At 67.7% G+C, this 56279-nt stretch carries 52 protein-coding genes and 2 pseudogenes (2 of these 54 only partly in view); 29 read left to right on the forward strand and 25 right to left on the reverse strand.

Going from position 1 to position 56279, the window contains the following annotated elements:
• The 4 genes from betT to AC5P98_RS11190 form a co-directional block, all read right to left on the reverse strand.
• A protein-coding gene (gene betT, locus AC5P98_RS11175) for a choline BCCT transporter BetT (protein WP_049407437.1) crosses the window boundary here: on the reverse strand, positions 1-1320 show its 5' portion. 660 nt of this gene lie to the left of the window's left edge; only the first 1320 of its 1980 coding nucleotides appear in the window; it begins with the start codon at positions 1318-1320; its stop codon lies beyond the left edge, outside the window.
• A 183-nt stretch (positions 1321-1503) separates the two neighbouring features.
• Positions 1504-1884: a VOC family protein gene (locus tag AC5P98_RS11180; RefSeq protein ID WP_049407434.1), complete on the reverse strand. Its 381-nt coding sequence runs from the start codon at positions 1882-1884 to the stop codon at positions 1504-1506.
• Between the two features lie 97 nt (positions 1885-1981).
• The gene (locus AC5P98_RS11185) at positions 1982-2305 is read right to left on the reverse strand and encodes a DMT family transporter (RefSeq protein WP_014647443.1); all 324 of its coding nucleotides are present in this window, start codon (positions 2303-2305) and stop codon (positions 1982-1984) included.
• Positions 2305-2658: an SMR family transporter gene (locus AC5P98_RS11190; RefSeq protein ID WP_010485170.1), complete on the reverse strand. Its 354-nt coding sequence runs from the start codon at positions 2656-2658 to the stop codon at positions 2305-2307. The genes AC5P98_RS11185 and AC5P98_RS11190 overlap by 1 nt, the downstream gene beginning before the upstream one ends.
• Before the next feature lie 162 nt (positions 2659-2820).
• Between AC5P98_RS11190 and AC5P98_RS11195 the strand changes: the two genes are divergently transcribed.
• Positions 2821-3672: a LysR family transcriptional regulator gene (locus tag AC5P98_RS11195; protein ID WP_049407431.1), complete on the forward strand. Its 852-nt coding sequence runs from the start codon at positions 2821-2823 to the stop codon at positions 3670-3672.
• An 87-nt stretch (positions 3673-3759) separates the two neighbouring features.
• On the opposite strand, the gene AC5P98_RS11200 is transcribed toward AC5P98_RS11195, so the two are convergent.
• Complete coding sequence (locus AC5P98_RS11200; protein ID WP_049407430.1) at positions 3760-4680, reverse strand: M14 family metallopeptidase; 921 nt, start codon at positions 4678-4680, stop codon at positions 3760-3762.
• Between the two features lie 131 nt (positions 4681-4811).
• Between AC5P98_RS11200 and AC5P98_RS11205 the strand changes: the two are divergent.
• From AC5P98_RS11205 to AC5P98_RS11215, 3 genes and pseudogenes are all read left to right on the forward strand, one after another.
• A pseudogene (locus AC5P98_RS11205) lies at positions 4812-6170 on the forward strand (TonB-dependent receptor family protein); the annotation flags it as partial.
• 1 nt (position 6171) lies between these two features.
• Positions 6172-6582 (forward strand): annotated as a pseudogene (locus tag AC5P98_RS11210) (sensor histidine kinase); the annotation flags it as partial.
• On the forward strand, positions 6575-7228 hold the full coding sequence (locus AC5P98_RS11215; RefSeq protein WP_014647476.1) for a response regulator: 654 nt from the start codon (positions 6575-6577) through the stop codon (positions 7226-7228). The pseudogene AC5P98_RS11210 and the gene AC5P98_RS11215, both read left to right, overlap by 8 nt.
• A 425-nt stretch (positions 7229-7653) precedes the next feature.
• Here AC5P98_RS11215 and AC5P98_RS11220 read toward each other — a convergent pair whose 3' ends face one another.
• On the reverse strand, positions 7654-8844 hold the full coding sequence (locus tag AC5P98_RS11220) for an MFS transporter (protein ID WP_014647477.1): 1191 nt from the start codon (positions 8842-8844) through the stop codon (positions 7654-7656).
• Positions 8845-8937: 93 nt separating this feature from the next.
• Between AC5P98_RS11220 and AC5P98_RS11225 the strand changes: the two genes are divergently transcribed.
• The gene (locus AC5P98_RS11225; protein ID WP_049407569.1) at positions 8938-9867 is read left to right on the forward strand and encodes a LysR family transcriptional regulator; all 930 of its coding nucleotides are present in this window, start codon (positions 8938-8940) and stop codon (positions 9865-9867) included.
• Positions 9868-9934: 67 nt separating this feature from the next.
• On the opposite strand, the gene AC5P98_RS11230 is transcribed toward AC5P98_RS11225, so the two are convergent.
• Both AC5P98_RS11230 and AC5P98_RS11235 read right to left on the reverse strand, forming a co-directional pair.
• Positions 9935-11392 carry an amidohydrolase family protein gene (locus AC5P98_RS11230; RefSeq protein ID WP_049407572.1) on the reverse strand — a complete coding sequence of 486 codons (1458 nt, stop codon included), beginning with the start codon at positions 11390-11392 and terminating at the stop codon, positions 9935-9937.
• Positions 11393-11443: 51 nt separating this feature from the next.
• Positions 11444-12145 carry an ankyrin repeat domain-containing protein gene (locus tag AC5P98_RS11235; RefSeq protein ID WP_099476071.1) on the reverse strand — a complete coding sequence of 234 codons (702 nt, stop codon included), beginning with the start codon at positions 12143-12145 and terminating at the stop codon, positions 11444-11446.
• 122 nt (positions 12146-12267) lie between these two features.
• On the opposite strand from AC5P98_RS11235, the gene AC5P98_RS11240 reads away from it, so the two are divergent.
• Both AC5P98_RS11240 and AC5P98_RS11245 read left to right on the forward strand, forming a co-directional pair.
• Positions 12268-13149 carry a LysR substrate-binding domain-containing protein gene (locus tag AC5P98_RS11240; RefSeq protein WP_049407566.1) on the forward strand — a complete coding sequence of 294 codons (882 nt, stop codon included), beginning with the start codon at positions 12268-12270 and terminating at the stop codon, positions 13147-13149.
• A gap of 208 nt (positions 13150-13357) precedes the next feature.
• On the forward strand, positions 13358-13795 hold the full coding sequence (locus AC5P98_RS11245; RefSeq protein ID WP_049407564.1) for a DUF3806 domain-containing protein: 438 nt from the start codon (positions 13358-13360) through the stop codon (positions 13793-13795).
• A 77-nt stretch (positions 13796-13872) separates the two neighbouring features.
• Here the strand turns inward: AC5P98_RS11245 and AC5P98_RS11250 are convergent, their stop codons facing one another.
• Complete coding sequence (locus AC5P98_RS11250) at positions 13873-15033, reverse strand: amidohydrolase family protein (RefSeq protein ID WP_049407561.1); 1161 nt, start codon at positions 15031-15033, stop codon at positions 13873-13875.
• A 184-nt stretch (positions 15034-15217) separates the two neighbouring features.
• On the opposite strand from AC5P98_RS11250, the gene AC5P98_RS11255 reads away from it, so the two are divergent.
• Positions 15218-15859, forward strand: coding sequence for a hypothetical protein (locus AC5P98_RS11255; RefSeq protein ID WP_049440926.1), 642 nt, complete (start codon positions 15218-15220; stop codon positions 15857-15859).
• 80 nt (positions 15860-15939) lie between these two features.
• Here the strand turns inward: AC5P98_RS11255 and AC5P98_RS11260 are convergent, their stop codons facing one another.
• Positions 15940-18666, reverse strand: coding sequence for a TonB-dependent receptor plug domain-containing protein (locus AC5P98_RS11260; RefSeq protein ID WP_481445441.1), 2727 nt, complete (start codon positions 18664-18666; stop codon positions 15940-15942).
• A gap of 179 nt (positions 18667-18845) precedes the next feature.
• Between AC5P98_RS11260 and AC5P98_RS11265 the strand changes: the two genes are divergently transcribed.
• Entirely contained in the window at positions 18846-19481 is a 636-nt protein-coding gene (locus AC5P98_RS11265) for a GNAT family N-acetyltransferase (RefSeq protein WP_401746986.1), read from the forward strand.
• On the opposite strand, the gene AC5P98_RS11270 is transcribed toward AC5P98_RS11265, so the two are convergent.
• Positions 19478-20257 (reverse strand): CDP-diacylglycerol diphosphatase, encoded by a 780-nt coding sequence (locus AC5P98_RS11270; protein ID WP_481445442.1) that lies wholly within the window; start codon positions 20255-20257, stop codon positions 19478-19480. The two genes, AC5P98_RS11265 and AC5P98_RS11270, sit on opposite strands and share 4 nt — an antisense overlap.
• A 68-nt stretch (positions 20258-20325) precedes the next feature.
• Complete coding sequence (locus tag AC5P98_RS11275; protein ID WP_049407552.1) at positions 20326-20985, reverse strand: hypothetical protein; 660 nt, start codon at positions 20983-20985, stop codon at positions 20326-20328.
• Positions 20986-21154: 169 nt separating this feature from the next.
• Here AC5P98_RS11275 and AC5P98_RS11280 point away from each other — a divergent pair, with 169 nt between their 5' ends.
• On the forward strand, positions 21155-21451 hold the full coding sequence (locus AC5P98_RS11280) for a hypothetical protein (RefSeq protein ID WP_014037553.1): 297 nt from the start codon (positions 21155-21157) through the stop codon (positions 21449-21451).
• A gap of 69 nt (positions 21452-21520) precedes the next feature.
• Here the strand turns inward: AC5P98_RS11280 and AC5P98_RS11285 are convergent, their stop codons facing one another.
• The 7 genes from AC5P98_RS11285 to AC5P98_RS11315 form a co-directional block, all read right to left on the reverse strand.
• A complete protein-coding gene (locus AC5P98_RS11285; protein ID WP_495230027.1) occupies positions 21521-22405 on the reverse strand; it encodes a hypothetical protein in 885 nt (294 codons plus the stop codon).
• A 111-nt stretch (positions 22406-22516) separates the two neighbouring features.
• Positions 22517-24217, reverse strand: coding sequence for a D-lactate dehydrogenase (gene dld, locus AC5P98_RS11290; RefSeq protein WP_169410359.1), 1701 nt, complete (start codon positions 24215-24217; stop codon positions 22517-22519).
• Positions 24214-25353 (reverse strand): FMN-dependent L-lactate dehydrogenase LldD, encoded by a 1140-nt coding sequence (gene lldD, locus AC5P98_RS11295; RefSeq protein ID WP_014647492.1) that lies wholly within the window; start codon positions 25351-25353, stop codon positions 24214-24216. The genes dld and lldD overlap by 4 nt, the downstream gene beginning before the upstream one ends.
• Before the next feature lie 4 nt (positions 25354-25357).
• Entirely contained in the window at positions 25358-26122 is a 765-nt protein-coding gene (lldR, locus tag AC5P98_RS11300; RefSeq protein WP_014647493.1) for a transcriptional regulator LldR, read from the reverse strand.
• Positions 26123-26175: 53 nt separating this feature from the next.
• Entirely contained in the window at positions 26176-27834 is a 1659-nt protein-coding gene (gene lldP / locus AC5P98_RS11305; RefSeq protein ID WP_049407544.1) for an L-lactate permease, read from the reverse strand.
• 222 nt (positions 27835-28056) lie between these two features.
• On the reverse strand, positions 28057-28509 hold the full coding sequence (locus AC5P98_RS11310; protein ID WP_005413774.1) for an MgtC/SapB family protein: 453 nt from the start codon (positions 28507-28509) through the stop codon (positions 28057-28059).
• 129 nt (positions 28510-28638) lie between these two features.
• Positions 28639-29397 carry an SDR family NAD(P)-dependent oxidoreductase gene (locus AC5P98_RS11315; RefSeq protein WP_014647496.1) on the reverse strand — a complete coding sequence of 253 codons (759 nt, stop codon included), beginning with the start codon at positions 29395-29397 and terminating at the stop codon, positions 28639-28641.
• Between the two features lie 396 nt (positions 29398-29793).
• On the opposite strand from AC5P98_RS11315, the gene AC5P98_RS11320 reads away from it, so the two are divergent.
• Together AC5P98_RS11320 and AC5P98_RS11325 are read left to right on the forward strand one after the other, a co-directional pair.
• Positions 29794-30747 carry a helix-turn-helix transcriptional regulator gene (locus AC5P98_RS11320; RefSeq protein WP_049407541.1) on the forward strand — a complete coding sequence of 318 codons (954 nt, stop codon included), beginning with the start codon at positions 29794-29796 and terminating at the stop codon, positions 30745-30747.
• A gap of 248 nt (positions 30748-30995) precedes the next feature.
• Positions 30996-31460, forward strand: a complete 465-nt coding sequence (locus AC5P98_RS11325; protein WP_108242564.1) for an SMI1/KNR4 family protein — start codon at positions 30996-30998, stop codon at positions 31458-31460.
• 176 nt (positions 31461-31636) lie between these two features.
• Here the strand turns inward: AC5P98_RS11325 and AC5P98_RS11330 are convergent, their stop codons facing one another.
• The 3 genes from AC5P98_RS11330 to AC5P98_RS11340 form a co-directional block, all read right to left on the reverse strand.
• The gene (locus AC5P98_RS11330) at positions 31637-33547 is read right to left on the reverse strand and encodes a CocE/NonD family hydrolase (protein WP_495230029.1); all 1911 of its coding nucleotides are present in this window, start codon (positions 33545-33547) and stop codon (positions 31637-31639) included.
• Positions 33548-33733: 186 nt separating this feature from the next.
• Positions 33734-34135: a DUF4440 domain-containing protein gene (locus tag AC5P98_RS11335; protein WP_262216483.1), complete on the reverse strand. Its 402-nt coding sequence runs from the start codon at positions 34133-34135 to the stop codon at positions 33734-33736.
• Positions 34135-35493 carry an MFS transporter gene (locus AC5P98_RS11340; protein WP_197562114.1) on the reverse strand — a complete coding sequence of 453 codons (1359 nt, stop codon included), beginning with the start codon at positions 35491-35493 and terminating at the stop codon, positions 34135-34137. The genes AC5P98_RS11335 and AC5P98_RS11340 overlap by 1 nt, the downstream gene beginning before the upstream one ends.
• 105 nt (positions 35494-35598) lie before the next feature.
• On the opposite strand from AC5P98_RS11340, the gene AC5P98_RS11345 reads away from it, so the two are divergent.
• On the forward strand, positions 35599-36495 hold the full coding sequence (locus AC5P98_RS11345; protein ID WP_495230030.1) for a LysR family transcriptional regulator: 897 nt from the start codon (positions 35599-35601) through the stop codon (positions 36493-36495).
• 98 nt (positions 36496-36593) lie between these two features.
• Here the strand turns inward: AC5P98_RS11345 and AC5P98_RS11350 are convergent, their stop codons facing one another.
• Complete coding sequence (locus AC5P98_RS11350) at positions 36594-39389, reverse strand: beta-glucosidase family protein (RefSeq protein ID WP_080354598.1); 2796 nt, start codon at positions 39387-39389, stop codon at positions 36594-36596.
• Between the two features lie 337 nt (positions 39390-39726).
• Here AC5P98_RS11350 and AC5P98_RS11355 point away from each other — a divergent pair, with 337 nt between their 5' ends.
• On the forward strand, positions 39727-40161 hold the full coding sequence (locus tag AC5P98_RS11355) for a VOC family protein (RefSeq protein WP_014647503.1): 435 nt from the start codon (positions 39727-39729) through the stop codon (positions 40159-40161).
• 271 nt (positions 40162-40432) lie between these two features.
• Positions 40433-41137, forward strand: a complete 705-nt coding sequence (locus tag AC5P98_RS11360) for an AraC family transcriptional regulator (protein ID WP_100450253.1) — start codon at positions 40433-40435, stop codon at positions 41135-41137.
• Positions 41138-41146: 9 nt separating this feature from the next.
• Here the strand turns inward: AC5P98_RS11360 and AC5P98_RS11365 are convergent, their stop codons facing one another.
• A complete protein-coding gene (locus AC5P98_RS11365) occupies positions 41147-42037 on the reverse strand; it encodes a sterol desaturase family protein (protein ID WP_100450254.1) in 891 nt (296 codons plus the stop codon).
• Between the two features lie 132 nt (positions 42038-42169).
• Here AC5P98_RS11365 and AC5P98_RS11370 point away from each other — a divergent pair, with 132 nt between their 5' ends.
• The 7 genes from AC5P98_RS11370 to AC5P98_RS11400 all read left to right on the forward strand — a co-directional run bounded on the left by AC5P98_RS11370 (position 42170) and on the right by AC5P98_RS11400 (position 50865).
• Complete coding sequence (locus AC5P98_RS11370) at positions 42170-43120, forward strand: LysR family transcriptional regulator (RefSeq protein ID WP_172412088.1); 951 nt, start codon at positions 42170-42172, stop codon at positions 43118-43120.
• 92 nt (positions 43121-43212) lie between these two features.
• Positions 43213-43863, forward strand: a complete 651-nt coding sequence (locus tag AC5P98_RS11375; RefSeq protein ID WP_014647507.1) for a DsbA family oxidoreductase — start codon at positions 43213-43215, stop codon at positions 43861-43863.
• 36 nt (positions 43864-43899) lie between these two features.
• Positions 43900-44907, forward strand: coding sequence for a cyclase family protein (locus AC5P98_RS11380; RefSeq protein WP_049418880.1), 1008 nt, complete (start codon positions 43900-43902; stop codon positions 44905-44907).
• A gap of 219 nt (positions 44908-45126) precedes the next feature.
• On the forward strand, positions 45127-45741 hold the full coding sequence (gene imuA, locus AC5P98_RS11385) for a translesion DNA synthesis-associated protein ImuA (protein WP_014647509.1): 615 nt from the start codon (positions 45127-45129) through the stop codon (positions 45739-45741).
• A 9-nt stretch (positions 45742-45750) separates the two neighbouring features.
• Positions 45751-47160, forward strand: a complete 1410-nt coding sequence (locus tag AC5P98_RS11390; protein WP_049406211.1) for a Y-family DNA polymerase — start codon at positions 45751-45753, stop codon at positions 47158-47160.
• A gap of 6 nt (positions 47161-47166) precedes the next feature.
• Positions 47167-50277: an error-prone DNA polymerase gene (locus AC5P98_RS11395; protein ID WP_032957267.1), complete on the forward strand. Its 3111-nt coding sequence runs from the start codon at positions 47167-47169 to the stop codon at positions 50275-50277.
• An 81-nt stretch (positions 50278-50358) separates the two neighbouring features.
• Complete coding sequence (locus tag AC5P98_RS11400; protein ID WP_032957269.1) at positions 50359-50865, forward strand: hypothetical protein; 507 nt, start codon at positions 50359-50361, stop codon at positions 50863-50865.
• 102 nt (positions 50866-50967) lie between these two features.
• Here AC5P98_RS11400 and ptsJ read toward each other — a convergent pair whose 3' ends face one another.
• Positions 50968-52254, reverse strand: coding sequence for a MocR-like B6 salvage transcription factor PtsJ (ptsJ, locus tag AC5P98_RS11405; RefSeq protein WP_495230031.1), 1287 nt, complete (start codon positions 52252-52254; stop codon positions 50968-50970).
• 76 nt (positions 52255-52330) lie between these two features.
• Here ptsJ and AC5P98_RS11410 point away from each other — a divergent pair, with 76 nt between their 5' ends.
• From AC5P98_RS11410 to AC5P98_RS11440, 7 genes are all read left to right on the forward strand, one after another.
• Positions 52331-53104, forward strand: a complete 774-nt coding sequence (locus AC5P98_RS11410) for a YggS family pyridoxal phosphate-dependent enzyme (RefSeq protein WP_100450259.1) — start codon at positions 52331-52333, stop codon at positions 53102-53104.
• Positions 53101-53802, forward strand: a complete 702-nt coding sequence (locus tag AC5P98_RS11415; protein ID WP_032957277.1) for a glutamine amidotransferase — start codon at positions 53101-53103, stop codon at positions 53800-53802. Before AC5P98_RS11410 ends, AC5P98_RS11415 begins: the two co-directional genes overlap by 4 nt.
• Positions 53799-54023, forward strand: coding sequence for a hypothetical protein (locus tag AC5P98_RS11420; protein ID WP_014647516.1), 225 nt, complete (start codon positions 53799-53801; stop codon positions 54021-54023). The genes AC5P98_RS11415 and AC5P98_RS11420 overlap by 4 nt, the downstream gene beginning before the upstream one ends.
• Positions 54024-54121: 98 nt before the next feature.
• The gene (locus AC5P98_RS11425; protein WP_049406203.1) at positions 54122-54628 is read left to right on the forward strand and encodes a hypothetical protein; all 507 of its coding nucleotides are present in this window, start codon (positions 54122-54124) and stop codon (positions 54626-54628) included.
• 122 nt (positions 54629-54750) lie between these two features.
• Positions 54751-55260 carry an RNA polymerase sigma factor gene (locus tag AC5P98_RS11430; RefSeq protein WP_049406201.1) on the forward strand — a complete coding sequence of 170 codons (510 nt, stop codon included), beginning with the start codon at positions 54751-54753 and terminating at the stop codon, positions 55258-55260.
• A complete protein-coding gene (locus tag AC5P98_RS11435; protein WP_049406199.1) occupies positions 55257-56183 on the forward strand; it encodes a FecR family protein in 927 nt (308 codons plus the stop codon). Before AC5P98_RS11430 ends, AC5P98_RS11435 begins: the two co-directional genes overlap by 4 nt.
• Before the next feature lie 64 nt (positions 56184-56247).
• Positions 56248-56279, forward strand: the beginning of a protein-coding gene (locus AC5P98_RS11440) for a TonB-dependent receptor (RefSeq protein ID WP_049406197.1). Its footprint extends 2440 nt past the window's final position; the window shows 32 of its 2472 coding nt (coding positions 1-32); its start codon is at positions 56248-56250; its stop codon lies off the right edge, out of view.

Here is a 56279-nt window from a genome sequence, read left to right on the forward strand (position 1 = left end):
GTGCGAGGACAGCGTGGACAACACCACCGCCCCCGAATCAGCCGACGTCACGAAGAAGATGAAGCTGACCAACACGGTCACCGCGATCACCGTGCGGCTCCACGGGTAGCCATCCAGCAGTGCATACAGCACGGTCGGTGGGTCATCCACCGCCAGCTGCGCCAGCTGCTGCTGGCCGTGGTGCAGCACCTGGTCCAGCGCGCTGTTGCCGAAGATCGACAGCCAGGCCAGGGTGAAGCCCAGCGGGATCAGCAGCACGCCGAACACGAATTCGCGGATGGTGCGGCCACGCGAGATGCGCGCGATGAACAGGCCGACGAACGGCGCCCAGCCGATCCACCAGGCCCAGTAGAACACCGTCCAACCGCCCAGCCATTCCGGCCGGCCGCCATAGGCGTACACATCGAAACTCTTGCCGACCACGCTGCCCAGGTAGTCGCCCAGGTTCTGCATCAGCGTACTCAGCAGGTACTGGGTGGGGCCGGCGCACAGCATGAACAGCACCAGCGCGATCGCCAGCAGCATGTTGATGTTGGCCATCCAGCGCACGCCCTTCTCCACGCCTGAAACCGCGACGGCCACCGCCGCGCCCATCATGCTGACCACCAGGATGATCTGCACCAGGTTGGAGTGCGGGATGTTGAACAGGTGCGACAGGCCCGCGTTGAGGTGCAGCACGCCGAAGCCCATGTCGGCGCCGATGCCGAATACGGTGGCGACGATGCCCAGCGCGTCCACGGTGTAGCCGATCGGCCCGTTGATGCGCTTGCCGATCAGCGGATACAGCGCCGAGCGCAGCGCCAGCGGCAGGTTGTGGCGATAGGCGAAGTAGGCCATCGCCATCGCTGCGAGTGCGAACACGCCCCAGCCATGCAGGCCCCAGTGCAGGAAGAGCAGCTGCATGGCCTGGCGCGCGCCGGCCTCGCCCGCCGCCGGTTCGCCCTGCGGCGGCTGCAGGTAGTGGGTCAGCGGTTCGGAGACGCAGAAGAAGAACAGGGTGATGCTGATGCCGGCGGCGAACAGCATGCCGGCCCAGGAAAGATAACTGAACTCCGGCTCATCATGGTCGGCGCCGAGCTTGATGCCACCATACTTGGACAGCGCCACACCGACCACGAACACCAAGTACAGGGTCATCGCCAGCAGGTAGTACCAGCCGACATTGAGTGCGGCCCAGTCCTGCGCCTTGACCAGCAGGCGGCCCGCACCGAGCGGAAACAGGCTGACGAACAGCGCGAACGCCACGACAACGATCGCCGCGAAGGCGAACACAGGCCGAAGGGTGCGCACCGGGGATTGTTGCGGCTCCAGTACATCCATGGGGCGGCGTTCTCCGGTAGATCAAAGGGTTAGCCGACCGATTCTGGCTGAACCGCAGTGGACAGAGCATGAAGTTGCGGCCTGTGGTCACAGGCCCGGCCCACCATTCCGTGTTATCACGCGCGCGCCGGAGCGCAACCTTGCCCGCGCGGGCCGCGCCGCGGCCACGCGCGTCCTGTCCGATCACGACATTACATGCACCGCACACAGCTTGTTGCCATCCGGGTCACGCAGATAGGCCAGAAACACCTGCCGACCGGACATGTTGCGGACGCCGGGCGGATCTTCGATTGCGGTGCCACCGTGAGCCACGCCAGCTTCCTGCCAGGCACGCACGGCCTCTGCACTGCCCAGACTGAAACCGATGGTGCCGCCGTTGGCATGGCACGCTGGCTGCCCATCGATCGGCGCGGTCACGCCGAACATCCGCCCATCCTCGAAGTACAGCAGCCGACCCTTTTCGTCGAACACACCCGGACGTGCCCCCATCGCGGCGAACAGGGCATCGTAGAAGCGATGCGCGACGTCCATGTCGTTCGTTCCAACGGTGATGTGGCTGAACATGCGGGCACTCCTTGTGGAAAGCCGCAGTGTCGGCGAGCGCGGGCGACTTCGCAAATCGCCCGCACCGGTGCCGCCACGCCCGCGAAAAGACCCGTTGCTACTTGGCGGTGCTGAGCAGCAGCACCGCCGCAGTGACCAGACCGATGCCGATCCAACCGATCGGACGCAGGCGGTTGCCGAACAACAGGCGTCCGCAGGTGGCGGTTCCGATCACGCCGATCGCACCCCACATCGCATAGGCGGTGGCCAGGTCCATGTAACGCACCGCCTGGCCCAGCAGGGCGAAGGCGATCCAGACCATGACGATCGCAGCGACACCCCAGCGCCAGCGGCGGAAGCCTTCCGACTTGGCCACCATCATGTTCGCGGCGACATCGATCAGCGCCGAACAGATCACGAAAAACAGAGCCAGGGTATTCATCAGTGTGCCTCCCCGAGGGTGACGCAGACGATGCCCACCACCGCCAGCACCAGGCCGGCCAGCTGCTGCAGTGACAGGCTCTCGCCGAACACGGTGAGGCCGACCACTGTCAGCAGGGTCAGGCCCAGGCCTTCCCACACCGCGTAGGCCACGCCCACCGCGATGCGACGCACCGACTGCGCCAGGAAGAAGTAGGACAGCGCCAGCGCACCGGCCATGATCAGATAACCGGTCCAGCCGCCATCGCGGGCGGCGTGGGCCATGAACGAGGTGCCGACCACTTCGGCGACGATCGCCACGGTCAGGCAGGCCCAGGCGACCAGCGCGCCACGGGCGGGAACAGTACGGGACATGTGAAACTCCTTGCAGGACGGGGACCGCGCCGCCTCATCAATGGATCCACGCCGCGCGTGGAGGGTCCGGAACGCCCCTCGCAGACAGGGGCGACGGGGGTTAGTATCATCGCCTTTTACGGTGGTATCAAAATGGATTCCATCGACAGGAGCGATGGATCAATGCCCTATTCCCCTGAATCCCTACAGGCCTTCGTGGAAGCCGCCGCGCTGGGCTCGTTCTCGGCCGCGGCACGGCGGCTGGGCAAGACCCAGTCGACGGTCAGCACCGCCATTGCCCACCTGGAAGCCGACCTCGGCGTGAGCCTGTTCGACCGCAGCGGGCGCTACCCGCGGCTGACCGAGGCCGGGCGCCAAGTGCTGGGCCACGCACAGGAGATCCTGGCCGCCGATGCGCGCCTGCAGCAGTTGAGCGTGCGCCTGTCCGCGCCGGTCGAGCCGCGCCTGACCGTGGTGTTTTCCGATGTCTACCAGCTGGATCCGGAGCAGCGGATCCTGCAGCGCTTCGCCGAAGCGTTCCCGGAGATCGAGCTGGAGTGGCTGGATGCCGAAGGCGAGGACGTGCTGGAACGGGTGAGCAGCGGCCGCGCCGCGCTGGGCCTGCTGCCCAGGCAGGAGCGCTATCCCGATGGGCTGGTGGCGCGGCCGCTGGCGCACCACAGCGAACTGTCGGTGTACGTGGCGCGCGGACACCCGCTGGCCAGCGCCGGGCGTCGCGCCGCCGCACAACTGGCACGGCATCGGCAGGTGCGCCTGAGCGCGGAAGTCGATCAGACCCGCTTGGTCACCGGCCTGGCCTGGACCGCCACCGATTACCTGATGGTGATGGAGATGGCCGAGGACGGCATCGGCTGGGCCGAACTGCCGCGGGCGCTGGTGCAGCGCTATGACCGTGGGCGGCTGGTGGAACTGGTGCTGCCGGGCTGGCCGCGGCGCATCCACAGCGACCTGCTGTGGCGACGCGACACGCCGCCAGGCCCAGCCGCACTCTGGTGGGCCGACGCGTTGGGGTGAAAAAGGGGACGGAGGGGATTAAGTCGTTTGTGCCCCGGCGGTACTGGGGCACAAACGACTTAATCCCCTCCGTCCCCCTTTTATCTGTCAGCGATGGGCGAGCGCGTAATCCAGCGCCGCGCACACCGCTGCCACCTGTGCGTCGTTGCACTGTTGCGGGGTTGCCCGCGGGCTGTCCGGGTAGACCTCGGTGGTGGTGGTGTACTTCGCGCCGGTAATGCCGGCGCACAGGCCCAGCTTCACCAGCGGATACTCGATCACGCCATGGGCGACCACCGGCGAACCGATGATCTCGCCCTTGTCGTCGGCGGGGGCAATGTGGGTGACCTTCTCCACCGCAGCGATCACCGCCTGCTGGAAGGCCGGCTGCGGGGCCTCGCTGTCATCCACCAGGTAGAAGCCATCCGGAATCAGGCCCGGCTCGAACGGCTTGCCGTCACGCGCGGCCAGCGCCGGACGGAACTCGCTTTCATCACTGTCGGTGGTCTCGTGCAGGTCGATGTGCAGCACGAACTGGCCCTTGATCGGTGCAATCAGCTCGATCAGCGCAGTCGACTCGCGGGCCGGGCCATCGGCGCGGAAGTTGCGGTTCGGGTCGATCGCATCGAAGTTCCAGCGGTTGATGCGCTCGAAGCCCCACGGATTCACGCACGGCGCCACCATCAGGTTGGCCTTGCCGGCATAGTCGGCGGCGTGCTTCTCGAGGAACTCCAGCGCGCCCATCACGCCACTGGTCTCATAGCCGTGCACGCCACCGGTAACCAGCGCGGCGGGCAGCGCCGGGTTCCAGTCGCGGCTGCGCAGGGCGAACAACGTATAGGTCTCGCCAGCGTAGTCGAGCTGGCCATAGGCCACCTTGTCGAAACGCGAGGCCAGCGCCTCGATGCGCGGCAGCACCTCCTGGTCATAGCGACGCAGGCGCTGCTGGCGACCACGCCACAGCTCCCGTTCCGCCGCTCCCCACGGTTGGCCAGGAGTTCCGACGGGGTAGAAGGCGGCTTGGGACATGGCGGATCTCGGCGAGTCAGGAAGCAATCGCCCACTCTACCACCGGGGCATCGGTATGAACCGGAGGCGCATTCCAATAGCGAATGGAATCAGCAATAATTCTCATTTACGACCTTCCACAACCCGCATCGATGCCCATCCACGCCCTGCAACCGGCCCGCCTGCCCCTGGCTGCCGCCCTCGCCCTGTGCCTGCTCCCGGCCACCCGTGCCTTCGCCCAGGACGGCGCCACAACGCTGGACAGCATCCAGGTGTCCGGCAGCTGGCTGGGCACCGGCCTGCATGACAGCGTCAAGAGCTTCGCCGGCGCGCGCACGGTGGTCGACCGCCAGCGCATCGAGGCCAGCGGCGCGGCCAGCATCGGCGATGCCATGCGCCGCATCCCCGGCGTGCAGGTCACCGACAACTCCGGCACGGCCGGCAGCTCGGTCTCGCTGAACATCGGCGTGCGCGGCCTGACCGGGCGCTACTCGCCACGCTCGACCGTACTGCTGGACGGCGTGCCGCTGGCGGTAGCGCCGTATGGCCAGCCGCAGCTGTCGTTCGCACCGACCAGCCTGTCCAACATCGAATCGATCGACGTGGTGCGAGGCGGCGGCGCGGTGCGCTACGGCCCGCAGAACGTGGGCGACATCATCAACTTCAGCACCCGCGCCATTCCCACCGAGGCAGGCCTGCACGGCGAAGCGGGCGTGCGCTACACCGCCTACGACCATGGCGGCGGGGACAGCACCCAGTACAACGCCTTCCTCGGCGGTACCGGCGACAACGGCCTGGGCGCGGCCCTGCTGTACTCCGGCCAGGATGGCCGCGGCTGGCGACAGGGCAGCGATGACCGTTTCAACGATCTCGCTCTGAAGTTCGCCTACGCCATCGACGAACAGCAGGAGCTGCGCGCCAAGCTGTCGTACTACGACGTGCGCTCGCTGACCCCGGGCGGCCTGACCCGCGCCCAGTACGAGGCCGACCCGTTCCAGAACACCCGCTCCACCGATTTCTGGAAGGGCCACCGCACCGGCATCGACCTGGGCTACACCAACACGCTGTCGGCCAACAGCGAGTTCGAGGTGCTGGCCTATTACAACGAAAGCAGCCGCGCCAGCTCGCTGATCAACACGGCCAATACCCAGTTGACCGTGCAGCCGCGCGATTACCGCGTGCTTGGCATCGAGCCGCGCTATACCCAGCGCCTGCATTGGGGCAGCACGGTGCACGACATCACCGCCGGCTACCGCTTCCTGCGCGAACGGGGCAACGACCGCAGCTACACCGTCAGCCGCCGCACCGGCGTGGCCAGTGCCACCACCCGTTTCGACAACGCCACCGATGCCCATGCGTTCTACATCGACGACCGCATCGCGATCGGCCAGTGGCGGATCACCCCGGGCGTGCGCATGGAATGGATCGACATGGACCGCCGCCAGGCCGGTGGCACGGCGACCTTCAGCAGCCGCAACGACAAGGCCCTGCCCTCGCTCAACATCGCCTACCGAATACGCCGGGCACGGCACCAATCCGCTGCGCCTGACTGTGGAAGGCGCAACACCACCGCTGCAGGCCGATGCCGCCGAGGAGGTGTTCCTGATCGGCCGCGAGGCCATCCGCAATGCACTGCGCCACGCCAATGCCAGCGCCATCGAGGTAGAGCTGTCCTACGGCGCGCGGTGCTTCCTGCTGCACGTGCGCGACGATGGCGTCGGCATCTCCGACGAAAATGCCGGGCATGGCCATTGGGGCCTGCAGGGCATGCGTGAGCGCGCGCAGCGCCTCGGCGCGGAGCTGCGGCTGTGGACCCGCCCCGGGCTGGGCACTGAAGTCGCGCTGGCGGTTCCCGCCCGTCGCCTGTATCACCGCCGCCCATCGCGTTGGCGCTGGCCCTGGAGTAGAAGCCACCATGACTGAGTCCCCTGCCCCGATCGGCGTGCTGGTGGTCGACGACCACCCGCTGCTGCGTGACGGCCTGGCCGCGCTGCTGGGCGCCCATTCCGACCTGCGCCTGCTCGGCGAGGCCGCCGATGGCGAGGAAGCCATCGAGCGCTATCAGCAGCTGCAGCCGGACGTGGTGCTGATGGACCTGCAGATGCCACGCCTGGATGGTGTGGAAGCCATCGTGCGGATCCGCGCGATGGACCCGCGTGCGCGCATCATCGTGCTGACCACCTATCGCGGTGACGTGCGTGCGGTACGGGCGCTGCAGGCCGGCGCCAGTGCGTACCTGTTGAAGGACATGCTGCGCCACGAGCTGGTCGATACGATCCGCATGGTCGCTGGCGGCCGGCGCGCACCGATACCACCGGCAGTCGCTGCGAGCATTGCCGCGCACGTGGTGGAGGACCGGTTGTCGCCGCGCGAGACCGAGGTGCTGCGGCATGTGGCCGGTGGCCTGTCGAACAAGCGCATCGGCGAGCGCATGCAGATTTCCGAGCAGACGGTGAAGGCGCACATGAAGAGCCTGATGGACAAGCTCGGGGTGGGTGATCGCACGCACGCGGTGACCCAGGCGCTGCGGCGCGGCATCATCAGCCTGGACGACAGCGGTCACGATTAGGGGGTTGTTCGGCAGGGCTTGCAGCCCTGCACCCGCTACGCGCTGGAGCAACAGCAACAGCAACAGCATGGATTCCGTGGGATGGCGGGGCGGTGTCGGACTACGGGGACGCTGCAAGTACGTCCCTGCAAGCTTGGCAGCCGCATCCATGCGGCTGACACCCCGCACTCCGACACCGCCCCACCTCTGACGGATTCCGATGGCGTTTGGTAGGTGTCGACCTTGGCCGACACTTCTGTCAGATATCGAAATCAATCAGGGGTCAGATCCGTTTTCCTTCGGAAAACGGATCTGACCCCAAGAGCCGTTTCAACAGACCGCAGGAACCTGTCGAAGGCTACTGAAAATCCGCTGTTTGCGCTGTTGCCGGCCAGCGGCCGGCACTACCGCAGGTGCAGGGCTGCAAGCCCTGCCGAACACCACCCCTACTTCAAACGCAGCAGCAGACTGCCGCCCGCGCACATCACCGCCAGCCAGGCCACGCCGTGCCACCCCCACTGCGCCAGCGCCAGGCTGCCCAGCGCACCGCCAGCGGCCATGCCGATGAACATGCCGGTGAACAGCAGCGCGTTGAGCCGGCTGCGTGCCGGCGGCACCAGGCCATAGACCAGCGTCTGGTGCGCCACCAGCGCCGACTGGAAACCGAAGTCGAACAGCAGCGCACTCACCACCAGCAGCGGCAGCAGCGCGGCGGCCGGCAGCCAGGCTTCGGCCAGCAGCAGGCCGAAGCCCAGCAGCGCCACCGCGATCGCCAACCGCGCCACGGCATGGCAACCCAGGCGATCAGCGAAACGTCCTGCGAACGGTGCGGCCAGCGCACCGGCCGCACCCGCAATACCGAACGCACCCGCCGCCGCACTGCCCAGGCCCAGGCGGGCATGCAGCATCAGCGCCAACGTCGACCAGAATGCGCTGAAGCCGACCGCCAGCAACGACTGGCTCGCCACCGCGCGGCGCAGCTGCGGCTGCTCGCGCCACAACGCCAGCAACGAGCCCAGCAACGCCGGATAGCGCAGCGTGCTGGTCGGTGCGAAACGCGGCAGCGCACGCGCCATCACTGCGCCCATCGCCGCCACCGATACCGCGGCCAGCACGAACTGCGTGCGCCAACCCCATGCCTCGGCCACCACGCCACTGACCACGCGCGACAGCAGGATGCCGAGCAGCAGGCCGGTCATTACCCGGCCGACGATCTGGCCGCGCTGTGCATCCGGCGCCAGCACCGCAGCGGCCGGCACGATGTCCTGCGCCAGCGTGGCCATCAACCCGACCAGCAGGCTGGCCATCAGCAGGCCCGGCAGGTGCCCGGCCATCGCTGCGGCGCCCAGTGCCAACGCCAGCAGCGCGGACTTCAACAGGATCAGGTGGCGGCGGTCGAAGCGATCGCCCAACGGTGCCAGCAGCAGGATGCCCAGCGCGTAGCCGAGCTGGGTCAGGGTCGGCACCAGCCCGGCGGCGCGCTCACCTGCGCCAAGGTCCTGCGCGATCAGGCCCAGCATCGGCTGGCTGTAGTACAGCGAGGCGACCGAAAAGCCGGCGCCGGCCGCCATCGCCAGCACCAGCGGGGTGGAAGGCGCGTTCGCGGGTGCGACGACGGACAGCGAAGGGGTAGACATGGGGGAGTCCGGTGGAGGAAGTGGGCGTATCCTGCCCGTATTCGCCATGCGTCTGTAGTAGGCTCCTGCACATATACTTCATACGTGACACGCATGAATGACCTCGCCACCGGCGCCGATCGCCTGGACCTGCTGCGCACCTTCCTGCGCATCGTCGATGCCGGCAGCCTGTCTGCCGCCGCCGTGCAGCTGGGCACCACCCAGCCGACGGTCAGCCGGCGCCTTCAGGCACTGGAGCGGCAGCTCGGCCTGCGCCTGCTGCAGCGCTCCACCCATGGCCTGCAGCTGACCGAAGATGGCCTGCGCTGCCAGCGCCATGCGCAACGCGTGGTCGACGAATGGGAGTCGCTGCAGGCCGAACTGCACGGCGAACCGGAAACGCTGCGCGGACGCCTGCGGGTGATGGTGCCGCATGCCTTCGGCCAGGCGCAGCTGCTGCCGACCATGCTCGCCTTCCTCGCCCAGCACCCACAGCTGAGCCTGGAGTGGATCCTGGAAGATCGCCGCCCGGATTTCATCGCCGAAGGCATCGACTGCGCGGTGCGGGTGGGCCCCGTCGACGAACCGCGCATGGTCGCACTGCCGCTCGCCGAAGTGCCGCGCATCGTCGTGGCAGCGCCCTCGCTGGTGCAGGCCACCGCGATCAACACACCAGAACAGGCGCAGGCACTGCCGTGGATTTCACTGGTCACCTACTACCGCGAACGCCTGCTGCTGCATGACGCGCAGGGGCGTGCGCATACCCTTTCGATCAGCCCGCGCCTGCTCAGCGACAACCTGTTCGTGGTGCAACAGGCCGCATGTGCTGGGCTGGGTGCAGCGGTGGTCTCGGCCTGGCTGGTGGCCGAAGACCTCGCACAAGGGCGGCTGGTGCAGCTGCTGCCGGACTGGCAGGCGCCGGCGCTGCCGGTACACGTGGTATTTCCCGCCGCGCGCCAGCAGCCGCCACGGCTGCGCGCCTTCATCGATGCGATGAAGGCCGCACTGCCGCAGCTGCACGGAATGCGGCCGGCACCGCGTTAGGTCACTGGCCGCATCGAAGCCACAGGGTCGGATCCCTTCCCACGGGGAAGGGCTCTGACCCTGTCGATCACTGCGCCTTCGCCGCCTCGGCATTCCACGCCGCGACCTTGGCCCTGGTGTCGGCCAGCATCTTGTCCAGCGCGGCGCGGTCATACACGTTGCCACGCAGGATCACGCTGTCGATCTTTTCGGTGGCGGCAATGTCCTGCAGCGGGTTGGCGGTCAGCAGCACCAGATCGGCGGCCTTGCCTTGAGCAACACCCCCGTAACGATTCATCTGGCCGAACCAGGCCGGGCCGGAACGGGTCGCCGCCGACAGCGCCTGCGGCGCGCTCAAGCCTTCCTTCACGAACAGCTGCAGCTCCTGGTGCAGGGCGATGCCCGGGAAGTTGAACGAGTTGAGGAAGCCCGCATCGGTGCCGGCGATGATCGTCACGCCGGCTTCCTGCAGCATCGGCAGCACGGCGGCCACCTGGTGGTACTGCGCATGGCGCGCTTCGATCTGCGCTGGCGTTGCCTTGGCGGCACGTTCAACGCGCCACTGGTAGGTCGCGCGCAGGCCCGGGCCGATGTAAGCCAGGTACGGATCGTTCGCGTGGTCATCCTGGTCAAGGAAATCGAGGATGCGGCCACCGTTGAGGGTCGGGGTCACGAACACGCCGCGCCTGGCGAAATCGCGGTAGGCACGCATCGCCGTGTCACGGTCGAAGCTGGCGTCGAGGCGGCGGTTGGCTTCGGCGCGGTCGATGCGGCCGGCACCGAAGTCACCCGCAATCTGCGCCTCGTCCTTGCTCCCGGCCTTGAATGCGTAGTCCAGATGCTCGATCGAGGCCAGCCCGGCATCGATTGCCTGCTCCACGGTCAGCGCCATCGGGATGTGCCCCGACGCCTTGAATCCGGCATTGCGCGCGGCACTGGCCGAGTACAGGAACAGTTCCGGCTTCAGCGTGCTGTCGGTGATCTTCACGAAATCGACCTTGTCGTGCTGCAGGCGGGTGATCGCCTTGTCGACGTCGGCCTTGCTGCCCACTTCGATCGTGCCCTTCCAGACCGGCTTGAGGCCTTCGATCTTCGCGCCCGAGCTGAGCAGCCGCGGACCGAACAGCGTGCCCTTGGCAATTTCCCCGCGCCACTGCAGCACCTGCTCGGGCAGGTCGCCGGAACAGTCACGCACCGTGGTGATGCCGTGCGCGATGTACAGCGGCAGCAGTGCCTTGTTCTCTTCGATCAGCGCCGGGCCACCACCAAAGTGCACGTGCATGTCCCACAGGCCCGGGATCAGGTACTTGCCCTTGGCATCGATCTGGCGGGCCGCGCTCCACTGGCTGCGCAGCTGCGCATCCGGACCGACCGCGACGATGTCCTCGCCACGGATCACCACGCTCTGCCCGGCCCGGGTACTGGCGTGCTCGACATCGACCACGGTGGCATTGCGGATCAGCAGGTCGGCGCGCTCGGCGGCAGACGCCGACAGCGGTGCCACCGCAAGGAGGATGGCAAGGGACAAGGGACGGGAACGGAACATGGACAGCATCCTGATGGGCACGCCCAGCGTGCGGGTGGAAGGGGTTTGCATTCAGCGCACCGCGCCGTGCTGGCGCAGCAGGGTCTCAATTCCGGTATAGCCGCGCTGGCGCGCATGCGCCAGCGGCGTCACGCCGTCGCCGTCGGCCAGCTCCGGGTCGGCACCGGCCTCCAGCAGCAACTGCACGATCTGCAGGTGGCGCGCACCGCCATCGCCGAGCAGGATTGCTTCCAGCAGCGCGGTCCAGTGCAGGCGGTTCACATGATCGACCGCCACGCCCGCGCGCAGCAGCGTACGTACGGTGGCGACGTGGCCACGCTCGGCGGCCGGAATCAGCGCGGTGCCGCCATAGCGGTTGGTGCTGCGCAGATCGGCGCCATGCGCCAGCGTCATCGCCAGGATCTCATCCAGGCCCCGCGCGCCGGCGTACAGGTAGGCGCTGTCCTGCATGGCGTCCTTGGCATTGACGTCGGCACCGGCTTCGATCAGCTCGCGCGCGGCATCCACGTTGTTGCCTTGCGTGGCCAGCAGCAACGCCGTGCGACCCTGGCCATCGCGCGCCTCCAGCGTGGCGCCATCCTCGATCGCCTGCCGCACCGCATCGGCGTCGCCGCGGCTGGCAGCATCCCGCAGGCGCGCGTCTGCGTCGGCCCGGGACGTGGCGGTGCAGGCGGGGGTGACCATGGCCAGCAGGCACAACAGCAGCACGCGCGTGAACGGCGCAGGCCAGCCAGCGGAATGATGGACGCGCATGACAGTGTCTCCTCATGTCCGTCGCCACGGAACGCCGTGCGACGGTAGCAACAGCCGGGCATTGCCGGCCCCTGCCCTGCATGGTAGAAGTCGGCCTGGGTATCCAGAAGTGAAATGTTCAAATGGAAGACAGTGCCAAATCGAATAGAACCCTGTTCGAACTGGACCTGCTGCGGGCGCTGGTGATGGTGGCCGACTGCGGCAGCTTCACCACGGCCGCCACCCGCCTGCATTCGACCCAGTCCACGGTCAGCCAGAAGGTGCGCCGCCTGGAAGAGCTGGCGGGGCATCGCCTGCTCGAGCGCGGCCACCGCGACGTGCACCCCACCGACGCCGGCCACACCCTGCTCGGCTATGCGCGGCGCATGCTCGACCTGAACGAGGAAATGGCGCAGGCGCTGGCCGGCGCCACCGTGGAAACCGCGGTGCGCATCGGTGTCCCCGAGGACTTCGTCAACGCGCAGACCACACGCATGCTGGCCGCTTTCAGCCGCCGTCACCCGCAGGTGAAGCTGGAAATCAGCAGCGGCCTCAGCCGCGACCTGGCCCACGGCTTCGATCACGGCGAACTGGACCTGGTGCTGGTCAAGCAGCGCCGCAACAGCCGCCAGGCGGTGCACTGCCGCCGCGAGCCGATGCACTGGATCGACAGCCTGCGCAGCAGCTGCCTGCAGCAGGACCCGCTGCCGCTGGTCACCTTCCCGCCGCGCGGGCTGTACCGCGACGAGATGATCCACGCCGTGGAAGCGCTGGGCCTGCGCTGGCGCATCGCCTTCACCAGCTCGTCGCTGAGTGGCATCCAGGGCGCCGTGGCCGATGGCATCGGCATCAGCCTGCTGCCCCGCCGCGCGGTCGCCCGCGATCATCGCATCATCGATGGTGAGCGCGACCTGCCGGTGATCGACAACTACGAAATCGGCCTGCTGCATCGTGCGGACGCCGACGATGCGGTGCGCGCGCTGGCCAGCGAGCTGTGGCGGCAGGTGCAGCGCGAACCGGATTGACCACTGCAACTGCGGTAGCGTGGGCCGCTGGCCGGCAGCCGCGACGGCAACATCGTCCCGCGTGGGGTCAGATCCGTTTTCCGAAACGGATCTGACCCCGAAGCGAAATCCGCGCATTGACCATCGAAAGCTGATCACGCCTGTCGCGCGGAAGTCACGGCTCTGCCGCTAGAGTGCCCCCTGTTTCCGTGCTCCACGGCATCGTGTCATGTCCGACGAAATCCCCGCCCGCTTCGCCCCCCTGCCCGCCGCCCTGCAGACGCACCTGCAGCACCAGCGCTCGCTGATCGCCGCGCGCGTCGCCGCCGGCTTCCCGACGCTGCCGGTGCAATGGCCGCTGGCGGCCAGCACGCTGCAGCGCGTGATCGATGCCGAGCTGATCGAGCGTGACGACTGCGATGGCTGGGAAGCGCTGGGCGTGGCGTTCGGCGATACCCTGGCCCAACGCGTGCCGGGGCTGGCCTGGATGCAGGTCACCGACGCCTGGGGCATCGATGCAGTGCTGCGCTATGCCGACAGCAGCCTGCAGATCGGCGCCAGCACACTGCTGCTCAAGCGCGTCGAACAGGGCGAAGTCATCGACATCGCCCACCTGCTTGCGTGGCTGGAAGCGTTCGTCGCTACCCGCGCCGACGATTACGCCTGACGACACATCGAGGTGGATCCACGCCATGTGTGGATGAATGAGACCACGCGATGGTTCCCTCCATGCACGGCGTGGATCTACAACCAACGGCCGTCAACCACCACCCGGCGCTCCACCGGCACCCCTGCCACGGCCGCCGGGCCATGGTCTGCACGCACGGCCACGAACGTCGCCGGCCGGCCTTCGGCGATGCCGTGCTGCGGCAGCCCGATCACCTGCGCGGCATGGGTGGTGACCATGTCCAGCGCCAGCATCAGGTCGCCATCGGTGTAGAAGCCCGAGCGGTAGCCCAGCAGCATCGCGCGCTGCAGCAGGTCCCCATTGCCGTACGGCCACCAGCAGTCGCGGATGTTGTCATTGCCGGCGAACACGCGCACGCCGGCGTCATGCAATGCACGCAGCGGCGGGAACGGATGGTCGCCCGGCGCGTTGCTCATGATCGCTACGCCCGCCGTCGCCAGCGCTTCACCCACCTGCAGCGCGCGCGCCAGCGGCACGTCGCCCAGCGAGTAGGCATGGCTGACCGCCACCCGCCCCTGCAGGCCGGCGGCACGGGTGCGTGCGGCGATGCGCAGCAGCTGGGCCAGTCCGGTTTCGCCGGGCTCATGCAGGTGGATGTCCAGCTGCACGCCATAGCGCTCGGCCAGGCCGAACAGCAGGGCCAGCTGGCCTTCGGCATCGCCGTCGAGCGTGGTCGGGTCGATGCCGCCCAGCACCTCCACCCCTGCGGCAAGGGCCTGCTCCAGTACGGCGGCGGTGCCGGGACAGGACATCACCCCGGCCTGCGGGAACGCCACCAGCTGGATCCGCATGATGTCGGCGCAGCGCAGCGCGGCCTCGCGCACTGCTTCGAGATGACGCAGGCCGGTGCTGCCGTCGACATCCACGTGGCAGCGCATCGCCACCGTGCCGAAGCGGCTGCACTGGCGGATCAAGGCCTCGGCACGGTCCACCATCGGCGCGGCACCCGCCACCGCGGCCTTCTCCACCGCCAGACGCTCACGCAGGCTGTTCACCGGCTGGTGCGGGTGCCAGCGGTCGCCGACGAAGCTCTTGTCCAGATGAATATGACCGTCGACCAGGCCCGGCAGGACTGCACAGCCCTGCAAGTCGACGGGTTCCGCACCCTCGCGCGGCGCAGTATCACCGTTGAGACCACTGATACGACCGTTGTGGATGTGGAAATGCAGCGGCGCGCCCTCGCGATCAACCGCGCCATGGACGAACTGAAGCGTCATCGGAAACTCCCGGAAAGCCAAGTCATGGCGCCATCCTGCGCGCTGGCACTGCCATCGGCCAACGAAATATCTGGATGCCACACATTCATCAGAACGATGAATGCCGCCGCGACGGCGGCTCGCAGCCACGCCGTGCACACGCCTGAACGGGTACCATAGGCACCTGTTTCCGCTGTGATGCCGCATGGGCCCGTCCGACCGCCACGATCGTCTCCGCCGCTGGCAGGCCGCGTCCCTGCTGGCTGCTGCCCCGATGGCCAGCCTGTCCGCCACTGATGCGGCCGCCACCGCGCCGCTGCAGGCGCCGCCTGGCCAACAGCGCATCGCCCCGGCTGCGCTGGTCGAGCGGCTGCACCAGCGTGTGCTTTCCGGGCAGAGCGCCACCGCCACCCTGGAACACTGGTGCGCCGAACACGGCCTGGCCGAACAGGCGCGGGTGCGCGCGGTGCGTGTACACGGCCAGGACAAGACAGCACCGGCCGACGTGCTGCAGGCACTGGGTGCGAAACCCGGCACCGCCCTTCGCTACCGCCGTGTGCAGCTGGTCTGTGGCAGCCGCGTACTCTCCGAGGCCGACAACTGGTACCTGCCGGACCACCTCAGTCCCGCCATGAACCAGGTGCTGGACAGCACCGACGAACCCTTTGGCCGCGTGGTTGGCCCGCTCGGCTTCCAGCGCCAGACACTGGCTGACCAGACCTTCTGGCCACCGCGTGGCGAAGGCGACCGCAGCGTGATCCTGGAAGTGCGCGCCCTGCTGCGCGATCGCCAGCAGCAGCCCTTCAGCTACGTCATCGAGTCGTACCTGCAGCAGGCACTGCCTTAGACCACCGGCGCCCGCCATCACAGCGGACATCGACACAGCAGAAGGCCCGGCATTGCCGGGCCTTCTGTTTGCCAGCCGGATCAGCGGAACCGGTAGTCCAGCTGCAGCCAGTACTGGCGGCCATACGGGTCGTAGTTGCCAACCGGATAGAACGGCCAGCCGCCACCGTTCCTGTCCGCCGGCGGGCGGCTGTCACGCAGGTTGTTGACGATCACGCCCACCGACAGGTTCTCGCCGAACTGGCGGAACACGCTGGCGTTGTAGGTCATGTACGGCGCGATGCGGCCACTGCCATCGGTCTTCGGCAGTGAACCGAAACGGTTGCCGTACAGCGTGGTGGTCCAGTCACCCTGGTTCCAGGTGATGCTGCCATTGGCCTTGCTGCGCCACTGGTAGTCATCCAGCGAATTGCGGATGTCACGCTCCGGATCATCGGAGAACTGCCGGTACGTGTGCTCCAGCACCACGGTATAGGCCAGGCGCGTAGTGAAGCGGCCATAGCGGCCGGCATCGAAACGCCAGTTACCCTTCAGGTCCAGGCCACGCACCGATTCGGAGGCCGCGTTGATCGGATTGATCAGCACGCGGGTCACCTGGTCCGGCTGCACGGTTGCAGTGGACGGGTTGCGGATCACCCGCGACAGCGCGTCCTGGCACAGCGGTGAACCGATATCGCGCGCTTCGCCACCCAGCGTGCGGCCCAGGCGGCAATCGGCTTCGTCGCGCAGGATGCGGCTGGTATCGAGGCTGGTGACCTCGTTGTCGATGCGGATGTCGTAGTAGTCGGCACTGAAATCCAGGCCGGACAGCGGCGACCAGACCACGCCGAAACCATAGGATTTAGCGGTTTCCGGCTGCAGCTGCGCGTTGGCGCGGTTGCTGTAGTCGATCGACAGGCCGTTGTAGTCGCAGTTGTCGTACGACTGGCCTGCGGTGCGGCAGCGCCAGTAGTCGGTCATGCCCGGGTTGTAGCCGCGGGTCTCGGTCGCGAACACGTAGTTCATGTCCGGCGCACGGAAGCTGGTCGCAGCAGAGCCGCGGATCAACAGGCTCTCGATCGGGCGGAACTCGACGCCGAAGCTCCAGGTCGCCTTGCCGATGTGCTCGCCACCGGCGCGATACTGGTCATAGCGACCGGCCAGCGTCGTGGTCAGCGATTTCAGCAACGGCAACTGCAGCTCCACGCCGGCCGCATAGCGGTCACGATCACCGCCGGCACCGATACCGGCGCTGGTGTTCCAGAACTCGCCTGTGCCCAGTCGCGGGTCCGGGCGGTTGCGGTAGCCCTGGCTGCCGGCCTCGACCACCGCCGCCAATGCAGCGTCGCCACCGGGCAGCGCGAACAAACGGCCGTTGACGCTGGCGCTGAAGGTCTGCAGCCACGCCGCGTTGCGGCTCTCCTGGTAGCCGGACAGGCTCTGGTACTCGTTCGGGCTCAGCGGCTGGAACAGGCGCGCGGGATCCGGCGCATAGACCTCTACGCCATTGCGCACGCCCAGCTTCGGGCCCAGCAGGTATTCGTTGATACCGGCCAGCAGCACCGGGCGGCGGGTGCGGTTCTCGTAACGCGAACGGCTGTAGACCGCCTCATAGTCCCAGCCACTGTCGCCGATCTGGCCGCGCGCGCCGACGTTGAATGACCACGAATTTTCCAGGAAGCGGTTGGCATTGCGCGGCAGGCCACCGATTTCCTCCGGCGCAAACCGGCGGTACCAGCTTTCCAGGTTGCCGGTGGTCTGGTTGTAGAAGTAGTTGCGGGCCGAGGTCCAGGTGGGCGCACGGGTGTTGTTGGTGATGCGTGCGCTGCCCACGGCCAGATCGGCGAACAGGTCGGTGGTCTCGTTGACGTGGAAGGTCAGCAGACCGTAGCCGTTGAGATTGCGCTTCTGGGTCTGCACGGTCCAGTAGCTGGCGGCGGCCTCGTTGCTGCCGCAGTACCAGCCCTGGCGCGGGTTGTTGGCACGGAACACGCTGCCGCCATAGATGTCCGACGCGGCGTCGCAGCCGTTGACGCCCGGATCGATGTTGCGGCCGGTGGCAGCATTGCGCCGATAGGCGATCGCGGTCGCCTGCGGCGCCTTGCCGGCCGGGTCATCGTCCAGCGAATCCATGAAGTCGCGCTGGCGCGCGTGGATCGCCTTGCGCACGTCGAACTCGAAACCGAACAGGCCGTCCCAGCGCTCGCCGGAACTGCCGCCCACCACCTGCACGCGCTGGTTGTCACCGCCGCCCTGCTGGGTGCCGCCGGCGCGCACGTTCACGTCCACGCCTTCAAAGCGGTCCTTGAGGATGATGTTGACCACACCGGCAATGGCGTCGGAGCCGTACACCGCCGACGCACCGGCAGCCAGCACTTCGATGCGTTCGATCAGGGCGCTGGGAATGTTGGCCAGGTTGACAACGTTCACCGAGCCTTCGTAGGCCAGCGGGTAGTCGGCCTGGCGACGGCCGTTGACCAGCACCAGCGTGCGGTTCGGACCCAGCCCGCGCAGATTGATGGTGTTGGCGGCCGGCGTGAACGTATTGCCGAAATCCTCGCCCTGCACGTTGCCGGTGTTCTCGGTCAGCGCGCTGAGGGCGTCGAACGCATTGCGGTAGCCCTGTGCGTCGATCTGCTCGCGGCTGATCACCGTCACCGGCGAGGGTCCCTCGACACTGGCACGTGGAATGCGCGAGCCGGTGACCTTCACTTCCTGCAATGTGGTGGGCGCGCTTTCCTGCGCGAAGGCCGGCAGCGAGGCCAGCATCAGGGACGACAGCGCGAGCACCAGCGGACGCGGGCGCATCGCCTTGTGGGAGGCGGACATGGGCTTCCTGGGGGAGTGGGCGGGTGGTACGGGAGCCGCAGCCGGTACGACACATAACGATCCCGTAACGAAAGTGTCCTGAATGGGTGGTTTCAACGGAAATGACCAGCCCTGATGGGCTTATGCCTGAACCGAATCAGACGCGTTTACGGCACCACCCCACTTTTGCAATGAATTGCATGGCCTGGCGCGTCGGTGATGCGCATCGTGCCGGGATGACCAACAGCGCCCCTTCCACCCACTTCGCTCCACTACGACCCGTCCTGCGCCGCCACTTGCTCCACCTCCAGGCCACGCCCATCACCCTGCGTTCGTTCCAGCGCACCGACCTGCCACGCTGGCGCGCCTTCGACGACCAGTGCCAGCGCGGCCAGCGGCATCCCCATGGCATTGATGAAGAGGCGCGGTTCCTCGCCAGCGTCTATCGTTCACGCCTGCAGGAAGACAACGACCTGCTGGTGCTGGGTGTGTTCGACGACGTGCAGGGCGTACTGCACGACCAGCTGCATATCCGCCTGCAGTCGCTGCACTCGCGCTGCGCCGAGCTGCAATCGCTGCAGCACCGGCACCCCCATCCGCAGGCGGCACTGCGGGCACTGTGCCCGTTCCTGTTCGACGATGTCGGCCTGCACCGCCTCTTCGTGCTGCTGCCGCCAGGCTGCACCAGCCCGTTTGCCCAGGCGCTGCAGGCCCATGGGTTCATCCGCGAAGGGATCCTGCGCGACTACCATCTGGACGCGCAGGGATGGCATGACCGTCAGCTGCTGGCGCTGACCGCGTCGGCCTGGCGCAGCTGCCAGCAGCCGATCGGCTAGCGCACCCGCTCCAGTGCCGCACCGGCACCGGTCAAGACCGTGCAGGCATGGTCCTGCAGTTCCTCGCCGCTGGCATCGTTGCCGCTGGCGGCATCCACGCGGGTAGCCAGCAGGATGAAGCCGGGGCCGCCCTGCACCTCGCCGCGCCCGGCCACCACCAGGCTCCACTGGCCCACATCGCCCACACCGCTCAGGCCATAGGCCAGCAGATTGAGCGGATTGGCGGTCAGTTCTGCACCGGGCAGCAGATAGGCCTGGTACTGATGCCCGCGCAGCGGCACCGGAAACGGTGACCAGCGCGGACCGAGCGCACCGGCATGTGCATCCAGTGCCTGCAGCACATCCGCGCGCAGGCAGTCGACATGGATATGCAGCTGGTGCTGCGAGCGACCGTGCGGCGAATTCAGTGCCAGGCTGGCCACGCCGCGCGGCAGCGGCCGGCCCAGGGCCTGTTCGGTATGCCCGCGCGCCTGCCAGGCGGCCGCAAAATAGTTGGGCACCCCACGCTGGTACAGGCCGTGGCTCTCGATGCCACTGACCTTGTCCAGCGGCATCAGCAGGAACTGGTAGTCACCGTGCGCATCCTTGACCAGCACGTCGCGGCGGTCGGCCGCCGTCTCCACCCGCAGGCAACTGCCACGCGGTCCTTCCACCGCCTTGCAGTCACGCTCGATCAAGCGCCACAGCGCATCGGAATGGGCCGGCGGTGGAGGTGGCGCGCTGGCGCAGGCGGACAACAGCAGCAGGGACGACAGCAGCAAAGGGCGCAGGGACACGGCAGCAACTCACGGAACAGGCACGGCAGACGGCGCCGCGCTGCATTCTAGCCAGTGCAGTGCTGCAGTCAGTAGGTGCCGAACGGCACTTCAACCACGAACGGGGCCTCGCCGTCGCCGCCCTGCAGGGTGTAGCGGTCCAGCGCGCCATCGTCATCGGCGTGCGGCTGGCGCTGGAAATGCAGGGAATAACGGTTGTCGCCCAGCAGGACGGCACTGCCATCGTCCTCCAGGGCGGCGCCCTCGGGGATCAGCAGCCCGCCCAGGTCGCTGTAGGCCCCGGGCACATCGGCGAAGCCGTAGTCTGCCAGTTCGTCCACCCGCTGCATCGCGTAGACATGCGGCAGATAAGGACGCGCCGGGCTGCGGCCATTGCTCAGGTCGGTCACCCAGGCCTGCGGCAGGTGGTACTGCTCGCGCAGCGCGGCCACGCCCAGCGACGGGCTGGCCACCTGCAGGCAACACACCGCCCGCTTGCCTTCACGGTCGAGGATGGCGAAACGGTCGCCGCGGGTCGCGGCCTGCGGCAGCATGGCGAAGGCCAGATCGCGCTGGGCCGGCGCGTAGCCGGCCTCGGTCTGAAGGTTGCGCCACGCGCCGAACACCGGCGTTTCCGCGGCTGCGGCCGGCACTGGCTCGGCGGCAGTGGCGGCGCACGCCACGGCCAGCACCGATACTGCAAGTACCGTCATCGCCCTGCGCTTGTCGCGGAAACTGTCTGCCGTCATACCGTGTCCAGCACCTGCACCGGAATGGCCCGGCCTGCCCGCTGGCGCGATGCCAGTCATCCCTCCCACTATGCAATGACCATGCTGTGCCGGCAATGACCGGGGCGCTGACGCCTTTCGCGCGCCGGGTGCTATCGTTCCGCCCATCTTCCCTGCGCAGGAGCGCTGCATGTCCGCCTTCCGTCTGTCCCTGTTGCTACCCGCGTCGGCCCTGCTGCTGTCGGCCTGCGTCAGCACCCCCGGTCCGCAGGTCAAGGGTACCGGCCACTGCGACGCCAGCCAGCTGGGCTGGGCAATCGGCCAGCCTGCCAATGAGCCCAACATCCGCCGCCTGTCCAGCGAAAGCGGTGCCGGCCTGGTCAACCCGATCGGCCCTAACACCATCACCACCAAGGACATCCGCCACGACCGCCTGCGCGTGTACGTGGACAAGGACAACATCATCACCGCCACCCGCTGCGAGTAGGCGCTGTAGAGCCGAGCCCATGCCCGGCTGCGCTTCCGTGACAGCCGAGCGCAGGCTCGGCTCTACAGCTCAGGGCTCGGTATACCCCGCGCAGTCCGGCAGCGCCTGGTCGGGGTGGAACACCCCATCACTGAAGCGGAACAACCGCGTGTAGCTGCACGCCAGGTCCTGCTCGGTGCGCAGGTCCTTCTTCTTCAGCGGCCCCTTGGCCAGCGAATCCTCGAAGCGTGAGACACCGGCCGGGAACCGCGTCGCCACCGTCTGGTAGCGCAGCACCGGCATGCCCCCGGCGGCGGTATCCAGCGCCAGCCTTGCCGAGAACCCGTACTCGTCGTGGCAGGCGCCTGCGCGCTGCTTCATGTCCTGCTCGCTGAAACAGGCGCGGATCATCGCGTTGCCCAGCCATGGCAGGGTCAGCACGTCGTCGTCCACCTGGATGTCATCCTGCAGGTGACGCACGCGCGCCAGCTGCAGCGTGGACGCGTCGGCACCACCGCCTGAGTACATCGTGCTGAATTTGACGATACCGCCCACCAGCACGTTCTGGCGGGCGCGCTGCCGCGGGTCGCTCACTACCTCATCGCTGCCAACGCCAGGCGCAAGCCGCACGATCCACGGCCACAGCGAAAGCTCGCTTTCCTGCGGCACGTCGATGCTGACGTGGTAGGTGTGCGGCTCGCTTTCGCCAGCCTCCCGTTCAGAGACTTCCAGCGTCGTCGGCCGATCGCCGTCCTCGGCCACCGGCTGCACACGCACGCACCAGGCACGATCGAGGGTGCAGTACTGCATGCGTGCTTCGCCCTGCCCTCCCTGTTCCAGCACCTGCCCCAGCGGCTCCATCACGTTGCCGGCGGCGTCGCGCTGCTGCGGCAGGATCGCGGACTGCGCCAGCACCAGCAGCGGGGTTGCCAGCAATGCAGCGCACAGGGTCGCGCGGGCAACGATGGTGGGCATGGGCGGCTCCTGCGTACGGGATTCCGATGGTAACCGCTGTCCGGGTGGCGTCGAGCCATGCTCGACGGCTGTCTGTCGGGAAGAGCAGCCGAGCATAGGCTCGGCTCTGCATCATCCGCAGTCGCAGCCACCCCACCCTTTTTCCTTCGAGGTCTGGCCGATGCCCGGATTGAACGTATTGCTCGGGTCCAGCTGCCGGTAGAACCCGGCCAGGGCCGGCTTGGCCGGGTACAGGTGGCCGACGTTGTGCTCGGCCGGATACTCGGCGCCGCGCTGGTCCAGCAGGGCCCACATCGCATGCTCGATCGCCATCGGGTCTTCGCCCTTGCGCGCGATGTAGTCCTGGTGGAACACGTGGCACAGGAAGTGCCCGTAATACAGCTTGTGCAGCAGGCGGCCGTCGATATCGGCCGGCAACTGCTCGAACCAGTCGGCATCATCGCGGCGCAGGGCGATGTCCAGCGCCACGATATCCTGCACCTGGTCCCGATGCACTTCGCGGTAGCGCACCGCCGCGCCGGCCACCGCGAAGCGATGCAGGAACGCCTTGCGCCCCTCATCGGCCGTGCAGTGGAAGTAACCACCCTCATGATCGGCGAAGAAGCCGCGCAGCCAGGCCTCGGTTGCCGCCGCGTCCTGTGCGGAGACCTTCAGCAACAGGTGATGCTCGTAGCGCTGGCGGAATTCACCCATGCGCCTGGGCAGGTGCGAGGGCAGCAGGCCGGTCAGCACCTGCATCACCCGGTCGGTTACCCCGCGCAGGCCCAGCCGTTCGAACCATCCATCGACCCGGCTCTTCAATGCGAACGCGGCGGGCACACGGGAAGTGCCGAGGCGGTCGATCAACAGGAAGCTGTCCTTGCCGTAGCGCTCGCCGATGTCATAGGCATCGCGGTGGATGTACTCGCCGGCAATCGGCAGGCGCTCGAAGCCGGTCAGCAGCTGGCGCCGGATCGCAGTGAGGCTGTCGGTGCGGTTGCTGCCGATGTAGAAGACCTCGGCGGGCTCCTTTTCGAAGGTATCCAGGCGCACCGCGAACACCGCCAGCTTGCCGGCCGAACCGGCCGCTTCGAAGTGGCGGCTGGGGTCGGCGTTGAAGCGTGCCGGCGTATCGGCATCGACCCGGCGCACTTCCTCGGCGTAGCGTGGATCAGACGCGGCGCGGCCATCGCCGTCACCCACGTCGTCAGCGGCATAGTCACCGGCCTGCAGGCGCTGCAGGATCTGCTCGGGCGTATCACCCAGCGCGATGCCGAGGTGGTTGACCAGCTGCAACTGGCCCTGCGCATCGACCTGCGCATACAGCGCCAGCTCGGTATAGGCCGGGCCACGGCGCACCAGCGCGCCGCCGGAGTTGTTGCAGATGCCGCCCAGCACCGAGGCGCCGATGCAGGAGGAGCCGATCACCGAATGCGGTTCGCGGCCCAGCGGTGCCAGGGTCTGCTCCAGGCGGTCGAGCGTGGCGCCGGGCAGGCACAGCACCTGGCGGCCCTCGTTCAACAGCTGGATGCCGGTCAGGCGCAGCGTGCTGACCAGCACGATCGGGCGCCCATAGTCGTCCCCATCCGGGGTCGAGCCACCGGTCAGGCCGGTATTGGCCGCCTGCAGGATGATCGCCGCTCCGCCCTGCACCGCTGCCTGCAGCACATACCACAGTTCCAGCAAGGTACCTGGGCGCACCACCGCCAGCACCGGGCCATCGCCGAAGCGGTAGCCACGACGGAAGCGGCGCGTGGCCTTGTCGCCGGTCAACACATGGCGGCTGCCGACCGCGTCGCGCAACTGCGCCAGCACGGCGTCATGGCCACTCATGGCAGGTTGACCAGCGAATCGCGGCTGATGTCGGCGATGCGGCGCGCGCCGGTCAGTGTCATCGCCACGCGCATCTCCTTGGCGATCAGGTCCAGCAGATTGGCCACGCCGGCCTCGCCCTGCGCGGCCAGCGCATAGACGAAGGCGCGCCCCAGCAGCACGGTATCGGCCCCCAGCGCCAGCATGCGCACCACGTCCAGGCCGGTACGGATGCCCGAATCGGCGAGGATCTTCAGGTCGCCCTGCACCGCATCGGCGATGGCCGGCAATGCACGTGCGGTAGACAGCACGCCATCCAGCTGGCGACCACCGTGGTTGGAGACCACGATGCCATCGGCACCGAACCTGACCGCATCGCGCGCATCATCCGGGTCGAGGATGCCCTTGATCACCATCGGGCCCTTCCAGAACTCGCGGATCCACTCCAGGTCCTTCCACGAAATGGACGGATCGAAGTTGCTGCCCAGCCAGCCGATGTAATCCTCCAGCCCGGTCGGGTTGCCGCGGTAGGTGGAGATGTTGCCCAGGTCATGCGGACGGCCGAACAGGCCGACGTCCCACGCCCAGTGCGGATGGGTGACGGCCTGGCCGATGCGGCGCAGCGAGGCATTCGGGCCGCTCATGCCGGAGTGTGCATCACGGTAGCGCGCGCCCGGCACCGGCATGTCCACGGTGAACACCAGCGTGGTCACGCCGGCGGCCTGTGCCCGCTCCAGCGCATTGCGCATGAAGCCACGGTCGCGCAGCACGTACAGCTGGAACCACATCGGCCGCTGGATGGCCGGTGCCACTTCCTCGATCGGGCACACCGATACGGTGGACAGGGTGAACGGGATGCCCCGGCTGTCGGCCGCGCGCGCCGCCTGCACTTCACCGCGGCGGGCATACATGCCGGTCAGGCCGACCGGCGCCAGCGCCACCGGCATTGCCAGCGTTTCGCCGAACAGCTCGGTTTCCAGGCTCAGGTCGGACATGTTGCGCAGGATGCGCTGGCGCAGCGCGATGTCGGACAGGTCGGAAACGTTGCGCTTCAGCGTGTGCTCGGCATACGCGCCGCCATCGATGTAGTGGAACAGGAACGGCGGCAGCCGGCGTTGCGCTGCGGCACGGTAATCGGTGGAGGCGGAGATGATCATGGGGTCAACCGTGTGGGGAAGGCAGGCGCGAGGCCCGCGCACGCCGGGCTTCGTTGTCATCGAGCGTGCGCAGCGTGGTGTGCACGAACTCGAGGTGGGCATGCGCGGCGGCGCGCGCGCGTTCGGGGTCGCCGGCCAGCACCGCATCCATCATTTCGCGGTGCTGGTCGGACAGGGGCGAGAAGGTCCTCGCCGAGGTGTAGAGCTTCTCGCGGCTCTGCGAGATGTTGGTCTGCAGCAGTTCGAACAGGCCGCGCATCACCTGCAGCAGCACCAGGTTGTGGGAGGCCTCGGCGATGGACAGGTGGAAGGCCGCGTCAGCCTCTGCTTCACCGGTGGGGTCGTCCTTGCCGTGCGCGTCCATCATGGTCTGGAAGGCCTGCGCGATGCGCGTACGGTCCTCATCGGTGGCTCGCAGCGCCGCATGCCAGGCAGTGGCACCTTCCAGCGCGTGGCGGATCTCCAGCACGTCAAAACGGTATTCCGGGTCGCCCTGGAACAGCGGCAGGTACGGCGCCAGCGGTTCATCCAGCGCCTGCCGCGCGCGCGCCGCCGGTTCGGCCACGTAGGTGCCGCCACCGATGCGTGCAGTCAGCAGGCCCTGGCTGGCCAGCTGCGCGATCGCCTCGCGCAGCGCGGTGCGCGAGACCCCCAGCTGCACCGCCAGGGTGCGCTCGGCGGGCAACCGGTCGCCCGGCCGCAGCCGCTGTTCCTGCACCAGGCCGCGCAGCTGCGCGGCCACCCTGTCCGAAATACGTTGCGTGCTCATGGCGCCATTGTGGCCCGAAGCGCACAGCGGGTGGTCGGCCAGCCATGCATGGCTCAGGGAATCATCCAGGTCAGCCAGTAGGCCTGGGCCAGGGTGATCAGGCCGACCATCGTGGTGAAAATCAGGCTGTGCTTGACCGTGAAGCGGAACAGGTCCGACTCCTTGCCGGCCAGGCCGACCGCCGCGCAGGCAATGGCGATCGACTGCGGCGAGATCATCTTGCCGGTAACGCCACCGGTGGTGTTGGCCGCCACCAGCAGCACGTCGGATACGCCGATCTGTTGCGCGGTGGTGGCCTGCAGCGCCGAGAACAGCGCATTGGACGAGGTATCCGAACCGGTCAGGAACACGCCCAGCCAGCCCAGGAACGGCGAGAAGAACGGGAACGCATCGCCGGTGTGCGCCAATGCCAGCGCCAGTGTTGCCGACAGGCCCGAGTAGTTGGCGATGAAGGCGAAGGCGAGCACCATGCCGATCGAGTAGATCGGCATGCGCAGCTCACGCACGGTTTCGCCGAAGGTCTGCAGCGCCGAGCGGGCCGGAATGCGCAGTGCGATGATCGCGATCACCGCCGCAAGGAAGATCGCGGTGCCGGTGGCCGAGAACCAGTCGAATTTGTAGATCGCCTCATAGCTGAGCGGCGCGTCGACGATCGGCGGCATCTTCTGCACCCTCTGGTCCAGGCCCGGCACCGGGAGCTTGAGCACCCAGCCTTCCAACGGGCCGCCTGCCGCGAAAAGCGACTTGAACGGCTTGATGCTCCACAGCGTGACCATCGCGGTGAGGATCAGGAACGGCGACCACGCCTTGGCGATCTGGCCGACGCTGTAGCGTGGTGCCTCCAGTGCCTGCGCGGCCGCCTCGGCGCTGGTTTCGGTATCGAAGCGGAAGATCCGTGCCGGCTTCCAGCGGCGCAGGAACAGGGTCAGGCACACCAGCGACGCCAGCGAGGCGGTGATGTCCGGCAGCTCCGGGCCGATGAAGTTCGAGGTCAGGTACTGCGCGATGGCGAACGAGCCACCGGCCACCAGCACCGCCGGCCAGGTTTCCTTGACGCCACGCCAGCCATCCATGATGGCCATGATCCAGAACAGCACGATCACAGTCAGGAACGGCAGCTGGCGGCCGGCCATCTGGCCGATCTCGAATGCATCCAGGCCGGTGACCTGCCCGGCCACGATGATCGGGATGCCCATCGCACCGAACGCCACCGGCGCAGTGTTGACGATCAGGCACAGGCCGGCGGCATACAGTGGCTTGAAGCCCAGCCCGACCAGCAGCGCCGCCGTGATCGCCACCGGCGCACCGAAGCCGGCCGCGCCTTCCAGGAAGGCACCAAACGCGAAACCGACCATCAGCATCTGCAGGCGCTGGTCTTCGGTCACCGACAGGATCGAGGCGCGGATGATGTCGAACTGACCGGTCTTGACCGAGACCTTGTAGAGGAACACCGCGCCGATGATGATCCAGGCGATCGGCCACAGGCCGTAGACGAAGCCGAAACCGGCCGCGCCCAGCGCCTGGCTCAACGGCATGCGGTAGAACAACAGGGCCACGCCAAGCGCGATGGCCACGGTGATCGTGCCGGCCAGCCAGCCCTTCATGCGCAGCACGGCCAGGGCAATGAAGAAGAACGCGATCGGCAGCAGCGCGATCAGGCTGGACAACCACAGGTTGCCGGCGGGGTCGTACAGGTGTTGCCAGGGCTGCATGAAGGCTCTCGACTGGGGCGGGATGTGCTCCACCGCAGGCGGTGGGTCGCCATGGCTGTCGATTATTGGTCGTACCAATAATGATTTCGATCAGACCACTTGCAGCGGATTTAACCGCCGCTCCGACGAAGTGCCTATTAGACCATAGGGCTAGACTTCATATTGGTCCGACCATTCAGTCCGCATGGTAGTGCCGGCCGCTGGCCGGCAATTCGAGATTCCCTACGAGATCCGTTTCTCCAACCGCCGCATCACCGCCAGCACCAGCACGCAGAGCACGCTCACCCCGATGGCGATCACGTACTTGCTGATCCCCACCGCAATCCCGATGGCCGCTGCCATGATCAGCGAGCTGGCCGTGGTCAGGCCGCTGACCTGGTCCTCGCGTGACCCACGCAGGATGGTGCCAGCGGCAACGAAGCCGACACAGGCCACCACCGCTTCGATCAGGCGCACCGGATCGACCTGCAGCAGGTCGCGGTAGCGCTCCTGCTGGAAATGCTCGGCCACCGAGTCGCCGAGGCCGACGATCAGCGCAGCGGCCCCCGCGATCAGCATGTGCGTACGCAGGCCAGCGGCGTGCTTGCCCATCTCGCGCTCGACGCCCAGCACGCCGCCAAACAGCATCGCTGCGGCTACGCGCAGCAGGATCGAGACATCCTGGGTGAGTTCCATGGCCAAGCTCCGGGGTTTTCCCGGAGCGTCGCGTGGCCCCCGTGGCACAGAGGTGAAGGCCACGCCACAGTCCGTTCACCCGGTAGCGCCGGGCGACACCCGGCGGCACCGCACCCTGCGTTCAACGCATCACTGCGCCAGGTAGCCACCATCGATGGCGTAGTACGCGCCGGTCGCAAACGAGGCGTCGTCGCTGGCCAACCAGGCCACCAATGCCGCCACTTCCTCGGCCGTGCCCAGTCGCTTCAGCGCGTGCCGTCCTTCCAGCGTGGCGCGCACCTTCGGGTCCATCTTCTCCAGCAGCGGCGTGCTGATGAAACCCGGACCCACCGCGTTGACACGGATGCCGTCGGCCGCATGTTCCCACGCGGCGGTCTGGGTCAGCCCGACCACGCCGTGCTTGGCCGCCGCATAAGCGGTGGAACCGGCATAGCCCACCTGGCCCAGGATCGAGGCCATGTTGATGATGCTGCCGCCGGTTCCAGCGGCCCGCATTGCCTGGATCTGCGCACGCTGGCACAGGAACACACTGGTGAGGTTGACGTCGATGACCCGCTGCCAGCCCTCGATCGGATAGTCGCCGCTGCTGGCCGCCGGCCCGCCGATACCGGCGTTGTTGACCGCCACATGCAGGCCGTCAAGTTCCTTGACCGTGCGCTGCACCGCCGCCTCCACCGCTGCATCGTCGGTGACGTCCAGCGCGATGCCGATGGCCTGTGCGCCGGTGCTGCGCAACTGCGCCACGGTGGCATCCACCGCATCCTGCTTGAGGTCCCAGACCGAAATACGGGCACCGGATGCGGCCAGCGTCTGTGCCACGGCCAGGCCGATGCCCGACACGCCGCCGGTCACGATCGCGGTCTTGCCGGTCAGCTGGTAATCAATCATCTGCATTCTCCATCGGTGGGGGTAGCGATGCGGCGCGCGGCCGCCAATCCATCACCTTACGCCGGCCGCTGTGACGAGCAGACCAACAGCCTGTCCGCGGATGATCGTTCCAGCAATGAAACCTCAACCGAAGTTCATGTAGGGAATCAAGTACGGATATAGCGGCAAAACGCTGGCGTATGTCCGGCACTCCGTTCAACTTGGCCGTAATGACCAATCGGTTTGACCGTATTCAAATCCCCTGCGAATGATTCGCAGCGACAATGGGAAACGTTTCCAGTTTCTTCGACACATTCCTTCCAACCTGGCGTTTTCCGGCCTTCCAGGCTGCCCGCTACGCGGGGCAGCACATGGGCTCATGGCGCCAGCGCCTCCCCCTCCTGTACGTGCCGAGCGATGTCCCGATACTTCACCTTTGCCGATTACCGCCGCTTCGGCCAACGCCACGGCTTCGATTACCGCGCTGATCCGGAACACCTGCGTGACGACCAGTGGGCCGGCCGCGGCGAAGTCAACGAACAGTTCATGCGCGGTGGCATGAGCCTGATCGCCTCCGACGTGCATAACCGGTTCCCCTATGTGGCGACCGCGCAACAGCGGCCCGGGCTCGCCATCCGCGTGATGCTGCAGGGTCAGGTCGACGTGCGTATCCCGCGACGCGGAAGTTTCACCCTGCGTGCCGGCACCGCGATGACCGCCCACCATCGCGACCAGATCGAGATGACCGGCGCGCACCCCGGCGAAACGCGCCTGCGCGGGGTCAGCGTGATCGTGCCGGGTGGCATCGACGCGGATGTTTTCCAGATGCCACAGTTGGAAAAAGCGCTTGGCACGCACCTGGAATGCCGCCACTGGGCCATTCCCCACGCCATGCTGCCGGTGCTGGGCCAGTTGTTCGACAGCCCGTGGCAGGACGGCATCGACGCGCTGTGGCGCGAAGGCGTGGCATTGCAGCTGCTGGCCCTCGGCCTGCAGGCCGAGGATCTGCAGACCGACCCGGTGCGCACGCTGCGTGCCGGCCAGCGCGAGCGCCTGGAACGGGTACGCAGTTACCTGCATGACGACCCCAGCCATGCACACAGCCTGGTCGAGCTGGCCCGGCTGGCCTGCATGAGCCCCAGCTCATTGCGCCGCCATTTTGCCCAGCAGTATGGAAGTTCGGTGTTCGACTACCTGCATGAACAGCGCATGCGCCATGCCGAACAGGGCCTGCGCGAAAACGGATGGACGGTTGAGCAGGCCGCCGCCGCCAGCGGCTACCGCCACCCCAGCAACTTCGCCGCCGCGTTCCGCAAGCGCTTCGGCCTGGTCCCCAGCCGCTGGCGTACGGGCCCCTCGAAGGTGGGGTGAGGATCCCCGCTCCGGTAGGTGTCGACCTTGGTCGACACGCTCCTGCACCGTCGCCGATGCCGGCCAGCGGCCGGCACTACCGCCGCCGCAATCGACATGCCATGGCCAAGCACTGGTAGGTGTCGACCTTGGTCGACACGCGCTGGAAGCGATCATATTCCCGGCACATCTTTGCGCATGTCGCATATGCCCATTGCCGCGAAAGATGGGCCGCGGCATCGTAGTAGGGCTGACTACGGGGACTTCTCGTGGACAACCGAGATCAACCAAGCACGCCTTACTTCATCCGATGCATCCAAAGTCCATGGCTACCCGAGACAGGCGCGCATGCGGACGATCTACGCAGCTTACAGGCACATTGGAGCGAGGCAGCAATTTCAGAGGACTTCATACAGCTCCTGCGTTGGTCAAACGGTGGGCGCTGCGTGTTCCCTCATGCTTATGTCGACCTATGGTCCGTCGCCAGCATCATTCAGCTCAACCGCAGCTACCAGATCCGGCGTTATCTTGGCGACTCCCTGATGGGCATTGGAACGGACGGTGGATCGACGCTCATCGCGCTGGTTCTCTGCCCGCTCAGTCGCGGACAGATCGTCTCATTCGATCTGGGCGATCTCGACATCAGCCGGGGAAAGCCCATCGCCGAATCTATCGCCGAACTCTTTCGGAAGTTCGACAGCGGGCTGCTGACGAGCGACAACATTTATCCTTGAGCTTAGAAGTGCCGGCCAGCGGCCGGCACTACCACACCCGCCTGAAACGGCATGCCATGGCCCGGACTTGATAGGTGTCGACCTTGGTCGACACGCTCCTGCGCCATCGCGGATGCCGGCCAGCGGCCGGCACTACCACGTGCTGCCGGGCCATGCCCGGCGTCATCCTCTCCGCCTCAATACACCGGCAGATCGATGTAACTGGCCTGCGCTGCGCTGTGCCAGACCCGCTGCGTGGCCTTCTGGTAATCGCCCGGCTTGGCCAGGTAGATGTTCGGCACGTACGTCTGCGGATTGCGGTCATACAGGGGGAACAGGCTGGACTGCACCTGCACCATCACCCGATGGCCCTTCTGGAAGGTGTGGTTGGCGTTGGGCAGGTCGAAGCGGTACGGCAGCACCTGGTTGGCGGCCAGCGGCTTCGGATCGCTGAAGCTTTCGCGGTAACGGCCACGGAAGATCGCCAGCGACACCGGCAGCTCGTAGCCACCCATCTCCGGCGTCGACGCTTCCTGGTCCGGATACACGTCGATCAGCTTCACCACCCAGTCGCTGTCGGTGCCACTGGTCGAGGCCTGCAGGTGAACCACCGGTGCGCCGCCGATGCGCAGCGGCGCCGTCAGCGGTTCGGTGATGAAGGTCAACACGTCCGGGCGGCCATCGACGAAGCGCTGGTCCTTCACCAGCCAGGTGGTCCACATGTCGCGGTCGCCGAAGCGGACCGGGCGCGGCACGAACGGTACCGGCTTGGCCGGGTCGGACACGTATTCCTCGAAGTCCCCCTCGCCCGCCGCCGGTGCCTGGAACGCCAGCTTGCCGCCGGCGCGCAGGTACAGCGGCTTGCTGTTGGCGGTACAGCCCTTGTCGCAGCTGCGCGGCCAACCCTTCAGGCGGTCCCAGTGGTTTTCGCCGGTGTTGTAGATCAGCACCGGCGGCGTATCGGCCTTCGGCGCGCCATCCACCAGGTACTGGTCGAAGAACGGCTTGAGCACATCGCGACGGAACTGCAGCGCGGTATCGCCATCGAACTTCAGCGCACCCAGCTCGCTGCCGCCGTAGTTCACCTGGCTGTGCCGCCACGGGCCCATCACCAGATAGTTGCGGTTGTTGCCGCTGTCGCGCCCTTCCATCGCCTGGTAGGCGTGGTTGGCACCCCACATGTCTTCCTGGTCCCACAGGCCCTGCAGCCACATGGTCGGCACCTTCAACGGTGTCTTGGCCATCACCGCGTCCAACGCCTGGCCCTGCCAGAAGCCATCATAGGCCGGGTGCTCGACCAGCTTCTTCCACCAGGTCAGCTGGTCCACGCCGGTGAAACGCGCGTAGTCACCGGCCGAACCGAGGCGCAGGAAGGTGCTGTAGTCGTCATAGCCGAGGCTGGGCAGCGGCGTGCCCTTGCCGCGCTTCTCGGTCTGCATTGCGAAATAGTTGAAGTTGACCTGGCGGAACGCACCGTAGTTGAGCCAGTCGTCACCCATCCAGCCATCGACCATCGGGCTCTGCGGCGCGGCCACCTTCAGTGCCGGGTGCGGGTCGGTCAGCGCCATCACCACGGTGAAACCCTCGTACGATGAGCCGAGCATGCCGACCTTGCCGTTACTCTCCGGCACGTTCTTCACCAGCCAGTCGATGGTGTCCCAGGCGTCGGTTGAGTGGTCCACCCTGGTGTTGTTCAACGGCCCGCGCAGCGGCCGGGTCATCACGTAATCGCCTTCGGAGCCGTACTTGCCACGGATGTCCTGGAACACGCGGATGTAGCCGCCGTCGACGAACACCTCGTCGCCCTGTGGCAGCAGGTCGCGCATGCGCGGCGAATCACTGCGGTTGGCACGGCCAGCAGCGTCGTAAGGCGTGCGGGTCAGCAGGATCGGGGCATTGCGGGCGCCCTTGGGCACCACGATCACCGTATACAGCTTGGTGCCATCACGCATCGGCACCATCACCACGCGCTTGTCGTAGTCACGACCGACATCGGGGGCAACGAAGGGCTTGCCGCTGATGTCCGGGGTCATCGGCGGGGTATCGGCGGCCAGCACGGCGCTGGACAGGCAAAGGGCAATGGCTACAGCGACGGCACGCACACGCATGGACAACCCCTCCCGGCAGGAAAGCTCCAAGCCTACTCCTGCCCCGAGCCATGAAGTGTGTGCGGGCTTTGCATTCTGCGGTGGATGCAGGCAGGACTGATGGCACATGTGCCTGCGTTGCCGCTGCGCTCGCCGGCGACCGGTAGTGCCGGCCGCTGGCCGGCAACTTCATGATCCTGCGGCGCGTTACGCGGTTGCCGGCCCGGCTACCGGCACTTCATGCAAGGCCAGCCAGCGCCAGCGCCCGGTTTCCTGCCGCAGCATCGCCAGTGACTCCCGCCATGCAGGCGTGCCGCCATCGATCGAATGCCCTTCGCGATAGCGCAGCACCGCCAGCGGTGAAGGCGCTTCCACCGCCTGCACGGCGTCGATGGAAATCCGCAGCCCGGGGCGCGCCCCGTGACCGTCCGCGAACAACGCCTGCACGGCTTGCCGATCCAATCGGCGACCCGCGATGCCGACCATGCTGAAGTCCGCGCTGAAGTGCGCCATCAGATCCTCCAGCGCATCGGCGCCGACATCGGCACGGAACCAGGCCTGCAGCTTGTCGTGCAGGTGGTGGATTTCATGTTCTGCGGTGCTATCCATCAGATGTTCTCCGGTTGCGAAAGGGTGAGCAACTGCGGCCGGCGCAGCAGCGCCATCGGCAGCAGGGTCAGTACCGCGGCCAGACCCAGCGCCATGCCGGTGGCGTGGGCCGGCAGCCATTGCATGGCCAATGCCAGCAGCAGCGCGATGGCCGCGGTGCCCAGGCAGAAGCTGAGCTGGCGGTTGAGGTTCCAGAGTGCGCTGGCATCGCCCAATGCTTCGCCCTCGACCCCATGGAAGGCCAGCGTCTGCGCGGTGCTGCTGCACAGGCTGCCGCCGGCGCCCATCAGAGCGAACAGCAGCCCGGCCAACGCGAAGGCCGGCTGCGGCAGCAGCGCCATCAACAGCAGGCCGCTGGCCTGCAGGAGCATGCCCGTACGCAGTACCGTGGACGGGCCGAAGCGCGCCAGCAGGCGCTTGCTGGCCGTGATCGCAATGGCCGAGGCCAGCGCCCAGGGCAGCATCAACGCGCCGATGCGTGCCGCGCTGTAACCGGCCTGGTGCAGCTGCAGGGTACTAACCAGCTGGCTGCCGATGAACACACCGGGCACTGCCAGATAGACCAGCATCGCCAAGCGCAGGCCCCGATGGGACAGCAGCGACCAGCGCAGCAGGGGCTGCGCCTGCTGCCGTGCATGCCGCAGGTGGGCCGCCGCCAACAGCATTGCGATCAACAGCAGTACGGCACCGGCGGCCCGATGGCCGGGTTCACCCAGCCAGGTCAACGCCAGCAGCAGCGCGCCCAGCGCCAGCATCGCGGTGGACAGCGCATAGGCCTGCAGGCGCGGCGCACTGCGCGCGCCATCGGCCGGCATCCAGGCCAGCACCAGGCCGATCGCCACCACCGCCAACGGCAGGCTGGCCCAGAGCACACCGCGCCAGGACAACCACTGCACCAGCACCCCGCCCAGCGCCGGCGCCAGTGCGGGCACCAGCAGCGCCACCAGCAGGATGCGGCGGGTCAGCGCGCCACGCTGGTCCGGCGTGCACTGTCGGTACGCTGCCGCCTGTGCCACCGGAATCAGCAGGCCGCCGGCCAGCCCCTGAAGCAGGCGCCAGCCCAGCAGCCAGCCGATACCCGGTGCGGCGCCGGCCAGCACAGCGGCAACCGCGAACAACAGCAACGCCACCAGCAGCAGGCGACGCTCACCACAGCGCGCGGCCAACCAGGGCGCCAGCGGAATCACCACGCTCAGGCCCAGCATGTAGGCGGTGCCCACCCAGGCCAGGGTACCGACATCAGCGTGCAGTTCCGCTGCCAGTGCCGGATAGGCCACCGTGGCGATGAACATGTTGACCAGATCCAGGGCGAACACCAGCAGGAAGATCGCCTCATGGCGCAGGCGGGGGGACGGCATCGGCGGCGCTCCAGCAAGGAAGCGTCCAGCATGCCGTCCGGGCTTTGTTGGAAAAACACGACAACACCTGCAACACTGTCAAATCTGTTTTGACAATGAATCGCCATGGTCAGCCTCGATCGCTTCGATATCTTCCGTGCCGTGGTCGAGGCCGGCAGCCTGACCGCAGCGGCCGATCGGCTCGGCCTGAGCCGTGCGGTGGTCAGCTTCAACCTGAAACGGCTGGAGCAGGAGCTGGGCGTGACCCTGCTGCTGCGCAGTACCCGCCACCTGGCCCTGACCGACGCTGGCGAACAGTTCCTGCAGCACTGCGTACAGGCGCTGGATGCCGCGCAGGCGGCAATCGATGCCGCGCGGCGCGACCAGCACCAGCTGCAGGGTGTGCTGCGCCTGACCACCACCCCGGAGTACGCGCAGCTTCGCCTGATTCCCGCACTGGAAGCCTTCCGTGCGCGGCATCCGGCCCTGCAGCTGCACCTGTCCACGTCTCCCGCGCCGGCAGACCTGATTCCCGAGCGCTTCGACCTGGCGATCCGTCTTGGCCGTCTGCCCGATTCGGGCCTGCATGCCAGTGAACTGGAACGGCACCCGCTGTGCGCGGTGGCGGCTCCGTCCCTGCTGACACGCCTGCCCTCTGCCGATGCGGCCAATGACCCCGTGCAACTGGGCACCCTGCCCCGCCTGGGTTACCCGCGCCTGGCCGACGTGCCGGTGGTCGCGCCCGACGGCAGCGACGCCTTGTTTGCCACCAATCCGGGCAATGCGGTGGTGCGCGTGGATGGTGCCAGCAGCCTGCGCGCCTTCGCCGTGGCCGGCGCCGGGGTCACCGTGCTGCCACGCTGGCTGATCGAGGACGACCTGGCCCAGGACCGCCTGCGCCCGGTGCTGCGCCAGCACCGCTTCCCGCAGCAGAGCGTGTACGCGGTCTACCCGCACAGCACGCAGCCCTCGCCGAAGGTGCGGCAGCTGATCGATTTCCTGCGCGGGTGGTTCGGCATATGAAAAGGGGACGGAGGGGATTAAGTCGTTTATGCATAAACGACTTAATCCCCTCCGTCCCCTTTTTCAGGCACGGCCCTTGCGGGCCGTGCCTTCAAGCCTCAGCGCAGCACCTGCTCCACCAGCTGCACGTCCACCGTCTGCAGCGGTTCGGCGGCGTTGCGCGACAGCTGCACCTGGTAGGTGCCACCGTCGATCTTCCACTGGCGCGCCTGTGCATCGTAGTGGGCCAGCGTCTTCGGCTCGGCTTCGATGCGGATGCGGCGCTGTTCGCCCGGCTGCAGGGTCACCTTGTCATAGCCGATCAGGCGGATCGGCGTGGTGCTGCCGGCCGGCAGCTTCAGGTACAGCTGGGCCACGTCGGCACCGGCGCGCTTGCCGGTGTTGCGGATGTCGACGCTGGCGACCAGGCGCGAACCTTCCACGCTCACCTTCAGGTTGTCATAGGCGAACGAGGTGTAGGACAGGCCATGGCCAAAGGCGAAGGTCGGGGTCAGGCCCTTGGCCGCCATCCACTTGTAGCCGACGTTGGCGCCTTCGATATCGAAATCGAACACATCACCGAACGGCTTGGCCGGCTTGAAGCCGAGGCCGTCGATGTGCGGGCGCGGCAGCTGCGATTCGTCCGTCACCCAGGTCACCGGCAGGCGGCCGGACGGATTGACCTGGCCGGTCAGCAGTGCGGCAATGCCTTCGCCGCCGCGGATGCCCGGGTACCAGGCCTGCAGCATCGCCGGCACCTGCGCCAGCCACGGTGTGCGCACCGGGCCGTTGGTTTCCAGCACCAGCACGGTCTTCGGGTTGGCCTTGGCCACTGCCGAGATCAGGGCATCCTGGTTGTCCGGCAGCTGCATGTCCGGCAGGTCCACCGATTCGGCAGCCCACTGCGTGGCAAACACGATGGCCACATCCGCCTGCGCGGCCGCCTTGGCCGCAGCAGCGGCGTTGGTGCCATCCACATACGTGATAGTCGCGTCCGGGCGCGCCGCACGCAGCGATTCCAGCGGCGAGGACGGATGGAAGATCACCGGGCCCGGCCAGGTGGTCGGCATCACGCCGGGCACCGCGTTGGTGCCCTTGGCGGTCACGCCCACCATCGATGAACCACCGCCACCGATCACGCCCTTGTCGGCATGGCCGCCGATGATGACGATGCGCTTCACGCTGTCGGCCAGCGGCAACAGGTTGCCCTCATTGCGCAGCAGCACGCTGCCCTCCTCCACCGTGCGCTGGGCAACGGCGAAGCCGGCCTCGGCATCCACCTTCTGGTGCTGCGGCGGGTTGTCGAAGTTGCCATGCAGGAACATCGTGCGCAGGATGCGCGCCACCATGTCGTTCAGGCGCGCCTGCGGCACCACGCCGCCATGCACGGCCAGGCGCAGCGGTTCATCGAAGAACACCGCCGCGTCGAACACCTCACCGGCCGACTGCTGGTCCAGGCCGGCCAGCGCAGCCTTCGAGCCACTGTGCACGCCACCCCAGTCGGACATCACGAAACCGGGGAACTTCCATTCCTGCTTCAGCACCTGGTTCATCAGGTAGCCGTTCTCGCAGCCGTAGGTGCCGTTGATCTTGTTGTACGAGCACATCGCCACGCCGGGGCGACCGGCGTCCAGCGCGATCTCGAAGGCCAACAGGTCCGACTCGTGCATGGCCTGTTCGCCGATGCGCACGTCGTGGAAGTTGCGACGGGTCTCCATGTCGTTCAGCGCGAAGTGCTTCATCGAGGAGATCACGTGCTGGCTCTGCACGCCCTGGATCAGCGCGCCAACCATCGAGCCGGCCAGCAGCGGGTCTTCGCCGGCGTACTCGAAGTTGCGGCCGTTGCGCGGGTCACGCTGCAGGTTGACGCTGCCCGACAGCAGGATATTGAAGCGCTGCTGCCACGCCTCGCGGCCCATCGTGGCGCCACCGGCGAAGGCAACTTCGCGGTTCCAGCTCGCTGCGGTGGACGGGCCCGATGGCATCGCCGTGGCGAAGTCGCCCGGGCGGATGCCCCCCGGATTGGTCACGCCGACACCGGCATCGGCCGACTGCTGCGACGGGATGCCCAGCCGCGGTACGCCCGGCACGAAGCCGGCCGAACCGACCGCACCTTCCGGCAGCGGGCCGCCGTCCTTGCCCAGCCCGAAGTAGCTGTGCAGCATCTGGAACTTCTCATCCTCGGTCATCGCCTTCAGCAGCAGCGCAGCGCGCGCATCGGCGTTGAGCGTGGTGTCCATCCACGGCGTGTCGCCGTGCTTGTCGGCGGCATAGGCCAGGGTCAGCAGGGTGGCACGCAGCGTGCTGCCTTCCACCTTGAACGGCGCGCTGCTGGCGGCCTGGAAGCCGTCGCTGAAATAGCTGGCATCGGCTTCCAGCGCCACACGCGCCGGATCGAAGCCTGCGGCCTTGGCCGATTCACCGGCCACCGCGCCGAGCAGCACCGCCGGTGCACCCAGCCGCGAACGGGTGACCAGCGCCGGCAGCTGCGCCGCACCTGCACCGGCATCGGTATAGACCGCCACAGTGTGGCGGCCATCGTCCAGGCGCAGGTAGTTCAGGCCCGGCTGGTCGGGGCCGGATTCAGCGGCGATCGGCAGCCGGGTCAGAACAGCCTGGCCGCGCTGGGTCTGGCCATCGTCCTTGCCGGCGGCAATGAAGCGGTACTCGTAGCCCAGGCCATCGGCCAGCACCTGCAGCGGATCGACCTGGCCGATGCCGCGCTGCACCTGGCGCACGCTCACCGCGTCCACCTTCAGGCTCTTCAGTTGCGCGGCCAGCGCCGGCATCGCCTCGGCGTGGGGCGCCTGTTCCAGGGTCAGCACAGTGAACGCGGCCGGGTCGGCCCAGGCCGGAGCGGCCAGTGCGGCAGACAGGGCCAGAGACAGTGCAAGCGGTTTTGTAAACGTTTTCATCGGCAGGCGTAATTCCGTTGCCAAGGCAATCGGTCCAGGGAAAGTGCCGCCGAAGGGTGCAGCGTTCATGCCGCGCAGGGGTTGCCAGGCAACGCCCCGCAGGCCGATGGACGGGCCGGTCTGCGCGCGGGACCCTCCTCCCGGCGTGACAACCTGCCTGCCCGGGCCGCGCAGGGCGACCCAATCCTGTGAAGATTGTGCGAGGGCGTTCACACCTGTCAACAGGACCTAAGTCACAGAGGCAACCCGGCCAATGGTTATCAGGCCATCACTGGCGGTCATCAGCGCGCCGCGCGAGGCTGCTGATAATGGAGATCCCTGGCCACGAATCGAGCCCATGACCGTACATCGCGACTTCGATCATCTCTGGCGCGACCGCTGTGACACCTCCAGCCAGCGCGCGCCGCGCGTGCTGATCCGGGTGTTCGTGGCCCCGGGCGAGCTGGAGCGCAGCGTGGCGTTCTACGAGCAGTTGCAGGGCGTGGTAGCCGATGCGGGGTTCCCGTTCCCGGAAGCCGGGCTGCGCCTGGCGATGGTCGGCGCCTTCCTGCTGATCGAAGGCAGCCAGGCGGCACTGGCCCCGTTCACCTCGACCACGGGGACACTGCTGGTCGATGATGTTCGGCCCTATCACGACAAACTGGTCGCCGCCGGCGCCGAGATCATCTTCCCGCTGCAGGTAGTCCCGACCGGGGCGGCGTTCAATGCGGTGCATCCCGATGGCACCGTGGTTGAATACGTGCATCACCGGCCGGATCCGCACGGCCGGTGAGGGGACGGCCGGGCTGCGCCCGGCACCCGCAGAGGCAACGGCCAAAGCAACAGCGGGGCTCCTGTGGGTAGGCGGGGTGGGTCCGTTGGCGGGGGACGCCGTGAATCCGTCCCTGGAGGCTCGGTCGCGCCATCCATGGCGCTCACGCCCCCGCCAACGGACCCACCCCGCCTTCAACAATTTCTCGCAACCTGCGGTAGATCCACGCCATGCGTGGATGCTCTTCGTTTCATTGTCGAAATATTTGATTTCGATGGAGATTCATCCACGCATGGCGTGGATCTACAATCCCTCAATGTCCTCCCCCACCCTGCCCTGGAATGGCACGTTGCTGCTGGATGCTCACGTGGCCGTGCTGCAGGGTCATGCCGGTGACAGCGCCGCGCACGCGCACTACGCCCATCAACTGCTGCTCAGCGACGGCGCAGCCTGGAAGGTCGAGGTCGATGGCGTGCAGCAGCAAGGCCAGCGGCTGTGGCTGCCGTCATTCCAGCCGCACGCGATCCTGTTAGCGCCAGAAGCAGGCTGCACGGTGTTCCTTGAGCCGACGCATGCCAATCCCGCACAGATCCAGCAATACCTGCACGCACTGCCGGGCAACGCGCTGGAACTGCACGGCTGGCTGCCACGGCTGAGCCGCCCGCAACCGCTGGACCGCCGCGTGCAGGCGGCATTGGCCCGTATCGCCCAGCACCTGCCCGGCCCGGTGCCGGCCGCCGATATCGCCGGGGCGGCGCACCTGTCGACCAGCCAGCTGCACCGGCGTTTCCAGTCTGATCTGGCGGTGACCCTGCGCGGCTGGGTGCTGTGGCAGCGGCTGCGCCGCGCACTCATGCATCATCTGCGCGGGCACACCCTGACCGACAGTGCGCATGCCGCTGGATTCGCCGATCTGGCCCATCTGTCGCGCAGCCTGCGCCGCATGTTCGGTATCGGTGCCGCGCAGCTGCAGGGCCTGCAGCTTCACGCGGCCTGACACGGCCCATCATCCGCGCCTGCGCAGACCTTCCGGCAGCTCCGGCACCTCGCCATGCGGCAGTTCGCGGAACGGCGCCAGCAGCTGTTCCGGATAATCGCGCGGATAGTCCGGTTGGCTGCCGATGCCGAGGTCGCGCTGCTGCAGCCGATAGCCCGGCGCATCGAAGGCGGTCCCCAGCAGGTGATCCCAGACGGTCAGGAACAAGCCGAAGTTGACGTCGCCAGCGGTGCCGTAACGCATGTGGTGGAAGCGGTGCAGCGGCGCCCACGCCATCACCCGGCCCAGCAGGCCCGGGCGCATGTCCACGTTGGAGTGCTGCAGCAGCAGCTGGATGGCAATGGCGAAGGCCAGCACCGCAGCCACCGGCATCGGCAGGCCCAACAGCAGCAGCGGCAGTACGCCGCCCACTGCTTCGGCCGCCTGGTGCAACGGATGCTTCATCAAGCCGTTGAAGCCGTACATGCGGGTGACGCTGTGATGCACCGCGTGCAACCGCCACAGCCAGCCGACGCGATGGCTGGCGTAGTGCACCAAGGTAATGCCAAGGTCGGCGCAGACGATGGCCAGCAGTACCTGCAGAACGAACGGCCACTGCAGCGGCCACAGCTGCCACGGAAGGAGCGCTGCCAGCAGCGGCACCGCAGCGATCGACAGCAGGTTCAGGCTTTCGTTGACCAGTGCATGCAGGGTGTCACGCAGACTGTCGCCGTGGTCGTGGTTGAACGCGGGGTCATACGGCCAGGCACGTTCGGCAGCGAACGAAACCGCGATGGCGACCGCCAGCAAGGCCAGCAGCCATAGCGGATCGCCATGGAGGTGGCCGACCCAGACGACGGCGGCGGCAACGAAACCGAGCAGGAACAACGGGGCATACAGGCGGAGGATCCAGTGTTTCATGGGCAACCCGGAACATGAGGGGCCTGCATGCTGGCGCGGCACGACGGTTGCGGGCTTGAACAAACGGCGCAACCCGCCCCGCCTCGGTGGATATCCCCCCTTTGGCCGACACCGCGTTTCCCCCACCCACGGATGGCGTGGATCTACAATGGCGCCCTCATCGCGCCCGGTACCGGCATGGATTCCTTCAACCTGATGCGCGCCTTCCGCCGCATCGTCGAACGCGGCGGGCTGGCCCGCGCTGCCGAAGACCTGGGCATGTCGCCGGCCGGGCTGAGCAAGCAGTTGCGCGCGCTGGAAACGCACCTGGGCGTGGTGCTGCTGCAGCGGACCACGCGGCGCATGAGCCTGACCGAGACCGGCCACGCCTATTACCGCGAATGCTGCCGCCTGCTCGACGAATTGGACGCATTGGAACGTGGCATCGCCGAACAGCGTGGCGAGGTGGCCGGGCGCCTGCGTGTCAATGCACCGCAGTCGTTCGCACTGAGCACGCTGTCGCCGCTGCTGCCACGCTTCCTGCAACAGCATCCACAGCTGTCGCTGGACCTGGTGATGGAAGATCGCCTGCTTGATGCGGTCGGTGAGGGTTTCGATGTGTCGTTGCGGCTGCGTGCCGAGCTGGACGACTCGCGACTGGTGGCGCGCCGGCTTGCCTCGCTGCAACAGGTGCTGTGCGCTGCCCCGTCCTACCTGCGGCAGCGTCCAGCACCGCAGGCGGTGGACGATCTGCAGGTGCACAGCGTACTGGCCTACAGCCTGTCCGACTCCCCCGGCAGCTGGCCGCTGCTCGGCCCGGATGGGCAGGTGACCATCACCCTGCCGGCACGCGTCACCGTCAACAACAGCCTGCTGCTGCGCGACCTGCTGGTGGCCGGCATGGGCATCGGCGCCCTGCCCTCGTTCCTGGCGGCACCAGCGCTGGCCCGTGGCGAACTCCAACAGGTGCTGCCCGACCACCGCTATCCGCCACGCTTCGTGCATGCGGTCTATCCCACGTCGCGCCACCTGCAACCCAAGGTGCGTGCCTTCATCGATTTCCTGCACGCCGAGCTGCCCCGCTGCGCCGGCCTGGATTCGTAACCGCCAGCGAAAACTGAGCTGCCCACGGCGCGCTGTTTCGGCCCCGCCGCGCTGCCTAATCTGCCGCCTCCCCTCTCACCGATGGCAGGCAGATGTCTCCCGTTCCTTCCCCCGCCACCGCCGCGCCGGTGGTCGACTTCTTCCACGACGTGGTCTGCGGCTGGTGCTTCGTGCTGGCCCCGCGCCTGCAGCAGGTCTCGGCCGAACTCGGCATCCAGGTGCGCCATCGCAGCTTCGTGCTGCAGGACTCGCGCGCGCAGATGGTCGAGGTGTTCGGCTCGATGGAGCGCGCCAAGGCGATCATCCTGCGCCACTGGACCGACTGCGCCGCGCATGAAGACAGCGCGCGCATCGATATCGAAGGCATGCGCGCACAGGACTTCGAATATCCCTCCGGCTGGCTCGGCGCACTGGCCTGCCAGGCCGCAGGGTTGATCGGCGGCAATGATGCCCATGGCGCAATGTTCGACGCGGTGCAATGGGCGCACCTGCACCAGCACCGCAACATCGGCGACGCCGAAGTGCTGCTGGATATCGCCGAATCACTGGGCCATCCCCGTGGTGCCTTCGCTGACCACATGCGCAGCGACGCAGTACGCCAGCGCGTGCAGGCCGATCGTGCCGACGCCGCTGCCCTCGGCATCCGCTCCATTCCCACCGTGATCGGCGGCAACGGCCTGCGCCTGCAGACCCTGCCGCTGCCGCAACTGCGCCAGGCCCTGGCGCCCCTGGTCGCGGCCTGAGCCGCACCCTCCCCCACCCTGCAAGGAGATTCCCCCATGACCCCACGTATCCTGGCCAGCGCGCTGGCCCTGCTGCTGGCCGGCACCGCGGCGTCCACCACCGTGTCCGCGCACGAACGCGTTCCCTCCGGCCAGCAGGTCGGCACCAGCCCCTGGGGGCCGAAGGACGAGATCGGCCGGCTCAACCTGATCACCGAAGCCTCGCGTGCGGCGATCCTGTCGCGGGTCAGCGGCGGCAAGGCCTATGACCTGGCCACCGACTACTACGTCGGCATGCCCAGCTGGCAGGACGCCGGCGACCCGCACTACCAGTTCTGGATGACCCACACCCCGCGCGGCACGGTGATGGATGATCCGATGGGCGTGGGCGAGAGCATGAACCTCACCCGCAGCTACACCGGCACCGCGTTCTCGATGTACAGCCACACCGGCACCCACATCGATGCGCTGAACCACTTCGGCATCCACGGAAAGATCTGGAACGGCTTCGAGGCCGACAAGCATCTCGGCGATCGTGGCTGGAATGTCACCGGCATCGAGAAATTCCCGCCGCTGATCGCGCGTGGCGTACTGATCGACGTGGCCGCCGCCAAGGGCGTGGACATGCTGCCGGACAGCTACCGCGTCACCCGCCAGGACCTGAAGGATGCGCTGGCACGCCAGCGGGTGAAGCTGCAGCAGGGCGACGTGGTGCTGATCCGCACCGGCCGCATGCGCCTGTTCGAACAGCCCAAGGCCTACATGGCCAACCCGCCGGGCATGGGCCTGGACGCGGCGCGCTTCCTGGTTGAGGACAGCGGCGCGATGATCGTCGGCGCCGACAACCTGAGCTTCGAGACCTTCCCCTCGGAGGTGGCCGACGACTACGTGCCGCTGCACACCTACCTGCTGGCCCAGCAGGGCGCGCCGATCATCGAACTGGTGGCGCTGGATGAACTGGCCCGCGACAAGGTCTACGAGTTCGCCTTCATCGGCGGCCCGCTGAAGATCCGCGGCGGCGATGCCGCGCCGCTGCGCCCGGTCGCGCTGCCGGTCCGCCCGTAACCGGGCCCTGTGGGTGCCGACCTGGCTCGGCACTCCTTTCCCACTTCAGCAACCTGAAACCCGGCCCGCCAATTTCATTAGTAATTCTACTCACAAGGCGAGTAGCATGTCTGGTCTCAGCCCCTGATACCAGCCCGCCGATACTCGCTCCATGCCTGTCGTTTCCGCCCGTTCCTGCCGCTTCCAGCCCGCCCGGCGCCTCCCTTGGAGGACCGGCTGATGGGCGCCGTCGTCGCCCTCGACCGGCTGCTGGACGGCCGCCAGTTGTGGCGCGGCCCGGCCCGCCAGGGGCCGGCCAGCGACCACCTGGCCAGCGGCCACCCGGCGCTGGACGCACGCCTGCCCGGCGGCGGCTGGCCGGCCAGCGGGCTGTGCGAGGTGCTGCAGGCGGCGCCGGGCGTTGGCGAACTGGCACTGGTCTGGCCGGCGCTGGCCAGGCTGAGCCAGCGCGACCGCCCGATCGTGCTGGTCGCCCCACCCTATCGCCCGCATGCCCCGGCCTGGGCCGCGGCCGGGCTGGATCTGGCCCAGCTGCAGATCATCCACGCTGCGCCGAAGCAGGCGCTGTGGGCGGCCGAACAATGCCTGCGCTCTGCGGCCTGCGCGGCGGTGCTGTGCTGGCCGCACCAGGCCGACGATCGCGCCCTGCGCCGGCTGCAGGTCGCCGCCGACAGCGGCCAGTGCCTGGGCTTCGTGTTCCGCGAGGCGCAGGCAGCGCGCAACCCCTCCCCGGCCAGCCTGCGCCTGCAGCTCGACCACGGCCAGGTAAGGGTGCTGAAGTGCCGTGGCGGCCTGCCACCCGCGCAGCCGTTGCCACTGGCCATCACCCACTGAGGCCGCGCCATGCACTGGGCCTGCCTGTTGTTGCCGCAGCTGGCGCTGGACAGCGTGCTGCGCCTGCAGCCGGACCCCCAGCGGCCACTGGTGCTGCTGCAGGGCCCAGCGCAGCGCCGCGTGCTGCGTGCGGTCAGCCCGGCCGCGCGCGCAGCAGGGCTGCGCCCGGGCATGCTGCTGTCGGCCGCGCAGGTGCTGGTGCAGGACATGCACCTGCACGACTACGACCCTGACGCGGAACAGCACACCCGGCAGCTGCTGGCCAGCTGGGCCTACGCCTACAGCTCGCAGGTCAGCCTCGATTTCCCGCATGCACTGGTGCTGGAAATCGGCGCCAGCCGTGCCCTGTTCGGTGACTGGCTGACGATCGAAAAGCGCCTGCGCAACGAACTGCATGAACTCGGTTTCCGCCACCGCCTGGTGGCCGCGCCCACGGCGCATGCCGCGCGCGTGCTGGCCAACGTCCACGACGGCCTCGGCATCGATGCGCAGCAGCTGCCAGCGGCACTGGCGCAGCTACCCTTGCCGCGCTGCGGCCTGCCCAGCGACGCGGTGACCGTGCTCGGCCGTTCCGGCCTGCGCACGCTGGGTGCGGTGCTCGAGCTGCCGCGTGACAGCCTGGCCCGGCGCTTCGCACCGGAGGTACTGCAGCAGCTGGATGCACTGCGCGGCCTGCCCACCGCGCCGCTGCGCTACTACCAGCCACCGGACCGTTTCGATGCGCGCATCGAATTCGAATACGAGATCGAATCCAGCCAGGCCCTGCTGTTCCCGCTGCGCCGCCTGCTGCTGGACCTGGCCGCCTTCCTGTGTTCGCGCGATGGCGGCGTGCAGCGCTTCGACCTGCATTTCGAGCACGACCTGCTGCCGGCCAGCGTGCTGACCATCGGCCTGCTGGCCCCCGAACGCGATCCTGCGCTGCTGTTCGAGATCGCACGCAACCGCATGGAAGCGTTCGCCCTGCCGGCCGGCAGCCGCGCACTGCGCCTGCAGGCCGAGCAGCTGCCACCGTTCGTGCCCGCCGCGCGCGACCTGTTCGATACCCGGCCGGCGCAGGCGATGCCCTGGAACCAGCTGCGCGAGCGCCTGCGTGCGCGGCTGGGTGATGACGCCGTGCAGCCGCTGGCGGTGCAGGCCGACCATCGCCCCGAACGCGCCAGTGGCACCCAGCCACCGGCCAAGCCCCCGTCGTACTGGCCACTGCGCCCCGGCTGGTTGCTGGACACCCCACAACCGTTGCGTGACCCGCGCCTGCGCATCGTCGCCGGGCCGGAGCGGATCGAATCGGGCTGGTGGGACCAGGCCGACGCACGCCGCGACTACTACGTGGTGGAAACCGCACACGGCCAGCGCGGCTGGGCCTTCCGTGAGCGCAGCGATCCGCATGCGCCGTGGATGCTGCACGGCTGGTTCGGCTGAGCCGCCATGCACAGCGAACTGCCCGGCTACGCCGAACTGCACTGCCTGTCGGCCTTCAGTTTCCAGCGCGGTGCTTCGATCGCCGAAGAACTGTTCGCGCGCGCCGCTGGCCAGGGTTACCGGGCACTGGCGATCACCGACGAATGCTCGCTGGCCGGCATCGTGCGCGCCTGGCAGGCGGCGAAGGCGCATGGCGTGGCGCTGATCGTCGGCGCCGAATTCCAGGTCGAGGACGGGCCGAAGCTGGCCCTGCTGTGCACCGACCAGGCCGCCTATGCCGGGCTCTGCCAGTTGATCACCACCTGCCGGCGGCGCGCAGCCAAGGGCGAGTACCGCTGCCTGCGCGAGGATCTGCTCGGCCTGCCCGACGGCCTGCTGTGCCTGTGGCTGGACCGGCAACCGGCCGCCACCGACCTGGAACTACTGCGCGCCGGCTTCAATGATCGGCTGTGGTTGGCGGTGGAGCTGCACCACGAACACGACGACGCACGCCGCCTGCAGCAGCTGCAGGCCTTCGGCCAACGCCACCGCCTGCCGCTGGTCGCCAGTGGCGACGTGCACATGCACGTGCGCCGCCGCCGCGCCCTGCAGGACACCCTGACCGCGATCCGCCACCGCTGCAGCGTGGCCGAGGCTGGCTGGCGCCTGTTCCCCAACGGCGAGCGCCATCTGCGTCCGCGCACCGCGCTGGCCCAACTGTATCCGCCCGAATTGCTGGCCGAGACCCTGCGCATCGCCGAGCGCTGCCACTTCACCCTGGAACAGCTGCAGTACACCTACCCACGCGAGCTGGTGCCCGAGGGGCATGACCCGGACAGCTGGCTGCGCGTGCTGGTCGAGCGTGGCATCCCCTGGCGCTGGAAAGGCGGCATCGAACCGAAACAACGCGAGCAGATCGAACACGAACTGGCGTTGATCAAGCAGAAGAACTACGCCTCGTACTTCCTCACCGTGCAGGACATCGTGCGCTTCGCGCGCAGCCAGGACATCCTCTGCCAGGGCCGCGGCTCGGCGGCCAACTCCGCGGTGTGCTTCGTGCTGGGCGTGACCGAGATCGACCCGGCACGCAGCAACCTGCTGTTCGAGCGCTTCATCTCCGCCGAGCGCGACGAGCCACCGGATATCGACATCGATTTCGAGCACGAGCGCCGCGAGGAAGTGCTGCAGTACGTGTTCAAGCGCTATGGCCGCGAGCGCGCCGCACTGACCGCGGTGGCAATCAGCTACCGTGGCCGCAGCGCGATCCGCGACGTGGCCCGTGCACTTGGCCTGCCTATGGACCAGGTCAACGAACTGGGCGCGGCGATGGACCACTGGGGCGGCAACATCCCATTGCCGGAAACCCTGCGCGAGCGCGGTTTCGATCCGGACACGCCCTTGATGCGGCGCCTGCTGGCGCTGACCGCCGAGCTGATCGACTTCCCGCGCCACCTGTCGCAGCACCCCGGCGGTTTCGTGATTTCCGAACATCCCCTGTCGACCCTGGTGCCGGTGGAAAACGCGGCGATGGCCGACCGCACCGTCATCCAATGGGACAAGGACGATCTGGATGCCACCGGCCTGATGAAAGTCGACTGCCTGGCGCTGGGCATGCTTACCGCCATCCGCAAGTGCCTGGCCATGCTGAAACAGCATGGCCTGCATGAAGGACGCATGGATGCGATCCCGCCCAAGGATGCAAAGACCTTCGACATGATCTGCGCCGCCGACACCATCGGCGTGTTCCAGATCGAATCGCGCGCACAGATGGCGATGCTGCCGCGCATGCAGCCACGCACGTTCTATGACCTGGTGATCGAGGTGGCGATCGTGCGCCCGGGCCCGATCCAGGGCGACATGGTGCACCCCTATCTGGAGCGGCGCCGGATCCTGCGCGAACAGGGACCGGACGCGTTGAACGACCCGGACAATCCGCTCTACCCACCGCAGCTGGAACGCGTGTTCGCACGCACGCTGGGCGTGCCATTGTTCCAGGAACAGGTGATGCAGCTGGCGGTCGAAGCAGCCGGTTACACGCCTGGCCAGGCCGATGCCCTGCGCCGTTCGATGGCGGCCTGGAAACGCCGTGGCGGCTTGGAACCGCATCGTGAAAAACTGCTGGCAGGCATGTTGAAAAACGGTTTCAGCCGCGAATACGGTGAGCACCTGTTCGAGCAGATCAAGGGGTTCGGTGATTACGGTTTCCCGGAAAGCCACGCCGCCAGCTTCGCACTGCTGACCTATAACAGCTGCTGGCTGAAATGCCACCACCCGGCCGCATTCACTGCCAGCCTGATCAACAGCCAGCCGCTGGGTTTCTACAGTCCTGACCAGCTGCTGCAGGACGCGCGCCGGCATGGCATCCGCGTGCTTCCCGTGGACGTGCGCCACAGCGACTGGGACTGCACGCTGGATTTCAGCAGGGGCGCGGCCGCGATCCGGCTCGGCCTGCGCCTGGTCGACGGCTGCAATGAAGCGGCTGTACAGGCCATCATGCGCGAACGTGCACGGCGCCCGTTCGACGATGTGGGCGACCTGTGCCAGCGCACCGCCCTGGATCGCCGCCAGCAGGGCCTGCTGGCCGATGCCGGTGCGCTGCGCGGGCTCAGCGGCCATCGCCATCGTGCACGCTGGGATATCTCCGGCGTGGAGAACCGGCTGCCGCTGTTCGACCAGGCCCGCGCCACCGCTGAAGCACGTGTGCCGCTGCCCCTGCCCAGCGCCTGGGAGGACATGCAGGCCGATTACCGCAGCATCGGCACCACCCTCGGCCGCCACCCGATCTCGTTCCTGCGCACGCAGCTGCGCAGCCGCGGCTGCCTGGATGCCGCGCAGCTTGCGGGCCACGGCCATGGCCGTCGCGTGCGCATCGCCGGCCTGGTCCGCATGCGCCAGCGCCCGCAGACCGCCAGTGGCGTTACCTTCCTCACCCTTGAAGACGAGACCGGCATGGTCAATGCCGTGGTCTGGCGGCACCTGGCCGATCGCCAGCACCGGGTCCTGGTCGATACCCGGCTGATGCAGATCGACGGCCGCCTGGAACGCGTCGATGGCGTGCAGCATGTCATCGTGCAGCGCATGCACTGCCTGGATGAACTGTTGCAGGGGTTGCGCAGCCACAGCCGCGATTTCCATTGACGATACACAGCGTCACACAATGAACTGGCCATCGGTCGCCCGCATCCGCTATCGTCGCTGCATCCAAGGAAGGACGACACGATGCCGCGCGCACTGCTGCTGACCACGCTGGTGGTCTCCACACTCGCCCTGCTGGTTTCCGGCTGGACCGCCTGGAGCCTGCATCGCAGCCAATCGCCACAGCGCATCATCGAAGCGCGCGGGCTGATCATCCACGATGGCACGGGCCAACCCCGGGTGATCCTAGGCGCGCCGGTGCCCGACCCCCTCAGCCGGGGCCGTATCCAGGGGCCGCGCGCCACCGCCCTGTCCGGCCTGATCCTGCTCGGCCCGGATGGCTCCGAACGCGGGGGCTATGGCACCAGCGATCGCGGCGGTGAAGCCGTGCTGACCCTGGACGATGCCAATGGCACCACGGAAGTGTTCAAGGTGGTGGCCAACCCGGACCGTGGTGCCAGCCTGATGGTCAAGCACCAGAACAACACCGGCGCCATGCTCACCTCATGGCAGGGCAAGCCGGAACTGATGTTCGTCGATGACAGCGGCCAGTCCTACTACGTGCGCCCGGGCGCCAACGCCGCGCCCTGATCTGCTTCTGTAGCGTCGAGCCATGCTCGACTGCTTCTACCAACAGCAGCCGAGCATGGCTCGGCTCTACAAAGGCGAAGCAACGTCGAGCATCGCTCGACGCTACAGACCGCACACCGCCGCCAGGTCGTCAGCCAGCGGCCGCAGTTGCGCCGCGCCCAGCGCCGCGCAGGTGATGCGCAGGCCATGTGCCGGCGCCGCCACCGCGAACACCTCGCCAGCGCGCACATGCCATCCGCGCGCGGCCAGCGCCAGCACCTGCGGATGGCTGTCGCCCGGCAACGGCAGCCACAGGTTCAATCCCTCCATCGGCAGCGGCGTCGGCACGCCACGCGCGCGCAGCAGTTCCTGCAGCGACTGCAGGCGCTGCTGGTAACGCTCGCCTGCCGAGGCGATCTTCGCCCGCTGCGTTGACGACGCCAGCACCGAGGTTGCCGCGTCCTGCAGCAGGTGACTGACCCAGCCGATACCGGATGCCAATCGCAGCCGCAACCGCATCGCGGTTTCTTCATCGCAGGCCAGCCAGGCCAGCCGCAAGTCCGGGCCGAGCGGTTTGGACAACGAACGCAGCAGCGCCCAGCGCCGCCCATCCAGCGGCAGTACCGAGTGATAGGCCTGCTGCGAGAGCAGCGCATAGTGATCGTCGATCAGCACTGCTACCTGCGGGTACGCCGCCAGCAACTGCCGCAACGCCCGCGCCCGCTTCGCATCCAGGCTGGCCCCGGTCGGATTGTGCGCCCGGGGGGTGAGCAGCACCGCACGTGCACCAGCCTCCAGCGCCTGCCGCAGCGATTCGACCTGCATGCCCTGGGCATCCACCGCCACCGGCAACGGCGCATGACCCGACGCATTGAGCACATTGAGGCTGCCGAGGAAGCATGGATCCTCCACCGCGATGCGATCACCCGGCAGCAGCCACGCCGCCAGCAGGCGCTCGATGCCATCGACGGCGCCATGGGTCAGCTCCAGCGCATATCCCTCGGGGCAATCCGCATCCAGCGAGGCGCGTGCCAGCGCCTGCAACCTCGTGTCGACCGTACCCACGCCATACAGCCGCGGCGCCGCCGGGGTCAGGCGCAGGTTCGGCAGCAGGCGCGGATCCGGGTTGCCACCGGCCAGGTCCTGCAGCGCCAGCCCCGGGGTGCTGCCCTCGCGCGCCAGCGGCGGCGGCAGGCCACGCACCACCGTGCCGCGGCGGCCCGCCGTGCTGGCCAGTCCCGCCGCATCCAGGCGCTTGTAGGCAGCAGCCACGGTGTTGCGGTTCACGCCCAGCTGCTCGGCCAGTTCACGCACCGGCGGCAGCACGCTACCGGCCGACAGGCGACCCTTGCCGATGCCGTCGCGGATGCTGTCGAAGATCGACTCGGCGCTGTGCCCGGTGATTTCCATTTTGTCCTATGCCAAAATATCTCTTGTCCTGTGCCAGTGTATCCCACCCTGGCCACCCTGCATTGGAGGTGCCCGCATGCCCCTTGCCGCTGCCGACTGGCCCGTCGCCCAGTCCGTTGAACAGATCGCCGCCAACCTGGTCACGGTGCGCCAACGCATCGCCGATGCCTGCGCCCGCGTCGGCCGTGACCCGGCCAGCGTGCGCCTGCTGCCGGTCAGCAAGACCGTCGATGACGCCCGCATCCGCATGGCGGTGGCCGCCGGTTGCCGCGAGCTGGGCGAGAACAAGGTGCAGGAGGCGCAACGCAAGGCCGAGACGATGGCCGATCTTGGCGTGCACTGGTCGGTGATCGGGCATCTGCAGACCAACAAGGCGCGCTACGTGGCGCGCTTCGCCAGCGAGTTCCAGGCGCTGGACAGCCTGCGCGTGGCCGAAGCACTGCAGCAGCGCCTGCAGCTGGAAGACCGCACGCTGGATGTGTTCGTGCAGGTCAACACCTCCGCCGAACCCAGCAAGTATGGCCTGGAACCCGCTGCCGTCGAGGCCTTTGTGCAGCAGCTTCCAGCGTTCGATCGCCTGCGCGTGCGCGGCCTGATGACGCTGGCCATCTTCACCCCGGAGGTCGAACGCGTGCGTGCCTGCTTCGTGCGCCTGCGCGAACTGCGCGACCAGCTGCAGCGCACTGCACCTCCCGTCATGGACCTTTCGCAGTTGTCCATGGGCATGTCCGGAGACTTCGAAGTGGCGATCGAGGAAGGTGCCACCGTGGTCCGCGTCGGGCAGGCCATCTTCGGCGCACGCGCCACCCCGGACAGTTTCTACTGGCCCAGCAATGGAGCCCCCGCATGAAGCACGCGGTCGTCCTGCAACACGTCGCCTTTGAAGACCTCGGCATCCTGCAGCCACTGCTGTCGGCACAGGGCTGGCAGCTGCAGGTGCTGCAGGCCGGTATCGACGCGCTCGACTCCGCCGAAACCGCCGACCTGCTGGTCGTGCTGGGCGGCCCGGTCAGCGTCAACGATGTTGATCGCTATCCCTTCCTCAACGACAGCATCGCGTTGTTGCAACGTCGGCTGCAGCAGCAACGGCCCACGCTGGGCATCTGCCTCGGCGCGCAGCTGATGGCGCGCGCACTCGGTGCCGACGTCGCCGCCAGTGGTGGCAAGGAGATCGGCTTTGCGCCACTGCTGCTGACTGATGAAGGCCAGCGTTCTCCGCTGCAGTCCCTGCAGGGCATTCCGGTACTGCATTGGCATGGTGAGGCGTTCGAACTCCCGGCCGGTGCACGACGCCTGGCCAGCACGCCGGCCTGCCGCCACCAGGCCTTCGCCATGGGCAGCCATGCGTTGGCCCTGCAATGCCACCCGGAACTGGATGCCCGCCAGTTCGAACGCTGGCTGATCGGCCACACCCTGGAGCTGGCGCAGGCCGGCATCGATCCGAACGATCTTCGCGCCCAGGCACGCCGTTACGGTGCACCGCTGGCGGCGGCGGCCACCGCGATGTTCGACCATTGGCTGCAGGAGCTGCCGGAGACACCGCAATGAACTACCGATTGCAGATCCACCGCGATGGCGCCCACTGGGGCCACTTCGACTGCAGCGGCCCCGATGCCATGCAACGCATGGACACCATCGCCGCGCAGCTGCCTGCCGAACAGGGCTTCCAGCTGAAACGGCAGAAAGGTGTCGGCGAAGAGCGCATCCTGTCCAGCAATGCCGACGGCCTGCGCGTACTGGCTTCGCAGATCCAGTACCGCGACATCTGACGATCGTCACGGTAGTGCCGGCCGCTGGCCGGCACCCGAATCTGCCGGCCAGCGGCCGGCACTACCACGGCTGTTCGCCCGCGTGCGAAGCTTCACGCATGCTGACCCTGCAACGCGGCAGCCACCACGGGCTGCTGGTCGCCCCGCGCTGGCCCTCCACCCATATCCAACTGGAAGAAGAGGTACTGCAACGCCTGCTCGATGCGCAGGCAATGCTGCCTGCCGGGCTGCGACTGCTGCTCACGCGCGGCTTCGAACCCGGCCACAGCCGGCTCGGCAGCTTCCGTCGTGGCGTGCGTTGGCTCGGTATCGCGTTGTTCCGGGCCTGCTATCCGCAACGCCATGATGAGGTCGATGCCATCTTCGGCGCCAACGGCCACGACATCGATGGCCGTCATATCGATGTCTCGCTGGTACTGCACGGCAAGCGGCTACGGCTGCTGCCCGTGGGCGTATTCACCCCGCCACGCTGGCAGGATCGTCGCGTCGCCCGCCATGCCGAAGCGGTCGCGCGGGTGAAGCGCAGCCTGCAGCGCTGCGGCTTCGAGCTGCATCACAACCCCACCGAAGCCCTGCAGATCCACTGCGATTATCGCCCGCGCTGATCTCCCACCCGGGCAGGCGTGTCACGCCCATCGATAGATGCAAATGATTCTCTTTTGCTGTAAGGTGCAGCCGCTGCCCTTGCCGCCGCGGGCTGTTCCCTTTCCCAGTTGTCGCCCGCCCCGTGTCCACGCCTGTCGAACCGACGGATGTCGCGCAGCTGTGCGCGGCCCATTACCGGCCGCTGCACGCCCATGTCCGCCGTAAACTCCCGCAACGCAGCGACGCCGATGACGTCGTCCAGGAAACCTGGCTGCGTGTCATCAAGGTCGCCGCCAGCGGCCTGCTGCGCAACGGCCGCGGCTACCTGTACCGCGTCGCCCACAATCTGATCGCCGATCACTACCGGCAACGCCAGCGCCGTCGTGAGGAAGCGCTGGATGACGCCCAACTGCACGCCCTCGCCGATCCTGCACCGCTGCCGGAGCAGCACCTGCTGGACGCCGAACAGCTGCGCCATCTCGACGCGATCATCGCCGCGCTGCCACCGCGCTCGCGCCAGGTATTCCTGCTGGCCCGGGTGGAGCAGATGGCACTGGCCGAGATCGGCCGCCGGCTCGGCATCAGCCGGCAGACCGCGCACGGCCATCTGCTGCGTGCGCTGGTGGCGCTGCAGCAGGTACCCGGCGCATGAGCCCGGAGGCGATCGCGCGCGAGGCCGCGCGCTGGTGGCTGGACGGCCACGACGGCGGCCGCGACGAGCGTGCCTTCAACCAGTGGTACTACGCCGATTGCCGCCACGCCGCGCAGTACCAGCACCTGCAGGCGCTCTGGCAGGCCGGTGATGCCACGCCCAGCCTGCAGCGGCATCAGCGCAAGCGGCAGCGCCGGCACCTGCGCGACGCCGGCACTGCCGTGCTGCTGCTTTGCGCCTTGGGCCTGTATACCCGCCAGGCCGCACCACCGGCCGCGCAGGTGATGCGCACGGCGGCAGGCGAGATCCGTGAAGAAGTACTGCCGGACGGCTCGCACGTGCTGCTGTCACCCGGAAGCGAAGTCCATGTCCGCATCGATGCACAGCGCCGCCAGCTGCAGCTGCAGCACGGCCAAGCCTGGTTCAAGGTAGCCGCCGATGCGCAGCATCCGTTCCAGGTGCATACGACGCACGGCATGGTCACCGCGCTCGGTACGGCCTTCGACCTTGCCGTGCAGGACAACGACAGCGTGGTCACCGTCACTGAGCATCGCGTCCGTGTGGACAGCGGCACCCGCAGTGAGCAGGCCATCGAAGGGCAGCAGCTGCGCTTCGATGGACAGGCACCGATCATCGGCCTGGCCGCCAGCCACAGTGCCCTGGCCTGGCGCGAGCGTCGCCTGCATTGGGTCTCCACGCCCTTGGCCGAGGTCACCCAGGGCCTGGATCGCTGGCATAGCGGCCACACCTGGATCATCGGCGCACACCTGCGCCAGCAGCCGGTCACCCTGCTCGGCAGTGCAGACGGTGCGGCGCGCAGCCGCGACCAGCTGGCCACGCAGCTGCATGTACGCGTGCTGCGCCTGGGCGCGGGCGTGCAGGTGTGGCTGCCGCCACGCAGGGAACATCGCGATGCACCCTGACATCGGCCCTGCCACTGCGTCTACCCAGGATGACGACGCGCCGCGTCAGCCCCTGGAGCTCCCGATGCTGTTTCACCGTCCCCTTGTCCTCGCCCT

This window comes from Stenotrophomonas sp. YJH_SMC_135, from assembly GCF_059372355.1.

What these genes read in the sequence shown, in the direction of transcription:
- AC5P98_RS11240 (WP_049407566.1), top strand. Translation starts at nt 12,268, where the DNA reads ATGGAAGACAGTGCCAAATCGAATAGAACCCTGTTCGAACTGGACCTG.
- AC5P98_RS11220 (WP_014647477.1), bottom strand. Translation starts at nt 8,844, where the DNA reads ATGTCTACCCCTTCGCTGTCCGTCGTCGCACCCGCGAACGCGCCTTCC.
- imuA (WP_014647509.1), top strand. Translation starts at nt 45,127, where the DNA reads ATGGGCGCCGTCGTCGCCCTCGACCGGCTGCTGGACGGCCGCCAGTTG.
- AC5P98_RS11340 (WP_197562114.1), bottom strand. Translation starts at nt 35,493, where the DNA reads ATGCCGTCCCCCCGCCTGCGCCATGAGGCGATCTTCCTGCTGGTGTTC.
- AC5P98_RS11370 (WP_172412088.1), top strand. Translation starts at nt 42,170, where the DNA reads ATGGCGTGGATCTACAATGGCGCCCTCATCGCGCCCGGTACCGGCATG.
- lldP (WP_049407544.1), bottom strand. Translation starts at nt 27,834, where the DNA reads ATGCAGCCCTGGCAACACCTGTACGACCCCGCCGGCAACCTGTGGTTG.
- AC5P98_RS11310 (WP_005413774.1), bottom strand. Translation starts at nt 28,509, where the DNA reads ATGGAACTCACCCAGGATGTCTCGATCCTGCTGCGCGTAGCCGCAGCG.
- AC5P98_RS11315 (WP_014647496.1), bottom strand. Translation starts at nt 29,397, where the DNA reads ATGATTGATTACCAGCTGACCGGCAAGACCGCGATCGTGACCGGCGGC.
- AC5P98_RS11265 (WP_401746986.1), top strand. Translation starts at nt 18,846, where the DNA reads ATGGCCTGGCGCGTCGGTGATGCGCATCGTGCCGGGATGACCAACAGC.
- AC5P98_RS11350 (WP_080354598.1), bottom strand. Translation starts at nt 39,389, where the DNA reads ATGAAAACGTTTACAAAACCGCTTGCACTGTCTCTGGCCCTGTCTGCC.
- AC5P98_RS11335 (WP_262216483.1), bottom strand. Translation starts at nt 34,135, where the DNA reads ATGGATAGCACCGCAGAACATGAAATCCACCACCTGCACGACAAGCTG.
- AC5P98_RS11330 (WP_495230029.1), bottom strand. Translation starts at nt 33,547, where the DNA reads ATGCGTGTGCGTGCCGTCGCTGTAGCCATTGCCCTTTGCCTGTCCAGC.
- AC5P98_RS11255 (WP_049440926.1), top strand. Translation starts at nt 15,218, where the DNA reads ATGGGCCCGTCCGACCGCCACGATCGTCTCCGCCGCTGGCAGGCCGCG.
- lldD (WP_014647492.1), bottom strand. Translation starts at nt 25,353, where the DNA reads ATGATCATCTCCGCCTCCACCGATTACCGTGCCGCAGCGCAACGCCGG.
- AC5P98_RS11320 (WP_049407541.1), top strand. Translation starts at nt 29,794, where the DNA reads ATGTCCCGATACTTCACCTTTGCCGATTACCGCCGCTTCGGCCAACGC.
- AC5P98_RS11200 (WP_049407430.1), bottom strand. Translation starts at nt 4,680, where the DNA reads ATGTCCCAAGCCGCCTTCTACCCCGTCGGAACTCCTGGCCAACCGTGG.
- AC5P98_RS11365 (WP_100450254.1), bottom strand. Translation starts at nt 42,037, where the DNA reads ATGAAACACTGGATCCTCCGCCTGTATGCCCCGTTGTTCCTGCTCGGT.
- AC5P98_RS11245 (WP_049407564.1), top strand. Translation starts at nt 13,358, where the DNA reads ATGTCCGACGAAATCCCCGCCCGCTTCGCCCCCCTGCCCGCCGCCCTG.
- AC5P98_RS11195 (WP_049407431.1), top strand. Translation starts at nt 2,821, where the DNA reads ATGCCCTATTCCCCTGAATCCCTACAGGCCTTCGTGGAAGCCGCCGCG.
- AC5P98_RS11360 (WP_100450253.1), top strand. Translation starts at nt 40,433, where the DNA reads ATGGCGTGGATCTACAATCCCTCAATGTCCTCCCCCACCCTGCCCTGG.
- AC5P98_RS11260 (WP_481445441.1), bottom strand. Translation starts at nt 18,666, where the DNA reads ATGTCCGCCTCCCACAAGGCGATGCGCCCGCGTCCGCTGGTGCTCGCG.
- dld (WP_169410359.1), bottom strand. Translation starts at nt 24,217, where the DNA reads ATGAGTGGCCATGACGCCGTGCTGGCGCAGTTGCGCGACGCGGTCGGC.
- AC5P98_RS11180 (WP_049407434.1), bottom strand. Translation starts at nt 1,884, where the DNA reads ATGTTCAGCCACATCACCGTTGGAACGAACGACATGGACGTCGCGCAT.
- AC5P98_RS11345 (WP_495230030.1), top strand. Translation starts at nt 35,599, where the DNA reads ATGGTCAGCCTCGATCGCTTCGATATCTTCCGTGCCGTGGTCGAGGCC.
- AC5P98_RS11420 (WP_014647516.1), top strand. Translation starts at nt 53,799, where the DNA reads ATGAACTACCGATTGCAGATCCACCGCGATGGCGCCCACTGGGGCCAC.
- lldR (WP_014647493.1), bottom strand. Translation starts at nt 26,122, where the DNA reads ATGAGCACGCAACGTATTTCGGACAGGGTGGCCGCGCAGCTGCGCGGC.
- AC5P98_RS11285 (WP_495230027.1), bottom strand. Translation starts at nt 22,405, where the DNA reads ATGCCCACCATCGTTGCCCGCGCGACCCTGTGCGCTGCATTGCTGGCA.
- AC5P98_RS11425 (WP_049406203.1), top strand. Translation starts at nt 54,122, where the DNA reads ATGCTGACCCTGCAACGCGGCAGCCACCACGGGCTGCTGGTCGCCCCG.
- AC5P98_RS11230 (WP_049407572.1), bottom strand. Translation starts at nt 11,392, where the DNA reads ATGTTCCGTTCCCGTCCCTTGTCCCTTGCCATCCTCCTTGCGGTGGCA.
- AC5P98_RS11435 (WP_049406199.1), top strand. Translation starts at nt 55,257, where the DNA reads ATGAGCCCGGAGGCGATCGCGCGCGAGGCCGCGCGCTGGTGGCTGGAC.
- AC5P98_RS11400 (WP_032957269.1), top strand. Translation starts at nt 50,359, where the DNA reads ATGCCGCGCGCACTGCTGCTGACCACGCTGGTGGTCTCCACACTCGCC.
- AC5P98_RS11215 (WP_014647476.1), top strand. Translation starts at nt 6,575, where the DNA reads ATGACTGAGTCCCCTGCCCCGATCGGCGTGCTGGTGGTCGACGACCAC.
- AC5P98_RS11380 (WP_049418880.1), top strand. Translation starts at nt 43,900, where the DNA reads ATGACCCCACGTATCCTGGCCAGCGCGCTGGCCCTGCTGCTGGCCGGC.
- AC5P98_RS11395 (WP_032957267.1), top strand. Translation starts at nt 47,167, where the DNA reads ATGCACAGCGAACTGCCCGGCTACGCCGAACTGCACTGCCTGTCGGCC.
- AC5P98_RS11390 (WP_049406211.1), top strand. Translation starts at nt 45,751, where the DNA reads ATGCACTGGGCCTGCCTGTTGTTGCCGCAGCTGGCGCTGGACAGCGTG.
- ptsJ (WP_495230031.1), bottom strand. Translation starts at nt 52,254, where the DNA reads ATGGAAATCACCGGGCACAGCGCCGAGTCGATCTTCGACAGCATCCGC.
- AC5P98_RS11235 (WP_099476071.1), bottom strand. Translation starts at nt 12,145, where the DNA reads ATGCGCGTCCATCATTCCGCTGGCTGGCCTGCGCCGTTCACGCGCGTG.
- AC5P98_RS11250 (WP_049407561.1), bottom strand. Translation starts at nt 15,033, where the DNA reads ATGACGCTTCAGTTCGTCCATGGCGCGGTTGATCGCGAGGGCGCGCCG.
- AC5P98_RS11410 (WP_100450259.1), top strand. Translation starts at nt 52,331, where the DNA reads ATGCCCCTTGCCGCTGCCGACTGGCCCGTCGCCCAGTCCGTTGAACAG.
- AC5P98_RS11275 (WP_049407552.1), bottom strand. Translation starts at nt 20,985, where the DNA reads ATGACGGCAGACAGTTTCCGCGACAAGCGCAGGGCGATGACGGTACTT.
- AC5P98_RS11185 (WP_014647443.1), bottom strand. Translation starts at nt 2,305, where the DNA reads ATGAATACCCTGGCTCTGTTTTTCGTGATCTGTTCGGCGCTGATCGAT.
- AC5P98_RS11280 (WP_014037553.1), top strand. Translation starts at nt 21,155, where the DNA reads ATGTCCGCCTTCCGTCTGTCCCTGTTGCTACCCGCGTCGGCCCTGCTG.
- AC5P98_RS11375 (WP_014647507.1), top strand. Translation starts at nt 43,213, where the DNA reads ATGTCTCCCGTTCCTTCCCCCGCCACCGCCGCGCCGGTGGTCGACTTC.
- AC5P98_RS11225 (WP_049407569.1), top strand. Translation starts at nt 8,938, where the DNA reads ATGAATGACCTCGCCACCGGCGCCGATCGCCTGGACCTGCTGCGCACC.
- AC5P98_RS11190 (WP_010485170.1), bottom strand. Translation starts at nt 2,658, where the DNA reads ATGTCCCGTACTGTTCCCGCCCGTGGCGCGCTGGTCGCCTGGGCCTGC.
- AC5P98_RS11355 (WP_014647503.1), top strand. Translation starts at nt 39,727, where the DNA reads ATGACCGTACATCGCGACTTCGATCATCTCTGGCGCGACCGCTGTGAC.
- AC5P98_RS11415 (WP_032957277.1), top strand. Translation starts at nt 53,101, where the DNA reads ATGAAGCACGCGGTCGTCCTGCAACACGTCGCCTTTGAAGACCTCGGC.